Source organism: Pantoea sp. EKM20T (assembly GCF_011800485.1).
Taxonomy (GTDB): Bacteria; Pseudomonadota; Gammaproteobacteria; order Enterobacterales; family Enterobacteriaceae; genus Pantoea; species Pantoea agglomerans.
Genome location: NZ_JAALFW010000006.1, coordinates 229,760 through 286,332 on the forward strand (window position 1 = coordinate 229,760; position 56,573 = coordinate 286,332).

General features: G+C 56.7%; 54 protein-coding genes and 1 other RNA gene (2 of these 55 running past the window's edge). 27 read left to right on the top strand and 28 right to left on the bottom strand.

Translation table 11 applies throughout. From position 1 onward, the window contains the following. The 3 genes from HFD94_RS13115 to HFD94_RS13125 all read right to left on the bottom strand — a co-directional run. On the bottom strand, positions 1–1,174 hold the 5' portion of the coding sequence (locus HFD94_RS13115; protein ID WP_010256584.1) for a SulP family inorganic anion transporter. Its footprint begins 302 nt before the window's first position; the window shows 1,174 of its 1,476 coding nt (coding positions 1–1,174); the start codon lies at positions 1,172–1,174; its stop codon lies off the left edge, out of view. Further along, complete coding sequence (locus tag HFD94_RS13120; RefSeq protein ID WP_029519418.1) at positions 1,171–1,806, bottom strand: carbonic anhydrase; 636 nt, start codon at positions 1,804–1,806, stop codon at positions 1,171–1,173. The genes HFD94_RS13115 and HFD94_RS13120 overlap by 4 nt, the downstream gene beginning before the upstream one ends. A gap of 580 nt (positions 1,807–2,386) precedes the next feature. Further along, positions 2,387–3,196: a 5'-nucleotidase, lipoprotein e(P4) family gene (locus HFD94_RS13125; protein WP_010699771.1), complete on the bottom strand. Its 810-nt coding sequence runs from the start codon at positions 3,194–3,196 to the stop codon at positions 2,387–2,389. 106 nt (positions 3,197–3,302) lie between these two features. On the opposite strand from HFD94_RS13125, the gene HFD94_RS13130 reads away from it, so the two are divergent. Both HFD94_RS13130 and HFD94_RS13135 read left to right on the top strand, forming a co-directional pair. Then, positions 3,303–4,010, top strand: a complete 708-nt coding sequence (locus tag HFD94_RS13130; protein ID WP_167433190.1) for a polyphenol oxidase family protein — start codon at positions 3,303–3,305, stop codon at positions 4,008–4,010. 267 nt (positions 4,011–4,277) lie between these two features. Further along, a complete protein-coding gene (locus HFD94_RS13135) occupies positions 4,278–6,299 on the top strand; it encodes an NADPH-dependent 2,4-dienoyl-CoA reductase (RefSeq protein ID WP_167433191.1) in 2,022 nt (673 codons plus the stop codon). Here HFD94_RS13135 and rlmG read toward each other — a convergent pair whose 3' ends face one another. Further along, positions 6,300–7,418 (bottom strand): 23S rRNA (guanine(1835)-N(2))-methyltransferase RlmG, encoded by a 1,119-nt coding sequence (rlmG, locus tag HFD94_RS13140; RefSeq protein WP_061902014.1) that lies wholly within the window; start codon positions 7,416–7,418, stop codon positions 6,300–6,302. Between the two features lie 83 nt (positions 7,419–7,501). Between rlmG and HFD94_RS13145 the strand changes: the two genes are divergently transcribed. Then, on the top strand, positions 7,502–8,005 hold the full coding sequence (locus HFD94_RS13145) for a M48 family metallopeptidase (protein ID WP_010256568.1): 504 nt from the start codon (positions 7,502–7,504) through the stop codon (positions 8,003–8,005). On the opposite strand, the gene HFD94_RS13150 is transcribed toward HFD94_RS13145, so the two are convergent. Next, on the bottom strand, positions 8,002–9,690 hold the full coding sequence (locus HFD94_RS13150) for a chloride channel protein (RefSeq protein WP_022623916.1): 1,689 nt from the start codon (positions 9,688–9,690) through the stop codon (positions 8,002–8,004). The two genes, HFD94_RS13145 and HFD94_RS13150, sit on opposite strands and share 4 nt — an antisense overlap. Positions 9,691–9,836: 146 nt before the next feature. Between HFD94_RS13150 and HFD94_RS13155 the strand changes: the two genes are divergently transcribed. The 3 genes from HFD94_RS13155 (at position 9,837) to sstT (ending at position 13,516) form a co-directional block, all read left to right on the top strand. Then, positions 9,837–10,823, top strand: coding sequence for a Gfo/Idh/MocA family protein (locus HFD94_RS13155; protein ID WP_033769826.1), 987 nt, complete (start codon positions 9,837–9,839; stop codon positions 10,821–10,823). 256 nt (positions 10,824–11,079) lie between these two features. Next, a complete protein-coding gene (locus HFD94_RS13160; protein ID WP_010256559.1) occupies positions 11,080–12,048 on the top strand; it encodes a TerC family protein in 969 nt (322 codons plus the stop codon). A gap of 235 nt (positions 12,049–12,283) precedes the next feature. Continuing rightward, positions 12,284–13,516 (top strand): serine/threonine transporter SstT, encoded by a 1,233-nt coding sequence (sstT, locus tag HFD94_RS13165; RefSeq protein ID WP_010256557.1) that lies wholly within the window; start codon positions 12,284–12,286, stop codon positions 13,514–13,516. A 196-nt stretch (positions 13,517–13,712) separates the two neighbouring features. Here sstT and HFD94_RS13170 read toward each other — a convergent pair whose 3' ends face one another. The 3 genes from HFD94_RS13170 to uxaC are packed head-to-tail and all read right to left on the bottom strand — an operon-like array spanning position 13,713 to position 18,074. Continuing rightward, entirely contained in the window at positions 13,713–15,203 is a 1,491-nt protein-coding gene (locus HFD94_RS13170) for a UxaA family hydrolase (RefSeq protein ID WP_167430460.1), read from the bottom strand. 4 nt (positions 15,204–15,207) lie between these two features. Further along, positions 15,208–16,656, bottom strand: a complete 1,449-nt coding sequence (locus HFD94_RS13175) for a tagaturonate reductase (protein WP_167433192.1) — start codon at positions 16,654–16,656, stop codon at positions 15,208–15,210. A 2-nt stretch (positions 16,657–16,658) separates the two neighbouring features. Next, the gene (gene uxaC, locus HFD94_RS13180) at positions 16,659–18,074 is read right to left on the bottom strand and encodes a glucuronate isomerase (protein ID WP_010256553.1); all 1,416 of its coding nucleotides are present in this window, start codon (positions 18,072–18,074) and stop codon (positions 16,659–16,661) included. Positions 18,075–18,473: 399 nt separating this feature from the next. Here uxaC and HFD94_RS13185 point away from each other — a divergent pair, with 399 nt between their 5' ends. From HFD94_RS13185 to HFD94_RS13230, 10 genes are all read left to right on the top strand, one after another. Next, a complete protein-coding gene (locus tag HFD94_RS13185; protein WP_010699779.1) occupies positions 18,474–19,778 on the top strand; it encodes an MFS transporter in 1,305 nt (434 codons plus the stop codon). A gap of 86 nt (positions 19,779–19,864) precedes the next feature. Beyond that, entirely contained in the window at positions 19,865–20,641 is a 777-nt protein-coding gene (gene exuR / locus HFD94_RS13190) for a transcriptional regulator ExuR (RefSeq protein ID WP_010699780.1), read from the top strand. Between the two features lie 324 nt (positions 20,642–20,965). Next, a complete protein-coding gene (locus tag HFD94_RS13195) occupies positions 20,966–21,640 on the top strand; it encodes a DedA family protein (RefSeq protein WP_010256544.1) in 675 nt (224 codons plus the stop codon). Beyond that, entirely contained in the window at positions 21,640–21,987 is a 348-nt protein-coding gene (mzrA, locus tag HFD94_RS13200) for an EnvZ/OmpR regulon moderator MzrA (protein WP_167433193.1), read from the top strand. The genes HFD94_RS13195 and mzrA overlap by 1 nt, the downstream gene beginning before the upstream one ends. A 194-nt stretch (positions 21,988–22,181) precedes the next feature. Further along, positions 22,182–22,556, top strand: a complete 375-nt coding sequence (locus tag HFD94_RS13205; RefSeq protein WP_010256536.1) for a DUF1090 domain-containing protein — start codon at positions 22,182–22,184, stop codon at positions 22,554–22,556. Positions 22,557–22,591: 35 nt separating this feature from the next. Next, the gene (locus HFD94_RS13210; protein WP_010256532.1) at positions 22,592–22,897 is read left to right on the top strand and encodes a YqjD family protein; all 306 of its coding nucleotides are present in this window, start codon (positions 22,592–22,594) and stop codon (positions 22,895–22,897) included. 2 nt (positions 22,898–22,899) lie between these two features. Continuing rightward, the gene (locus HFD94_RS13215; RefSeq protein WP_010256529.1) at positions 22,900–23,295 is read left to right on the top strand and encodes a phage holin family protein; all 396 of its coding nucleotides are present in this window, start codon (positions 22,900–22,902) and stop codon (positions 23,293–23,295) included. Further along, complete coding sequence (locus HFD94_RS13220) at positions 23,295–23,579, top strand: YqjK-like family protein (RefSeq protein WP_010256526.1); 285 nt, start codon at positions 23,295–23,297, stop codon at positions 23,577–23,579. The genes HFD94_RS13215 and HFD94_RS13220 overlap by 1 nt, the downstream gene beginning before the upstream one ends. A gap of 202 nt (positions 23,580–23,781) precedes the next feature. Then, positions 23,782–24,195, top strand: coding sequence for a DoxX family protein (locus HFD94_RS13225; RefSeq protein ID WP_010256522.1), 414 nt, complete (start codon positions 23,782–23,784; stop codon positions 24,193–24,195). A gap of 76 nt (positions 24,196–24,271) precedes the next feature. Beyond that, positions 24,272–25,246, top strand: coding sequence for a glutathione S-transferase family protein (locus HFD94_RS13230; RefSeq protein WP_033769817.1), 975 nt, complete (start codon positions 24,272–24,274; stop codon positions 25,244–25,246). A gap of 367 nt (positions 25,247–25,613) precedes the next feature. On the opposite strand, the gene rnpB is transcribed toward HFD94_RS13230, so the two are convergent. Both rnpB and rsmI read right to left on the bottom strand, forming a co-directional pair. Next, positions 25,614–25,992, bottom strand: an RNA gene (rnpB, locus tag HFD94_RS13235) — RNase P RNA component class A. Between the two features lie 33 nt (positions 25,993–26,025). Beyond that, positions 26,026–26,892, bottom strand: coding sequence for a 16S rRNA (cytidine(1402)-2'-O)-methyltransferase (gene rsmI / locus HFD94_RS13240; RefSeq protein ID WP_010256516.1), 867 nt, complete (start codon positions 26,890–26,892; stop codon positions 26,026–26,028). A gap of 62 nt (positions 26,893–26,954) precedes the next feature. On the opposite strand from rsmI, the gene HFD94_RS13245 reads away from it, so the two are divergent. From HFD94_RS13245 to dolP, 4 genes are read left to right on the top strand one after another with little or no spacing between them, the layout of a single operon-like run. Further along, positions 26,955–28,979 (top strand): penicillin-binding protein activator, encoded by a 2,025-nt coding sequence (locus HFD94_RS13245; protein ID WP_167433194.1) that lies wholly within the window; start codon positions 26,955–26,957, stop codon positions 28,977–28,979. Next, positions 28,937–29,332, top strand: a complete 396-nt coding sequence (locus tag HFD94_RS13250) for a YraN family protein (protein WP_010699787.1) — start codon at positions 28,937–28,939, stop codon at positions 29,330–29,332. The genes HFD94_RS13245 and HFD94_RS13250 overlap by 43 nt, the downstream gene beginning before the upstream one ends. A 14-nt stretch (positions 29,333–29,346) precedes the next feature. Continuing rightward, positions 29,347–29,934, top strand: coding sequence for a DnaA initiator-associating protein DiaA (gene diaA, locus HFD94_RS13255; RefSeq protein ID WP_010256507.1), 588 nt, complete (start codon positions 29,347–29,349; stop codon positions 29,932–29,934). Positions 29,935–29,948: 14 nt separating this feature from the next. Beyond that, the gene (dolP, locus tag HFD94_RS13260) at positions 29,949–30,521 is read left to right on the top strand and encodes a division/outer membrane stress-associated lipid-binding lipoprotein (protein ID WP_010256504.1); all 573 of its coding nucleotides are present in this window, start codon (positions 29,949–29,951) and stop codon (positions 30,519–30,521) included. Between the two features lie 52 nt (positions 30,522–30,573). Here dolP and HFD94_RS13265 read toward each other — a convergent pair whose 3' ends face one another. Next, a complete protein-coding gene (locus HFD94_RS13265; RefSeq protein WP_132500092.1) occupies positions 30,574–31,278 on the bottom strand; it encodes a pirin family protein in 705 nt (234 codons plus the stop codon). 129 nt (positions 31,279–31,407) lie between these two features. Here HFD94_RS13265 and HFD94_RS13270 point away from each other — a divergent pair, with 129 nt between their 5' ends. Continuing rightward, the gene (locus HFD94_RS13270; RefSeq protein ID WP_010256496.1) at positions 31,408–32,307 is read left to right on the top strand and encodes a LysR family transcriptional regulator; all 900 of its coding nucleotides are present in this window, start codon (positions 31,408–31,410) and stop codon (positions 32,305–32,307) included. Between the two features lie 9 nt (positions 32,308–32,316). Here the strand turns inward: HFD94_RS13270 and HFD94_RS13275 are convergent, their stop codons facing one another. The 11 genes from HFD94_RS13275 to pmbA form a co-directional block, all read right to left on the bottom strand. Next, the gene (locus HFD94_RS13275) at positions 32,317–34,239 is read right to left on the bottom strand and encodes a transcription antiterminator (RefSeq protein ID WP_031594357.1); all 1,923 of its coding nucleotides are present in this window, start codon (positions 34,237–34,239) and stop codon (positions 32,317–32,319) included. A 108-nt stretch (positions 34,240–34,347) separates the two neighbouring features. Next, the gene (locus HFD94_RS13280) at positions 34,348–35,088 is read right to left on the bottom strand and encodes a KDGP aldolase family protein (RefSeq protein WP_167433195.1); all 741 of its coding nucleotides are present in this window, start codon (positions 35,086–35,088) and stop codon (positions 34,348–34,350) included. Beyond that, positions 35,085–36,206 (bottom strand): DgaE family pyridoxal phosphate-dependent ammonia lyase, encoded by a 1,122-nt coding sequence (locus tag HFD94_RS13285; protein ID WP_033769812.1) that lies wholly within the window; start codon positions 36,204–36,206, stop codon positions 35,085–35,087. The genes HFD94_RS13280 and HFD94_RS13285 overlap by 4 nt, the downstream gene beginning before the upstream one ends. Next, positions 36,190–37,320: an amidohydrolase/deacetylase family metallohydrolase gene (locus HFD94_RS13290; protein WP_167423763.1), complete on the bottom strand. Its 1,131-nt coding sequence runs from the start codon at positions 37,318–37,320 to the stop codon at positions 36,190–36,192. The genes HFD94_RS13285 and HFD94_RS13290 overlap by 17 nt, the downstream gene beginning before the upstream one ends. Positions 37,321–37,363: 43 nt before the next feature. Then, positions 37,364–38,005, bottom strand: coding sequence for a DUF4310 family protein (locus HFD94_RS13295; RefSeq protein ID WP_010256482.1), 642 nt, complete (start codon positions 38,003–38,005; stop codon positions 37,364–37,366). Positions 38,006–38,016: 11 nt separating this feature from the next. Next, a complete protein-coding gene (locus HFD94_RS13300; RefSeq protein ID WP_010256480.1) occupies positions 38,017–38,793 on the bottom strand; it encodes a DUF4311 domain-containing protein in 777 nt (258 codons plus the stop codon). A gap of 128 nt (positions 38,794–38,921) precedes the next feature. Further along, entirely contained in the window at positions 38,922–39,221 is a 300-nt protein-coding gene (locus tag HFD94_RS13305; protein WP_010256479.1) for a DUF4312 family protein, read from the bottom strand. Positions 39,222–39,223: 2 nt separating this feature from the next. After that, complete coding sequence (locus HFD94_RS13310; protein WP_010256477.1) at positions 39,224–39,580, bottom strand: SFCGS family glycine-rich protein; 357 nt, start codon at positions 39,578–39,580, stop codon at positions 39,224–39,226. Position 39,581: 1 nt separating this feature from the next. Further along, positions 39,582–39,929: a glycine dehydrogenase gene (locus HFD94_RS13315; protein WP_022623928.1), complete on the bottom strand. Its 348-nt coding sequence runs from the start codon at positions 39,927–39,929 to the stop codon at positions 39,582–39,584. Positions 39,930–40,224: 295 nt separating this feature from the next. After that, positions 40,225–40,611: a cytochrome b562 gene (gene cybC, locus HFD94_RS13320; protein ID WP_010256473.1), complete on the bottom strand. Its 387-nt coding sequence runs from the start codon at positions 40,609–40,611 to the stop codon at positions 40,225–40,227. Between the two features lie 63 nt (positions 40,612–40,674). Then, positions 40,675–42,015, bottom strand: a complete 1,341-nt coding sequence (gene pmbA / locus HFD94_RS13325) for a metalloprotease PmbA (RefSeq protein ID WP_010256470.1) — start codon at positions 42,013–42,015, stop codon at positions 40,675–40,677. 115 nt (positions 42,016–42,130) lie between these two features. Here pmbA and yjgA point away from each other — a divergent pair, with 115 nt between their 5' ends. Further along, a complete protein-coding gene (gene yjgA, locus HFD94_RS13330; RefSeq protein WP_010256467.1) occupies positions 42,131–42,676 on the top strand; it encodes a ribosome biogenesis factor YjgA in 546 nt (181 codons plus the stop codon). Positions 42,677–42,716: 40 nt separating this feature from the next. On the opposite strand, the gene HFD94_RS13335 is transcribed toward yjgA, so the two are convergent. Both HFD94_RS13335 and mpl read right to left on the bottom strand, forming a co-directional pair. Continuing rightward, positions 42,717–43,457, bottom strand: coding sequence for an oligogalacturonate-specific porin KdgM family protein (locus HFD94_RS13335; RefSeq protein ID WP_167433196.1), 741 nt, complete (start codon positions 43,455–43,457; stop codon positions 42,717–42,719). Positions 43,458–43,810: 353 nt separating this feature from the next. Next, entirely contained in the window at positions 43,811–45,163 is a 1,353-nt protein-coding gene (gene mpl / locus HFD94_RS13340; RefSeq protein ID WP_010256463.1) for a UDP-N-acetylmuramate:L-alanyl-gamma-D-glutamyl-meso-diaminopimelate ligase, read from the bottom strand. Positions 45,164–45,331: 168 nt separating this feature from the next. On the opposite strand from mpl, the gene fbp reads away from it, so the two are divergent. After that, positions 45,332–46,339: a class 1 fructose-bisphosphatase gene (gene fbp, locus HFD94_RS13345; protein ID WP_010256459.1), complete on the top strand. Its 1,008-nt coding sequence runs from the start codon at positions 45,332–45,334 to the stop codon at positions 46,337–46,339. A 63-nt stretch (positions 46,340–46,402) separates the two neighbouring features. Here fbp and HFD94_RS13350 read toward each other — a convergent pair whose 3' ends face one another. Beyond that, entirely contained in the window at positions 46,403–47,962 is a 1,560-nt protein-coding gene (locus HFD94_RS13350; protein WP_167433197.1) for a methyl-accepting chemotaxis protein, read from the bottom strand. Between the two features lie 169 nt (positions 47,963–48,131). On the opposite strand from HFD94_RS13350, the gene HFD94_RS13355 reads away from it, so the two are divergent. The 3 genes from HFD94_RS13355 (at position 48,132) to ppa (ending at position 49,684) form a co-directional block, all read left to right on the top strand. Then, a complete protein-coding gene (locus HFD94_RS13355; RefSeq protein WP_167433198.1) occupies positions 48,132–48,542 on the top strand; it encodes a lysozyme inhibitor LprI family protein in 411 nt (136 codons plus the stop codon). A gap of 61 nt (positions 48,543–48,603) precedes the next feature. Beyond that, on the top strand, positions 48,604–49,053 hold the full coding sequence (locus HFD94_RS13360) for a DUF441 domain-containing protein (protein ID WP_003855520.1): 450 nt from the start codon (positions 48,604–48,606) through the stop codon (positions 49,051–49,053). Between the two features lie 100 nt (positions 49,054–49,153). Beyond that, positions 49,154–49,684 carry an inorganic diphosphatase gene (gene ppa / locus HFD94_RS13365; protein WP_003855519.1) on the top strand — a complete coding sequence of 177 codons (531 nt, stop codon included), beginning with the start codon at positions 49,154–49,156 and terminating at the stop codon, positions 49,682–49,684. Positions 49,685–49,743: 59 nt separating this feature from the next. On the opposite strand, the gene HFD94_RS13370 is transcribed toward ppa, so the two are convergent. From HFD94_RS13370 to HFD94_RS13380, 3 genes are read right to left on the bottom strand one after another with little or no spacing between them, the layout of a single operon-like run. Continuing rightward, a complete protein-coding gene (locus HFD94_RS13370; RefSeq protein ID WP_010256451.1) occupies positions 49,744–50,097 on the bottom strand; it encodes a gamma-glutamylcyclotransferase in 354 nt (117 codons plus the stop codon). A 2-nt stretch (positions 50,098–50,099) separates the two neighbouring features. Next, complete coding sequence (locus tag HFD94_RS13375; protein ID WP_033758895.1) at positions 50,100–53,867, bottom strand: translocation/assembly module TamB domain-containing protein; 3,768 nt, start codon at positions 53,865–53,867, stop codon at positions 50,100–50,102. After that, complete coding sequence (locus HFD94_RS13380; RefSeq protein ID WP_154210861.1) at positions 53,864–55,579, bottom strand: autotransporter assembly complex family protein; 1,716 nt, start codon at positions 55,577–55,579, stop codon at positions 53,864–53,866. The genes HFD94_RS13375 and HFD94_RS13380 overlap by 4 nt, the downstream gene beginning before the upstream one ends. 518 nt (positions 55,580–56,097) lie before the next feature. On the opposite strand from HFD94_RS13380, the gene HFD94_RS13385 reads away from it, so the two are divergent. Continuing rightward, a protein-coding gene (locus HFD94_RS13385) for a hemolysin family protein (RefSeq protein WP_010256442.1) crosses the window boundary here: on the top strand, positions 56,098–56,573 show its beginning. The gene runs 847 nt beyond the window's last position; 476 of the gene's 1,323 nt are visible here — the first part of the coding sequence; it begins with the start codon at positions 56,098–56,100; the stop codon falls past the right edge of the window.

Consider the following 56,573-nt stretch of genomic DNA (forward strand, 5'->3'; position numbering starts at 1 on the left):
CGACCAGCATGCCCAGCGTGATAATACCGACGATGGTGGCCAGAAACGGCACGTACTGCTGCGCGCCCATCCGGAACTGCTCAATAAACAGTTTGGGTGTCGCCAGCTTGTAGCCGGTATAGAGCAGCACGGCAGCGAGGCTGGCCAGCGGAATGGCGTTCAGCATCTCACTGAACCACATACCACAAATCAGCAGCAGCACACCGTGAATGAAGATCGACAGTTTGGTCTGCGCGCCCGCACTGACGTTAACCGAACTGCGCACAATCACCGCCGTTATCGGCATCGCGCCAAGGAAACCGGCCGCCAGGTTACCGATGCCCTGCGCGAACATCTCTTTGTTGGGCGACGGCGCGGGCGTCTGAGGACGCAGTTTTTTCAGCGCCTCCTGACTCAGCAGCGTTTCCAGACTGGCGACCAGGGCTAAGGTTACCGCAACAACCCAGACCTGCGGATTCTGCCAGGCCATCCAGTCGGGCGTTTCCAGCTCTGCCACCAGCGCGGAAATGCTGTCAAAAGCGGGCAACGAAATGCGCGCCAGACCGCTGGTCATTTCCGGGAACAGCCGTCCACCCACGACGGTAGCAAGGCAGCCTATCAGCACGGCAATCAGCGGCCCAGGGATCCAGGCCAGCGCTTTGATCCGTTTCACCGGTGCGGTGGTCCAGAGACATAAAATGGCCAGGCCGACACCTGCTACTGCTACCGCGGGCAGCGAGAAGGTCATCTCACCGGTCACCAGTGAAACCAGCTCCGCATCGCCCGCGGCACCCAGCGCCACCGGGATCTGCTGCATGATCAGCAGCAAACCGATCGCCGCCAGCATCCCTTTAATGACGCTGCCCGGCACCAGCGAAATAAACCGTCCGGCACGCAGCAGACCAAACAGGCATTGCAGTGCTCCGGCAATAATCAGCGCGGTGAGAAAGGCGGAAAAACTGCCCAGAGACGCCATTGAGGCGACGACGATGGTGACAAGGCCTGCCGCCGGGCCGCTGACGGCAAACCGGGACGGACTCAGTGATGTGACCACCAGGCCGCCAATCACACCGGTCAGCAGACCGGCAAACGGCGGTAATCCGCTGGCCTGTGCGATGCCAAGGCAGAGCGGTAAGGCGACCAGAAACACCACCAGACCCGCAGGAATGTCGCGACGCAGGGTATCGAGGTTCATAATGAAGGTTCCTCTGCAGATTGATGAATCAGCTCTTTAAGATGGCCGGAGCGCAGGTCATAAACACAACCAAACACCTCCAGTTCCTGGCCCGATTGCCAGATTTGCCGGACCGGTTCAGATTTCACCAGTCTGGCGAATTGCGCCTTAACGTTGGCCTCAACCAGCCGATCGAGCTGTTCACCCGGCTCCGCGTCTGAAGGGGGGCTTTCCGCCAGGCCATGCTGAATGTCATGACGCAACGTCTGAATGCGTCTCGCCAGCGCGCTCTCCTGCCCGTCCAGCACGCTGCCCGGCAAATTCTGTGCGGCTTCCACTCCACCGCAGCCATAGTGGCCGCTTAATACAATGCGTTTTACACCGAGAAAGAAGAGCGCGTATTGCAGCACGCTCAGTAAATTGTCATCGTCCTCAATCACCATGTTGGCGATATTACGATGCACAAAGAGTTCGCCAGGATGGGAGCCAGTTAAGACTTCTGCCGGAACGCGACTATCAGAACAACCTATCCAGAGTGAGTGCGGCTTTTGCTGATGAAGGAATTTTTTAAAGTAGTCTGGATTACGCTGGCGGCGCTGTAATGCCCAACTGCGATTTTTCGCTAATAAGGGTTTAAGTGTCGTCACAATCATCTTCTCTCTACTACCGGGATGTCGCATCCTGGCTAACCACAAAGTGTATCGGCTCACAAATAAAGCGTGAGCCGCCAGGTAAATAAGAACTGAGTCACAGAAAAAGGTTATAGCCGCTAACCATTACCAATGCACGAGCAATATTTCACAGCACTTTAACATCATGCTATTTGTCAATCCGGCGTCAGTAAGAGTCAGGGTTAAGTAAATTTAATTAAGCAGAAGAGAAGTGGAATAATTAGCGAAAATCATTTTAAAATTAAAAGTATCAATAGGTTAAAATATAAAAGATAATAAACTAAAGTTACTGCTGACAAAAAAATACAATCATTAACCAAGGGGATATTCACTGCCATACCAACCGGCCTGCTTTTTACCAGGAATACTCTTAATTAAAAAATTAACCATTAGCACGATCAACCGGCTTAATTGCTGATAGCCAGTCAGATATGCCTGATTTTAGATAAGAATGAAGCAAGAGATAATTAATTTAATTTGCAGCAAAATAGTGACGGGAGAAAGTAAATCAGGACCATGTTTTAACAGAGCCTGACACGGTCAGGCTCTTTTTCTTGACGAATTATTTACCGTTCCAGCTTTGCAGGCGCGATTCCCGCACAGACAGCTGCTGTTCCGGTGTCAGTTTATTGTAGTTTTCCGCCATTCCGCTCTCCCAGTCGCCGTAGAGCGGATTCGGCAGCACGATGAACTGCGTTCCAAACTGCTGATGGTTAAGATTCACAAAATCACGACGCGTCTGATTACCCTGATGCCAGGTCGCGCCACCAAAATCGTTGAGGTTATCGCCAACGTAGAGCACCACGTTATAGCCGGCATTTTTAATGGCATCGAAACGCGCCTGCTTATTGGAGCTGTCAGTATTCAGACGTACCGTTTTATCGCTAACGTTGGGGAAGCCAAGCTGCTGCATGTTAGCGACCGTGGCCGCGTAATCTTTCTGATCCCGGTTCGACACATAGAACAGCGTGCCGCCATTCTGTGTGACATGACGCGCAAACTCTATCGCGCCCGGCACCGCTTTCGCCTGCCGCGCCTGTGTCCAGGCTGACCAGGTTTTACTGCTGAACGGCTGGCCGTTCTTCGCCTGCCACGCGCTGTAGGCACTGTTATCCAGCATCGTCTCATCCAGATCGACAATCACCGCTTTGGGTTTGCCAGTCAGCGAGGGGGCCTGATCAAACGCCATACGCGCGGTATTAAATGCCTGCCAGGTCAGCGCCTGATATTCACCAGACTGCTGGAACCAGTTTACCGCCAGCACCGATTGCTGGCCGAGTTGCTGTTGCGCGGTCTGATGTGTCGACGAGGCGCAGCCGGTAAGGAGCAGCGCGACCAGTCCGGATGCAGCCAGTTTTGCGGAGGTTTTCATCATTTCATCCTTAAGGTGAGAAAGGTCTGAGGAGAAGCTTCAAAAATGTAGCAGTTAACGTAAGCTGTGGGCAGCCCAACGCACGCTGTTATAACAGGAGATTCCTATGGCCGTGATCCCGCGCTCGCCATTGCTCGATTCGCTGGAGTGGCTCGAATATGCGTTTCAGCCAGCCGGAGAGCCACCACCCGCTGAGGCCGCCTATGGACATCAGCGCCACAGCGCGACCGTGGTCACCGATATCGAGAACATCCCACCCAAAAGCTGCGAGTCTGATGGCGTGATCGGCAGCGGGACGCGCCCGGTGGCGGTCTACACCGCCGACTGCCTGCCAGTGCTGTTCGCCGATCGCCAGCAGCGGATCGTGGCCGCGGTTCATGCCGGACTCAAAGGTACGCTGGCGGGTGTGCTGACCCGCGCGGTTGAAAAACTGTGCGAGCAGCGCTGCGAGCCGCAGAACCTGATGGTGGCGATCGGTCCGGCGATGGGCCCCTGCTGTTATGAACTGGCCGAACCGCAGCTGGCGGAGATTGCGCAGAACCCGGCATTGGCCAGCGGGCTGCGCTGGCACCAGAACCAGCCGGTTAATCCTCTGGCGCAACGTCCACAGGCCGCTGCCCGCCAGCAGGGTGTCTGGTTCGATCTGCCTGCGCTGGCGACGCAGTTGCTGATAAACGCGGGTGTGCCGGCTGCGCAGATCGATAACGTCAATGTCTGCACCTACTGCATGGCCGAAAGCGGTTCAAGCTACCGCTTCAATACCCACCACGGTAGCGGCTATCACTCCCGCTATTCGTGGATCCGTCGACGTTAATGGGTTTTCTGGCACCGCGCTGACAGCAGTTAGCGTGATCTTAACAGCGACGGGCGCTGACGCCTGTCGCAAAGCTACGCGGGCCACGGATGGCGGTCTTAACTTCTTTGCGCAAGGCACGGGCTAGCTCCGCCCACTCTTTGTTACTCACCTCACTCCCCTGCCGTTGTTTATGATTTCACTCACACCCTGACATTCTTTCACTTTTTTTTAACGCAGAAGTGGCTAGAGTGAACTCATCCGACCACTTTACCGTGAGTGACTATCATGTCCGTCAATCCTGACTATCCTGCGCTGTTTACGCCGCTGGACCTTGGCTTTACCCGACTGAAAAACCGCTTTCTGATGGGGTCAATGCACACCGGACTGGAAGAGCACCCGGATGGTGCAGCCCGGCTGGCGGCTTTCTATGGCGAGCGGGCGCGTGAAGGTGTCGCGCTGATCGTCACCGGCGGCATCGCCCCCAATGCCCAGGGTGTCACCACCGCGCATGGCGCGATGCTCACCGACGAGACGCAATGTGACTGGCACCGGCAGATCACGGAGGCGGTACATCAGCATCAGGGCAAAATCGCCCTGCAGATCCTGCATACCGGCCGTTACAGCTATCAGCCCGATCTGGTTGCGCCCTCGGCACGCCAGGCGCCGATTAACCCGTTTACGCCACAGGCGATGAGCGAGGCGGCGATTGAACAGACCATTGAGGACTTTGCCCGCTGCGCCCGACTGGCACAGCAGGCGGGCTACGATGGCGTGGAGATCATGGGTTCCGAAGGCTATCTGATTAATCAGTTTCTGGTGAAGCACACCAATCAGCGCACCGACCGCTGGGGTGGCGACTTCCGGCAGCGGATGCAGTTCGCACTGGCGATTACCCGCGCCGTTCGCGCCGCGACTGGCGACGCCTTTATCATCATCTTCCGGTTGTCGATGCTCGATCTGATCGAAGAGGGCAGTACGCTGGAGGAGACGCTGTTGCTGGCGGGCGAGCTGGAGCAGTGCGGCGTCACGCTGTTCAATACCGGTATTGGCTGGCACGAGGCGCGCATCCCGACCATCGCCACCTGCGTGCCGCGTGCGGCCTTTGCGTGGGTGACGCAGCGCCTGCGTGAACAGGTGAAGGTGCCGGTCATCGCCACCAATCGCATCAACCATCCCGCCGTCGCCGAGCAGCTGTTGCAGTCCGGCTGCGCCGATATGGTGTCGATGGCCCGCCCTTTTCTCGCCGATCCCGCCTTTGTCACTAAAGCACAGCGCGGTGAACCGGACAGCATCAACACCTGCATTGCCTGTAATCAGGCCTGCCTCGATCAGGTGTTCGCCGGTAAAATCACCTCCTGCCTGGTCAATCCGCGCGCCTGCCATGAGTCGCTGATGCCGGTCATCGCCAGCACCGCCCCGCGCAGGCTGGCCGTAGTGGGTGCCGGTCCGGCCGGCATGGCGTTTGCGCTGCAGGCGGCGCAGCGCGGTCATCAGGTAACCCTCTATGAGGCCGCGCCGGAGATAGGCGGCCAGTTCAATATTGCCCGGCTGATTCCTGGCAAATCGGAGTTCAGCGAAACGCTGCGCTATTTCCGGCATGAGCTGGCGGCCGCAGGCGTGACGGTTCAGACGGGCTGTCGGGTGACGGCGGATCAGCTGAGTGACGCCGATGAAGTGGTGCTGGCGACCGGCATTCAGCCGCGTACGCCCGATATTCCGGGCATCGACCACCCCAGCGTGCTGAGCTATCTGGAGGTGCTGCGCGATAAGCGCCCGGTGGGGAAACGGGTGGCGATTATCGGCGCAGGCGGTATTGGCTTTGATGTGGCGGAGTATCTGTCACAGCCATCCCATGACGAGGATCTGGCGGCGTTTTATGCCGAATGGGGCATCGACCACAGCCTGACGCAGCGTGGCGGCGTGATGAAACCCGAGCCCCCTGCCGCGCTACGGCAAATCTGGCTGCTGCAACGCCGATCGGGAAAACCGGGTGCCGGGCTGGCAAAAACCACCGGCTGGATCCATCGCGCCAGTCTGCAGGCGCAGGGCGTTGAGATGTGGGGCAGCGTTGAGTATCTGGCGATTGATGACAGCGGCCTGCATCTGCGGCGCAACGGCGAAACGCTGTTGCTGGAGGTCGATAATGTGATTATCTGTGCCGGACAGGAGCCGCAGCGCGAACTGGAAGCCGCGCTGCGTGCAAAAGGACAGAGGGTGACAGTCATCGGCGGTGCAGATGTGGCGCAGGAGCTGGATGCGCGCCGTGCGATTGCGCAGGCGACGCAGCTGGCATTAACCGTCGTCTGACTAGCGCATTTTCACCGCGCGCAGCACCACGAACTTCTGGTTAGAGGCGATCAGCGTACAGTTACCAAACAGCTTCTTCAGCTTGTGGTGATAATCGAGGTGGCGGTTGCCGACAATACGCAACTCGCCGCCATACTGAAGGCAGCGTTTGGCATCGCGGAACATCTGCCATGCCAGGTGATCGGTCACCGCGTGCTGCTGGTGGAACGGCGGGTTGCACAGCACCGCGTGCAGCCGATCTGACGGATAGCCGCTCAGCACGTTGTTCACCAGGAACTGACAGCGTGACAGATCCTCAGGACGGTTCACTTCCACGTTAAGCTTGCTGGAAGCGACCGCCATGTAAGACTCATCAAGGAAATGCACCTCGGCCTGCGGGTTCTGCTCCAGCGCCACCAGTCCCACCACGCCGTTACCACAGCCGAGATCGACAATCTCGCCCTCAATGTTTTCCGGCAGATGCTGCACAAAGAGCCGTGCGCCGATATCCAGCGAAGCGCGCGAGAAGACGTTGGCGTAGTTGTGAATCTGATAAGGGGTACCATCCAGCGGCCAGACCAGCGTCGGCGTGGCCTCACGCAGTTCAGGCTTGCTGAACTGGCTGTAGATCAGACGCGCTTTTTTCCACGCCAGTGAGGTTTTGGTTTCACCAATGATCTGTTCGAACAGCTGCAGGGTAGAGTTATGGATCTCTTTGGCGCGCGCCGCCGCCAGAATCACCGTATCAGGCGTGACAACTTCGCGAATGGCGCGCAGCTGGTGCTCCAGCAGCGCCAGGGTTTTAGGCACCTTGATCAGCACAGCCGCAGGTGAAGCAGGCAGTTCCGCCAGGCTATCAACAAAGTGAACGTCGCTGTCATCCAGCCCATTAAAGGTCAGGTTCTGACGGGCGGCCTGCTGGCTCAGCCAGGAGTCGCTGACGTGCCAGACGGTACGCGAATTCAGGGCGCAGGTTAAGGCACCGAAACTGTCGTTGAAGACCAGCACCGGCCCCTCTGGCAGCGCCTGCTGTAACAGATATTCATCAGCCGCATCCCAGGCTTGTAATGGACTTTCGTCACGCATCTGCGGGAAGCGATGCAGGATCAGTGTGCGATCGTTCAGTTCAAGTTGGCTCATGAATTCTCCGGCGTGGTACACTTTGGTTGATTTTCGCCCCAAAATCGGGGGCGCAGTATACTGTCTTTCGCCTGGAATCCCTAATGTCCTCACTGATCTACCTTCAGGGTTATCCTGCCCCCCTTCTTGAGCAGGTTCAGTCGCTGATCGCCCATCAGCGCTTAGGTGCGTTCCTGCAGGAACGTTATCCTGACACTCATGACGTGATGAGTGATAAAGCGCTGTATGACTACACGCAGGCGCTGAAAAATCGCTATATGCGCAATGCGCCGCCGATCAGCAAAGTGATGTGGGATAACAAGATTAAGGTGATGAAGCATGCACTCGGGCTGCACACTGCCATCTCGCGGATTCAGGGCGGTAAGCTTAAGGCGAAAGCGGAAATCCGTATCTCGACCTTTTTCCGCCTCGCGCCAGAGCCGTTTCTGCGGATGATCGTGGTGCATGAGCTGGCACACCTTAAAGAAAAAGATCACGATAAGGCGTTCTACCAGCTCTGCTGCCATATGGAGCCGGATTATCACCAGCTCGAATTTGATGCGCGACTGTGGATGACGGACCAGGCGATGCGCGGCAACGCGGCTTAAAGAAACTCCTGCGCTTTCTGAATCAGACTGGTTTTGGTAAGCGCGCCCAGAAAGCGCCGTTCCTGCGGATTGTTGAGCACCGGCAACCGCTCCAGCGTCACCGCCGCAAAGGCTTCCCATCCCTCACGCATACTCTGATTCTGATACACCACCGGGAAATCCTGATCCATCACGCACTGCACCGGTGAGTCGAGGGTGATCTCCTGGGCCAGCACCCGGCGCGAAATCTCATGAATCGAGACCACACCGAGGAAAGCGCCCGCGGCGTTGATCACATAAACATAGCGTTCACGCTTCAGGGAGCTGACCGCCAGCGCCTGCCCCACCGACTCCTCCGGCTGCAACGCCGCACCCGCAATAATCAGCTCGGCAATGCGCATGTTATCGAAATCATATTTCGCTTCTGAACGGCTGAAGTGATGACTCACGACCGGATAAGTACTGGCGGATTGCAGGCGATAGACCACCATCGACGCCAGCACCGTGGCGATCATCAGCGGAAACAGCAGGCTGCTGTTGAGCGTCATCTCCAGCACCATCAGCATCGCCATCAACGGCGCCTGACTGACCGCTGCCAGCACCGCCGCCATACCAATCGCGGCATAGAGCAGCACATTGCCGAGCGGCAGATGCAGCGCCGCCCCAACCGTCGCGATGATCACCCCCAGCAGCGCGCCAATCAGCAGCGAAGGGGTAAAGAGTCCGCCGACGGCGTTCGACCCTACCGACAGGCTGGTAGCGAGGGTTTTCAGCACCAGCAACAGCAGCAGACCCGGCAGCAGGTAGTGCCCGGCCATCACTTTGACGATCACCTCGTAGCCGTTGCCGAGGATATCAGTGGAGATCAGCGCCAGTAAGCCGACCGCAAAGCCGCCCGCTCCGAGGCGCAGCGGCAGGGAGGCGACCCGGCTGAACAGCACTTTGCTGCGGGCGATGCATTTAATCACGATCCAGCCCGCCAGACCGGCGCACAGACCAATCACCACCGTCATCAGCAGGCTGCTGAGATCCATGGCGAAGTTCGCGTCTGCCAGCGGATAGAGCGCGCTGCGAAAACCCAGCGTCCACATGGTCATCACCGCCGTGGCGGCAGCGATGATCAGGGGGATCAGCCGCTGCAATGCAGAAATGCCGAAGGCGATTTCCGCCACAAAAATCGCCGACGCCAGTGGCGCATGGTAAACCGACGCGAGGCCCGCCGCCGCGGCCATCGCCACCACGTCACTGTTTTTCAGGTTAAGTGAGGCCGGTAACAGGCGACCAATCGCACTGCCGCACAGTGCCGAGAGCTGCACCATCGGCCCCTCTTTACCTATCGAGGCGCCGCTGCCGATACTGGCAATCGACGATAAGGCGCGGAACAGTGAGGTCCGGGTCGGCACCGCATCCAGCCGGGCGTTGATCACTTCAAGGTAATCCGTTTTCACCGTCTGCTGCTGCTCAATGGCAACGGCATAACGCAGAAAATAGCCCGCCAGTACGCCGCCCGCCCCCACCAGCAGCGGCCAGAAGATCCACGGCCAGAGATGCAGGGATTCGGTTATTTCGCCACTGCGGGCAAACAGCAGATGGTTGATCAGTTCAATCACGCCGCGGAAAGCCAGCGTCACCAGCGACGCCGCACACCCGACCGGAATGGCGATCAGAAGTGTGGTCCAGTTTAATGCGTGCTTACTTGCTTTCACCTGCGCTCCCTGGTTGGTACATAAACATCATCGCTTCCGCATATTATTGGAATGCGGATCGCAGGATCAATCCCTGCCCGCCCGGCACCATTGCACAGCGTGGGTGAGATGTTACTCTGCCGCTTTACAGCTGCCGGAGAGATGACGTGATTCGTTTTGCCATTGTGGGAACAAACTGGATTACACGCCAGTTTATTGATGCCGCTCATGAAACCGGAGCGATGAAGCTCTGTGCGGTCTATTCACGCAGTCAGCAGCAGGCTGAGGCCTTTATCGCCGATTATCCCTGCAAACAGACCTTTACCTCACTGGAAGCGCTGGCCGCCAGCCCGGAGATCGATGCGGTCTATCTGGCCAGCCCCAACGCCCTGCACTGCCAGCAGGCGCTGCTGTTTATGTCGCACGGCAAGCATGTGATTTGCGAAAAACCGCTGGCCTCTAATCTGGCAGAAGTGGAACAAATGATCGCCTGCGCCCGTGAGCATCAGGTGGTGCTGTTTGAGGCGTTTAAAACTGCCAGCCTGCCTAATTTCCTGCGGCTGCAGCAGGCACTGCCTGACGTGGGTAAACTGCGAAAAGCGCTGCTGAATTACTGCCAGTACTCCTCACGCTACCCGCGCTATCTCAACGGTGAGAACCCCAATACCTTTGATCCGCGCTGGTCGAATGGCTCAATTATGGATATCGGTTATTACTGCCTGGCCTCGGCAGTGACGCTGTGGGGCGAGCCAGATCGCGTGCAGGCCAGGGCGACTTTGCTTGCAAGCGGCGTGGACGCGCACGGCGTGGTAGTGCTGAGCTACGGTGATTTCGATGTGACGATTCTGCATTCGAAGGTGAGTGATTCCAGCCTGCCCAGCGAGATTCAGGGTGAAGCGGGCGCGCTGGTGATAGAGAAGTTATCGGAGTGCCAGCAGCTAACTTTTGTGCCGCGGGGCGCGGAAAAGCAGACGCTGAGTCAGCCGCAGCATATCAACACCATGCTGTATGAGGCCGCCGCTTTTGCCCGGCTGGTTGAGCAGCGCCAGGTGGACCACCCTTCGCTTGAGGTTTCGCGGATTACTGCATCGCTGCTGACTGAGATACGCCGCCAGACCGGTGTGATCTTCCCGGCCGACCAGGCTGCTGTGTAAATATTTCTAAATATGTCTGAGAGGTGTTGCTTCCTGTGCGGCTAAACCGTAACTTACCCTCCTGCAAAGGGGAGTAACTTGTAAGCTGATTGATCGTCATTACGATGCGAAAGCATCCGGTCATCAGGCAACCCGGAATCAATTTCTGTGTTGTAAGTGAGACCTTGCCGGAAGGCGAGGTTTGCTTACACAAAAATAAGCGGCTGACGTCTTCTGACTTCAGCCGTTTTTTTTATTTTTCGGACAGGATACGAATATGCAAACTGTGGGTACGCCTTTACTGTGGGGCAGCTTTGCGGTTGTGGTGCTTATCATGCTGGCTATCGACCTGCTGTTGCAGGGACGCCGTGGCGCGCAGACCATGTCTTTCAAACAGGCGGCCGTCTGGTCGCTGATCTGGGTTTCAGTCTCACTGCTGTTCAGCGCCGCCTTCTGGTGGTATCTGGAGGGCAGCGCGGGACGTGAAGTCGCTAACACGCAGACGCTCGCCTTCCTGACCGGTTACGTGCTGGAAAAAGCGCTGGCGGTGGATAACGTCTTCGTCTGGCTGATGCTGTTCAGTTACTTCTCTATTCCGGCCAATCTGCAGCGCCGGGTGCTGATCTATGGGGTATTAGGCGCTATCGTGCTGCGTACCATCATGATCTTCGCCGGTAGCTGGCTGGTCACGCAGTTCAGCTGGATCCTCTATGTGTTCGGTGCCTTCCTGCTGTTCACCGGTGTGAAAATGGCGCTGGCGAAAGAGGATGACAGCGCGGTGGGCGAAAAACCTGTGGTGCGCTGGCTGCGTAAGCATCTGCGCATGACTGACGATCTCGACGGCGAGAAGTTCTTCACCCGCAAAAACGGCGTGCTGTTTGCGACGCCACTGCTGCTGGTGCTGATCATGGTGGAAATCAGCGACGTGATCTTTGCGGTCGACAGTATCCCGGCGATCTTCGCCGTGACCACTGACCCGTTTATCGTACTGACCTCAAACCTGTTCGCTATCCTGGGTTTGCGTGCCATGTACTTCCTGCTGGCAAACGTGGCGGAACGGTTCTCGATGCTGAAGTATGGCCTGGCGATTGTGCTGGTGTTCATCGGCTTTAAGATGCTGATTGTCGACATCTACCATATCCCGGTCGGTATCTCGCTGGGTGTGGTCGGTGCCATTCTGGCATCAACCCTGCTGATTAATGCCTGGGTTAACCGCAAAAGAGACCAGAAAAAGCTCGCACCATAATTACCTGCAGGGGCAGCCGATGCCCCTGTTTTATTTTGTGGCAGCCTGTCACGCCATTTCATCCCTCTGTCACACTTCCACTATCCAGCATAATAAAAATCTGACCTGCTCCACAGTGACAGAACTTTCTCTTTTCTCGTCCGATCTTTTCCTTATACTCCGCCGGGCAAACCGTTTTAGCCGATGCAAAACATCGCGTCTGAAACTACATCCGCGACAAAATATAGAAAATATTATGCAGAAAACTCTCTCCGCACGTCTGGGCACGCTGCTCGCCGGAAGCCTGGTGAAGCAAATCATGATTGGGCTGATCGCCGGTGTGGCGCTCGCCTGGATTTCACACGATGCCGCTATCGCGGTCGGTCTGCTGGGTGAACTGTTTGTCAGTGCGCTGAAAGCAGTCGCGCCATTGCTGGTACTAATGCTGGTGATCGCCTCGATTGCCAACCACCAGCAGGGCCAGAAGAGCAATATCCGGCCGATTATTATGCTTTATCTGCTGAGCACCTTTTTCGCGGCGGTCGTCGCGGTGGTCTTCAGCCATCTGATCCCGCAGACGCTGACGCTGGCGGTGGGCACCACGGAAATCACACCACCATCCGGCATTACCGAAGTGTTACGCGGACTGCTGATGAGCATGGTGTCGAATCCAATCACGGCCCTGATGAACGCCAACTACATCGGCATTCTGGTGTGGGCAATTGGTCTCGGGCTGGCTTTCCGTCACAGCAGTGACACTACCCGCGCCTTTCTCAATGATGCCTCTCATGCGGTGACCTGGCTGGTACGCTGCGTGATTCGCTGCGCGCCGATTGGTATTTTCGGTCTGGTGGCCTCGATCCTCGCGTCTACCGGCTTTGGCGCGCTGTGGCAATATGCGCATCTGCTGGCGCTGCTGATCGGCTGTATGCTGCTGATGGCGCTGGTGGTGAACCCGCTGCTGGTGTTCTATAAAATCCGCCGTAACCCCTATCCGCTGGTCTTTACCTGCCTGCGCGAAAGCGGCGTGACCGCCTTCTTTACCCGCAGTTCTGCCGCCAACATTCCGGTGAATATGGCGCTGGCGAAACGTCTGGATCTGGATGAGGATACCTATTCGGTGTCGATTCCGCTGGGCGCAACCATCAGTATGGCGGGGGCATCGATTACCATTACCGTGCTGACGCTGGCGGCGGTGCATACGCTGGGGATCAGCATTGATGTGCCGACGGCGATTCTGCTGAGTCTGGTGGCGTCACTCTGTGCCTGTGGTGCATCTGGCGTGGCGGGCGGTTCGCTGCTGCTGATCCCGGTGGCCTGTAACATGTTCGGCATTCCGAATGATCTGGCAATGCAGGTGGTGGCGGTCGGCTTTATTATCGGCGTCCTGCAGGATTCAGCGGAAACCGCGCTGAACTCCTCAACCGATATTCTGTTTACCGCCGCTGTCTGTCAGGCAGAAGCGGAGCGCGAAACCAGCCGGGCTTAACCTTTCAGATAGCTCAAAAGCTCAAAGAGTGGGTGGCAGAGTCCGAAGAGCAAAGCGTCCCGCGCCAGGGAAGGCGCGGGCCGAGCGAGCAGGGATGCTTTAAGCGACTTTGCGATCGGACTCTGCCACCCACGAAGGGCACAGGATTAACCGACGGTAATAACAACATCAGGATCGCCATTGTTTGCCTGACAAACTATAGCGTCACACCGCTTTTGAAAATCGCCAGCTCGCGGAAATCGTTCTTCTCGTTGTTGGTCGGCTGACCACTGGCAATCGCCACAATGCTGTCGACAAAGTCTTCCAGCATCGCGTCCATACTCATCCCCTCGATCAACCGTCCGGCATTAAAGTCGATCCAGTGCGGTTTCTTCTCCGCCAGCGGCGTGTTGGTGGCCAGCTTCACCGTCGGTACAAAACCGCCATAAGGCGTGCCGCGTCCGGTACTGAACAGCACCATGTGACAACCGGCACCTGCCAGCGCACTGGTGGCGACCGCATCATTGCCCGGCGCACTCAGCAGATTCAGCCCCGGCGTTTTTAACCGTTCGCCATACTTCAGCACATCGACCACCTGGCTCTGCCCCGCTTTCTGAGTACAGCCCAGCGACTTCTCCTCCAGCGTGGTGATACCGCCCGCTTTGTTGCCTGGTGACGGGTTTTCGTAGATCGGCTGCTGGTGATCGATAAAATACTGTTTGAAATCGTTGATCATCGCCACCGTTTTGCTGAAGGTCTCCTCGTCGCGACAGCGACTCATCAAAATCCGCTCTGCGCCAAACATTTCCGGCACTTCGGTCAGTACGGTCGTGCCGCCATTGGCGATCATCTGGTCCGAGAAACGTCCCAGCAACGGATTGGCGGTGATGCCAGACAAACCATCCGAACCGCCGCACTCCAGACCAAACTTCAGCTCGCTGAGTTTGCCCGGCTCGCGCTGGTCGTGACGCATTTTTTCATACAATGCGTGCAGCCGCTCCAGCCCGGCTTCCACCTCATCGTCATGCTGCTGGCACACCATAAACTCGACCCGGTCGCTTTCAAACGCGCCGAGGGTGTCACGGAAAGCATCAACCTGATTGTTTTCGCAGCCGAGACCAATCACCAGCACCGCGCCAGCATTAGGATGGCGCACCATATTCTGCAGCATGGTGCGGGTGTTTTCGTGATCCTGCCCCAGCTGCGAACAACCGAAGGTATGGCTGAACAGGAACGCGCCATCGATGTCTTCTGCATCCTGCGTCTCCTTCAGGAAACGCTGCAGGATCTGACGTGCAATGCCGTTGACGCAGCCGACGGTCGGCAGGATCCACAGCTCATTGCGGATGCCAACCTCGCCGTTAGCACGACGGTAGATCTGCACCTCACGGTCACCCGGCTGCGGCGGCAGCGTCACAAACTCGGGCTGATACGCATATTGATCCAGATCGCTGAGATTGGTGCGGGCGTTCTGCGAATGGATTAACTCACCGGCGGCCACAGGCTGCGTGGCATGGGCAATCGGCAGCCCATATTTGATCACCAGCTCATCCTGCGCGATAGGCTGCAGGGCAAATTTATGCCCGCGTCCGACCGCCTGTTGCACCGCCACACTCAGTGGCGGCAGCTCTATCATGGCGCCCGCGTCTAAATCACGTAACGCCACGGCGACATTGTCGCGGGGATCAATTTTAATTGCGTCTTGCATAGCGTTATCTCAGTTGGCTCAGCGCCTCACGCATTCCGTGGGCGATGATATTTTGCAGGTGTTGGGTGACAGCCGCAGCCAGTCCGGGCTGACGGGTTAAATCTTCACCCCAGTGTTGCGCGTCGCTGAGTACGCCGTTCACCAGCTGTTGCGGTGAAAGCTGATCCGCATCAAGTGCTTTCCAGGCGTCGGCGTAGCGCTGTAACCACTGCGGCTCGTCCTGCAATGGCCAGCTTTTGCCGGCTGACTCGCCGCGATAAAAAGCGATCAGCGCGGCCAGCGCAAAGGTGATGTGTGTCGGCCACTCGCCGGTTTGCTGATGCGCGGCAAGGAGTGGGGTCAGCAGACGGGTGCGGAATTTGGTCATGCCATTAAGGGCAATCGACAGCAGCGCGTGGCGAATAAACGGATTGCGGAAACGACGCTGTACCGCATCGGCAAACGCGTGCAGTTCATCGGCAGGCAGATCCAGCGTCGGGATCACTTCGTGACGCAGCAGGTTATCCACAAATCCGGCGATAGCCGGATCGGCCATCGCCTCTCCCACACTCTCAATACCGGCCAGAAACGCGACCGGTACCATTGCAGTGTGCGCGCCATTGAGAATGGCCACTTTTTGCGCTTTATAGGGCGCAATGTCATCCACATGCCGAACCTGCGGCGACAGCGCCGCCAGCTTCAGTTCATTAAACAGCGCCGACGGCCCCTGAATCACAAACTGATAGTAGACTTCGCCCGCCACCAGATAGCGATCTTCATAACCCAGCTCGCGTTGTAGCTGCTCGCTTTCCGCCGGGAAGCCGGTGACGATGCGGTCGACCAGGGTGTTATAGAACGCGCAGTGCTGATGAACCCAGGTTTTAAATTCGGAGGGCAGATGCCACTGATCGGCGTAGCGCAGCACCAGATCGCGCAGCGTGTCGCCGTTATGGTCATTCAGCTCGCACGGCACCACCAGCCAGCCCCGGTCGCTGGCGCCATTGAAGTGGGAATAGCGCGCCCACAGCAGCTGCGTCAGTTTGCCAGGGAAACTGCTGGCAGGCTGATCGGTAAGCTGATCCGTGCCGACAAAGGCGATGCCCGCTTCGGTAGTATTGGAGAAGACCATGCGCAGATCCGGATTACGGGCCAGCGCCATAAACTCGCCGAACTGCTGCCAGGGCTGGATTTCACGGTTGAGACTGCGGATCAGCCGGGTTTCGCTGACCTGCTCGCCCTGATCGTTCAGCCCGCGGATCAGTGTGGTGTAGAGTCCATCCTGCTGATTCAGGCTGTCGCTGACTTCACGGTTGCGCGGCCGCACTACCACGATCCCGGCATCGGTGCCCTGATATTCATTCAGCCAGTCGATCTGCCAGTCAATAAAGGCGCGCAGGAAGTTGCCTTCGCCGAACTGGATCACCCGGTCGCGATAGACTGCGCCCGGAAAGTCGTGACGGTTTAGCCTTTTCATTATCAGGCTCCCAGCTCGATGCCGAAGTAATCGCGGGCATTGTTGAAGCAGATGTTCTGTACCATCTGACCTAACAGCGCTTCATCGGCTGGCGCTTCACCCTGTTCCACCCAGCGGCCTATCATCTGGCACAGTAGCCGGCGGAAATATTCGTGGCGGGTGTAGGAGAGGAAGCTGCGGCTGTCGGTCAGCATGCCGACGAAACGGCTCAGCAGACCAATCTGCGCCAGCTGCGTCATCTGACGCTGCATACCATCCAGCTGGTCGTTGAACCACCAGGCTGAACCGAATTGCATCTTGCCCGCCTGACCTTCGCCCTGGAAGTTGCCCGCCATGGTGGCCAGCACTTCGTTGTCGCGCGGGTTCAGGCAGTAGAGAATGGTTTTAGGCAGCGCATTATTGAGATTCTGCGCGCCCAGCAGGCGTGCCAGCGGTTCGGCCAGCGGCTGGTCGTTGATTGAATCGAAGCCGACATCAGGCCCCAGCAGCTGGTACTGGCGCGGATTGGTGTTGCGCAGTGCGCCAATATGATACTGCTGCACCCAGCCACGGCGGGCATATTCGCTGCCCAGCCAGACCAGCACCGCCGTTTTAAACTGTGCCGTTTCCTGCGGGTTGGGCGCGGCACCGCTGCGACGACGCGCCAGAATCGCATCCAGCGTAGCGTCATCCGCCTCGGCGTAGCAGACCACATCCAGCGCGTGATCGGAGACTTTACAGCCGTGCGCCGCGAAGTGATCCAGCCGCTGATGCAGTGCGCTGCGCAGATCGTCAAAACGCTGCACGCTGATATCCGTCAGCTGCTCCAGCGTCTCGATCCACGGCAGGAAGGTTTCCGCTTCGATATTAAACGCTTTGTCCGGACGCCAGCTCGGCAGCACTTTGACGCTGAAACTGGCATCGTCTGCCAGCGCGCGGTGATGGCGCAGGTCATCCAGCGGATCGTCAGTGGTGCCCACCATCTTCACCTTCATCTGCTGCATGATGCCGCGCGTGGTAAAGCTATCCTGCGCCAGCAGTTCATTGCAGCGATGCCAGATGCTGTCAGCCGTTTTCTCAGAAAGCAGCGTATCGGTAATACCGAAAGGCCGGCGTAACTCCAGGTGGGTCCAGTGATAGAGCGGGTTGCCGATAGTGTGCGGCACGGTGCGCGCCCAGGCGTCAAATTTTTCACGATCGCTGGCGTTACCGGTACAGAACGCCTCAGCCACACCGTTGGCGCGCATGGCCCGCCACTTATAGTGATCGCCCTTCAGCCAGATGTCATAAAGGTTGGCGAAGCGATAATTTTCAGCAATCTGCTGCGGCGGTAAGTGGCAGTGATAGTCGAAAATCGGCTGATCCTTTGCATAGTCGTGATAGAGACGACGGGCGAATTCGGTATCCAGCAAAAAATCTTCGGTCATGAAACGTGACATACATGCTTCCTCATCGACTGAACCACGGATGGCCCAAAGTTATCATACCAATTTTAGTCCGTTACGGATTTATTTGCGATCCTGCTCACATAAACGGCGGTAGCTGGCTGCCGTTATGGACGTTTTTGTCGCCCGCATCGCGCTAAATGGCTGTCATTACGCAGGTTTCCAGTATCCCACAGTGCAGAAAGGGTTTTTGTGATGGCTCTCAACTTTTAAAGTTGTATAACAAGTTAGGCTCTCGCCCCATCGTGAGGTCGTTAGCGACTCACAAATGGCAAGGTCATAACAGGGTTGCTCATACAGAACCTGCGGGCGTGAGCAGAGCTGCATCACGTGCTGTCCCGCTCCAGATAACAACAGCGGCAAGACCGCATACAGAACTGGAAGAGGTAGAGGATGCGTAAGATCAAAGGGTTACGCTGGTACATGATTGGACTGGTGACGCTCGGTACGGTGTTAGGGTATCTGACCCGTAACACCATTGCCGTGGCGGCCCCGACATTAATGTCAGAGCTGCATATCACCACGCAGCAGTACTCTTACATAATTGCGGCCTATTCAGCCTGCTACACGCTGATGCAACCGGTGGCAGGTTATGTACTGGATCTGCTCGGCACCAAAGTCGGCTACGCGGTGTTTGCTATTATGTGGGCGATTTTCTGTGCCGCTACGGCGATGGCGGGCAGCTGGGGCGGACTGGCGCTGGCACGTGGCGCAGTCGGTGCGGCTGAAGCGGCGATGATCCCGGCCGGACTGAAAGCGAGCAGCGAATGGTTCCCGGCTAAAGAGCGTTCGGTCGCCGTGGGCTACTTTAACGTGGGTTCGTCTATCGGTGCGATGCTGGCTCCGCCGCTGGTGGTCTGGGCGATTGTGGCGCACAGCTGGCAGATGGCATTTATCATGACCGGTGTGCTGAGCATGGCCTGGGCACTCAGCTGGCTGGTGTTTTACAAGCACCCGAAACAGCAGAAGAAGCTGAGCGATGAAGAGCGCGACTATATTATCTCCGGCCAGGAAGCGCAGCATCAGACCGGCAACACCCGCAAAATGTCAGCACTGGAGATTATCCGTAACCGCCAGTTCTGGGGTATTGCCCTGCCGCGCTTTCTGGCAGAACCGGCCTGGGGAACGTTCAACGCCTGGATTCCGCTGTTTATGTTTAAGGTATACGGCTTCAATCTGAAAGAGATTGCGATGTTCGCCTGGATGCCGATGCTGTTCGCGGACTTCGGCTGCATCCTCGGTGGCTATCTGCCGCCGCTGTTTCAGCGCTGGTTCGGCGTTAACCTGATCGTCTCCCGCAAGATGGTCGTGACGATGGGTGCGGTGTTAATGATTGCGCCGGGCACCATCGGCCTGTTCACCAGCCCCTACGTCGCCATTGGTCTGCTGTGCATCGGCGGGTTTGCGCATCAGGCCCTCTCTGGCGCGCTGATCACCCTCTCCTCAGACGTTTTCGGCCGCAATGAAGTTGCCACGGCTAACGGCCTGACCGGCATGGCAGCCTGGACCGCCAGCACCATGTTTGCGCTGGTGGTCGGTGCACTGGCCGATACGCTGGGCTTCAGCCCGCTGTTTGCCGCGCTGGCGGTGTTTGATCTGCTGGGCGCCGTCGTTATCTGGACGGTTCTGAAAAATAAACCCATTTCAGAGCTGAATGCCGAAGCCGTTATTCCGCAGGCCAGCGCCGTTCGCAGTTAATCTGCCGGGCTGGCGCAAGCCAGCCCATTTCCTCGCACCTCCTGAAGTGGTATAACAACTTATCTGTCTGCTACCAGGATTGTGCTATGGACTTCACTGAATCCCGTCGACTTTATCAACAGCTGGCCAGCGAGCTGAAAAGCCGCATTGAAACCGGGAGCTATCCGGTGGGTGACAAACTGCCTGCTGAGCGCCTGATTGCCGAAGAGATGGAAGTGAGCCGCACCGTCGTACGTGAAGCGATCATCATGCTGGAAGTTGAAGGCTATGTTGAGGTCCGCAAAGGCTCGGGCATCCACGTCATTGCCAGCCAGCAGCAGAACCGCATCGCTTCCACCAGCAGTCAGCTGGAGTTCGCCACGTTTGGCCCCTTCGAACTGCTTCAGGCTCGTCAGCTGATTGAGAGTAATGTTGCCGAGTTCGCTGCGACGCAGGTAACGCGTCAGGACATTATCGACCTGATGGCGATTCAGGAAAAAGCCCGCCAGGAGGATCACTTCCGCGACTCCGAGTGGGATATGCAGTTTCATGTACGTATCGCGCAATCCACCCAGAACAGTGCCTTAGCCGCCATCGTTGAAAAAATGTGGCTGCATCGCCTGCACAATCCCTACTGGCTCAAACTTCACGAACACATCGACCAGCGCAGCATTCTCAGCTGGTGCGACGACCACGATCAGATTCTTAAAGCTCTGATGCGCAAAGATCCCGCCGCCAGCAAACTGGCGATGTGGCAACATCTGGAAAATACTAAACAGATGCTGTTTAACGCGACGGCGGATGATTTTGAATTTAACGTGGATCGATACATGTTTGGTGAGAATCCGGTCATCCTGCCTGATGGGTCCAATAACGCCCGCTAAAAGTGCCTGAAAATGCCCTGAGACGGTCAGTTAATCTGCAATAGTGTCAGGTCATGTAAAGCTCCTTTTTACACGCCGTTTCACAAGGTAAAACTCCTGTTCGCCAGAGAGTTTTCCTGTCTCAGACAGGCGATTTTTGTTACAGTTATCGCCCTTTTATTACCCTTTGCGACTGGGGGTTATAAAGTCGCTGATTTAACAATCAATTCTGGAAGGATCCGGAAAATCCCGCCCAGGCTGCGCTCCTAAAATTTATAACGAAATGCCGGTCTGCGTTTAAGTCCCTGTGGGACATGTTTAACAATGATGTTCAGGAATGAATTGATGGATATTTTGCAATCGTTGCTGCATGCCCTCTGGCAGCAGGACTACGAAACCCTCTCCGATCCCACGCTGGTATGGGCCATTTACGGCGTGCTGTTTATGATTTTGTTTTTAGAAAATGGCCTTCTTCCCGCTGCATTTCTGCCAGGTGACAGTCTGCTGATTCTGGTCGGCGTACTGATTGCCAAAGGCACCATGAGCTTCCCCCTGACGATTCTGGTTTTAACGACCGGTGCCAGTCTTGGCTGCTGGGTGAGCTACTTACAGGGCCGCTGGCTGGGTAACACGCCCACGGTACAGAAATGGCTCTCCCATCTTCCCGCCCAGTATCATCTGCGCGCGCACAGCATGTTCCATCGTCACGGCTTATCTGCCCTGCTGATTGGTCGCTTTATCGCGTTTGTGCGGACTCTGCTGCCTACCATCGCCGGATTGTCAGGCCTCAGTAATGCCCGCTTTCAGTTCTTCAACTGGGTAAGTGCGTTCCTGTGGGTGGTGATTCTGACCGTTATCGGCTTCGCGCTGGGTAAAACCCCGATTTTCCGTCGTTATGAAGATGAGATGATGTTCTTCCTGATGATGCTGCCGCTGGTGCTGCTGGTGTTTGGTCTGGTGGGATCGCTGGTGGTCATATGGCGTAAGCGTCAGGCGAATCAGAACGGGAAAGCCGAGTAATGAAACTGCTGCAGGCTATTCCTAAACGGTGGTTACCGTGGTTGATCGCTAGCGTCTTTGCGCTGGTCGCGCTTTGTGTGGTCCCCGGTCTGATGAAGCACGAGACGGTGGTGCAGATTCGGGTTTCCCATGCTGGCGCCACCCTGCCCGATGGTTTTTATCTCTACCAGCAATTAAGTGCGCAGGGTATTCGTATCAAAAGCATTACGCCTGCGGGTGATGCACTGATCATCCATTTTGATAGCGAAGAGCAGAGCCTGGCGGCCCAGAAGGTGTTACGCCGTCTGCTGCCACAGGGCTTTATTGTGGCGCAGCACGATCACTCTCAGCACCTCTCACTGGCGTAATCCCCCGACTCCCCTCTCCTTTTCAGACCGTCGCGCCATCCTGCGGCGGTCTGAAAGGCGCTCTATCTCCCGGTCTTCTTTGAACTTTTTACTATGGGTGTCTATGCTTAAGCGAGAGTCGATTCTTAGCACCCGCAGCCATATGATTACGCGGGTGATGACGGATCAGGTCGCAATGGAAGGGTCCAGGACCAATGAAATATCAAGTATTACTGGGAGTCGCGCTGTTTTCGCTGTCGGGATCGCTGCTGGCGGCAGAATCGCTGTGTGAGCAGAAAGAGCAGGATATTCAGCGTGAAATCGGGATGGCGCAGAAGCATAACAACCAGCGCCGGGTTAACGGTCTGGAGCGCGCGCTGACCGAAGTCCGGGCCGATTGCAGCGACAAAAAGCTCGAGGCCGCCCATCTGGAAAGAATTAACGCTCAGAAGCAGAAAGTTGCTGAGCGTGAGCACGCACTCAGGGAAGAGCGTGAAGAGGGCCATGACAAGGAGAAGATTGCTAAGCGACAACAAAAACTGGATGAAGCGCGCCGGGAGCTGAAAAAGTTACAGGCGGAGCCCTATTAATCGGAACTAACCAACTGATGTTAAAGGAGTATTTTATGTCTAAAGACACATCATCGGAACATTTGCGTGCTGAACTGAAAAACCTGGCCGATACCCTGGAAGAGGTGCTGAGCAGCAGCACTGAAAAATCCAAAGGCGAGCTGGATAAACTTCGCAATAAAGCGCGTGTGGCGCTGGATAGCTCACGTGAACGTCTGGGCGAATCAAGCGAGCGCATTGCTGCGACCACCCGCGAAGCGGCGCAAAAAGCCGAAGGCTACGTGCGTGAAAATCCATGGCATGGTGTGGGTATCGGTGCAGCGATTGGCGTCGCACTGGGCATGCTCATTTCGCGTCGATAATTATGGCTGACTCACAGCATAACCACGGCCCGGCTAAAGGGGTCATTAACATCGGCCAGCGCATTGTTACCACGCTGGTTGGCATGGTCGAGACACGCGTTCGTCTGGCAGTGGTGGAACTGGAGCACGAGAAAGCTAACCTGATTCAGCTGCTGTTGATGGTTGGCCTGACAATGCTGTTCACTGCATTTGGTCTGATGAGCCTGATGGTTCTGATTATCTGGGCAGTGGATGCGCAGTACCGTCTGATGGCCATTGGCATCACGACCGGCACGCTGCTACTGCTGGCGGTTATTCTGGGGCTCTGGACGCTTCACAAATCACGTCAGTCCACGCTGTTGCGCCACACGCGCAAGGAGCTGGAAACAGACCGGGATTTACTTGAGGACCAGCGCTGATGAGCCGCCGCGAGCGTGAAGAACGCATCCATGAACTGCTTAAGCATGTGCAGCAGCAGCGGCTGGATTTAAGCGCTGCGCGGCGTGACTGGCTGGAAGGCACCGCCCATTACGATCGCGGCTGGTTCACCTTCCTCAGCTTACGCCGCTACCTGGCCATTGGCAGCAGTGCGCTGGCTATCTACTCCGTTCGCAGTCCCAACATGCTGTTACGCTGGGTAAAACGGGGATTCGGCGCCTGGAGTACCTGGCGCATGATCAAGTCCGCTCTGCCACCGCGTTAATTTTGCTAAAAGCCGGTCCTGAAAAGGCCGGCTTTTCTTCATCAGAATTTCTGAAAAACACTGACAGTATATCTCGCTTACAACCTTTCCACTCCGCGACTATCATCTCCAGCTATCAACCCAATGAACGCAATACTGCTTTCAGCGGGCATAAACCTTGCGGGCAGCTTGCCCTGCATCCCTGATAGCGCTGGAGTAAATGATGAAAAAATTCGAAGACGTTGGTTTGTTACTGGCTCGCATCCTGATGCCAATCCTGTTCATTACGGCTGGCTGGGGCAAAATCACCGGTTATGCAGGTACTCAGCAATATATGGAAGCAATGGGCGTCCCGGGCTTTATGCTGCCGCTGGTTATCCTGCTGGAGTTTGGCGGCGGTCTGGCTATCCTGTTTGGTTTCCTGACCCGTTTCACTGCCCTGTTTACTGCAGGCTTCACCATCCTGACCGCGTTTCTGTTCCACAGTAACTTTGCCGAAGGCGTGAACCAGCTGATGTTCATGAAGAACCTCTCTATCGCCGGGGGTTTCCTGGTGTTAGGTCTGGTGGGTCCTGGTGCATACAGCATTGATCGCCTGATCAGCAAAAGAAAAACACAGCCAGCGATTGCGCGCTAATCTCACATAAAGCGTAATGCCACATATACTTAGCAGGGCGGGGACATTTCCCCGCCCTGTTTGCATTGGAGCCATTATGGGACAGTTAATTGACGGTGTCTGGCATGACACCTGGTACGACACCAAATCTACCGGCGGACGCTTCAAGCGTTCAGAGTCGGCTTTCCGCAACTGGGTTACCGCGGATGGCAGTGCTGGCCCGGTGGGTAAAGCGGGATTTGTCGCCGAACGCGACCGCTATCATCTTTATGTCTCGCTGGCCTGCCCCTGGGCGCACCGCACGCTGCTGATGCGTCAGCTGAAGGGTCTGGATAGCATGATCGATGTCTCCGTGGTGCATCCGCTGATGCTGGAGAATGGCTGGACCTTCGATGATAATTTTCAGGATGCGACCGGCGATAAGCTCTACCAGAATGAGTTCCTCTATCAGCTCTATCTGCACGCCGATCCGCAATACAGTGGCCGTGTAACCGTGCCGGTATTGTGGGACAAGCAGCAGAACACCATCGTCAGCAATGAGTCTGCCGATATCATCCGCATGTTCAACAGTGCGTTTGATGCTGTCGGTGCCCGTGCCGGGGATTATTATCCTGTTGCTCTGCACGAAAAAATTGATGAACTGAATAGCTGGATCTACGACACCGTGAACAACGGCGTTTACAAAGCGGGCTTTGCCACTTCTCAGTCCGCTTACGACGAGGCAGTCACTGCGCTGTTCCATTCGCTGTCGCGGCTGGAGCAGATTTTAGGCCAGCATCGCTATCTCACCGGCGATCAACTGACCGAAGCGGATCTGCGGTTGTGGACCACACTGGTGCGATTTGATCCGGTCTATGTGACCCACTTTAAATGCGATCGCCATCGCATTAGTGACTACAGAAACCTGAGTGGTTTCCTGCGTGATATCTATCAGATGCCTGGTATCGCAGAGACGGTTAATCTGCCGCATATTCGTCATCACTACTATTGCAGCCACAAGACCATCAATCCGAATGGCGTCATTTCGCTGGGCCCGGCGTTTGACTGGGACGAGCCGCACGGCCGCGGTTAAGCTGCCTGCATATCGCGCAGGGAGCAGATACAATCTGACCGCAATGACAATCTAAACGCGAAGGGAACAGGGTCAGAAGAGGAAAGCGTCCCGCGCCAGGGATGGCGCGGGCCGAGCATGTCAGGGATGACGGATTTTGCGACTTTCCGATCTGACCCTGTTTCCTTTGCAGGCGCGATCTCACCGCTGACCTTCAAACCACCGCGCGTCACAAAGCAAAAACCCCGCCGAAGCGGGGTTTTTGATAAAAAGTCGAAGCTGACCGTTAAGCCGCCTTCTTTTCATAGAAAGCGTCGTGGGCAGTCATTCATCCTGTCACCGCACGTCACAAAGCAAAAACCCCGCCGAAGCGGGGTTTTTGATAAAAAGTCGAAGCTGACCGTTAAGCCGGGTTCTGTCGTGGACAGTCATTCATCTAGGCCAGCAATCGCTCACTGGCTCAAGCAGCCTACCCGGGTTCAGTACGGGCCGTACCTTGTGAACCCCTATTTGGCCTTGCTCCGGGTGGAGTTTACCGTGCCACGAACTGTTGCCAGTCGCGCGGTGCGCTCTTACCGCACCCTTTCACCCTTACCTGATCCCATTTCTGGGCCATCGGCGGTTTGCTCTCTGTTGCACTGGTCGTAGGCTTGCGCCTCCCAGGCGTTACCTGGCACCCTGCCCTATGGAGCCCGGACTTTCCTCCCCTCTGCCCGTCTCCCCACAAGTGAGGACGACGACAAAGCGGCGACTGTCTGGTCAGCTTCGGCGCGGGATAATAGGACATTCGCCGGCATTTGTCACGCCTCTTGCTGCTCCAGCGCATACTTATAAAGCGCATTTTTCTTCACGCTGTGGATCTCAGCGGTCAGCGCAGCCGCGCGTTTCAACGGCAGCTCTTTTTGCAGCAGCGCCAGCGTACGCAGCGCATCGGCTGGTAACGCATCTTCATCATCGGTCTTGTACCCTTCGACAATCAGCACCATCTCGCCTTTGCGACGATTCTCATCTTCTTTTACCCACGCCAGCAGCTCGCCGACCGGTGCACCGTAGATCGACTCCCAGGTTTTAGTCAGCTCGCGCGCCAGCACCACGTAGCGTTCGGCACCCAGCTCACTCACCATATCCTGCAGGCTGTCGATCAGACGGTGGGTCGACTCATAGAAAATCAGCGTGCGCGGCTCCTGCACCAGCGCCCGCAGGGCGTCGCAACGGCCTTTGGTTTTGGCGGGCAGAAACCCTTCGTAACAGAAACGATCGGATGGCAGTCCTGCAGCACTTAACGCAGCAATGGCAGCACAGGCGCCCGGCAGCGGCACCACACGAATGCCCGCTTCACGGCAGCGACGCACCAGATGGTAGCCCGGATCGTTGATCAGCGGCGTGCCAGCATCAGAAACTAAGGCTATGCTTTGACCCTCCTGCAGCTTGGTCAGCAGCAGTTCAGCCTTGTGCTGCTCGTTGTGGTCATGAAGTGAGAAGAGTCGCGCATTGATGGCGAAATGTTGTAGCAACAGTCCGGTATGACGTGTATCTTCCGCAGCGACCAGATCGACGCTCGAAAGCACCGTCAGCGCCCGCTGGGTGATATCACCCAAATTACCAATCGGGGTTGGAACGATGTAGAGCGTGCTGGCAGAAATCTCTGCCCGATCGAGTTGTTTCATTGTTTCATCCGAATTGCCGATTTAATATTGAGCATCTTGAAAAAAACATCACTGGATACAGTATGCTTCCTTCAAAAGTCGTTCGTCATAAAGCAGGACGCTTTCTGCCTGTCATTCTTGCTGGGCTGATTTTAGCCGCATGTAGCGGTCAGGGGCCGCAAACCTCAACCGTCAATATTCAGGGGCCCGTCACAGCCAGCTCCGCTTACTATCTGCAGCAAGCGCAGCAAAGCAGCGATGATAGCAAGACCGACTGGCAATTACTTGCAATCCGCGCCCTGTTGAAGGAAGGAAAGTATCCTGAGGCGACTCAGCAACTGAGCCAGTTGCCGCAGCAGCTCTCTGAGACGCAGCAACAGGAATTCCTGCTGCTGAAAGCGCAATTGCTGATTGCACAGCATAAGATCAAAGACGCCGAACCGCTGTTAGCGGCAGTGAAAACCGGCGCACTGTCGCAGGATCAGCTGGCGCGTTATTACAGCCTGCAGATCGCCAGCGCACAGGGTCGCCCTTCACTCTCGCTGCTGCGCAACTATATTGCCCAGGAGCCGCTGCTGAAAGGCACCGATCATCAGGGCAATATCGACGCCACCTGGCAGACACTGACCCAGATGTCGCCGCAGGAAGTCAGCAACCTGGTCATCAATGCCGATGAAAATGTGCTACAGGGCTGGCTGGATCTGCTCGCGGTCTGGCGCGCCAACACGCAGGATGCCGAGATGCTCAAGTCAGGCATCAAAGACTGGCAGACCCGCTATCCGCAGAACCCGGCGGCCAAAACGCTGCCGACGCAGCTGAGCCAGATGCAGAACTACACCAAAGCTTCAACCAGCATCATCGCGCTGCTGCTGCCGCTGAATGGCCAGGCACAGGTGTTCGCCAACGCGATTCAGAAAGGCTTTAATGATGCGAAGAATGGCATCTCCGCGCCGGTCGCTCAGCCTGCGGCAGCTCAGCCCGCCGCTGCTGTTGCAACTGCCAGCACCCAACCCGCTGCCGCTGCTGGTTCTTCCACCGATCCAATCAGCGCGCCGCAGCAGCAACAGCCTGCCGACGCGACGCCACAGCCTCAATCACAGCCTGCTGCCGCGGAACCGGCCAGCAACGCACAGATCAAGGTCTATGACACCAGCAGCCAGCCGATTGAACAGGTGATGCAGCAGGCACAGCAGGATGGTGCCACCATCGTGGTCGGCCCGCTGCTGAAAAGCAACGTTGAGAAGGTCGCCAACAGCCAGACGCCACTGAATGTGCTGGCGCTCAACGAGCCGGAAAAGATCCAGAACCATCCGAATATCTGCTACTTTGCGCTTTCTCCTGAAGACGAAGCGCGCGATGCGGCGCACCATATCTGGGATCAGGGCAAACGCCAGCCGCTGTTGCTGGTTCCGCGCAGTGGACTGGGCGATCGCGTCACCAACGCCTTTGCTCAGGAGTGGCAGACGCTGGGTGGCAGCACCGTGATGCAGCAGCGCTTTGGTTCGACCTCAGAGCTGAAACAGGGCATTAACAGCGGCGCGGGCATCAGCTTATCCGGTACGCCGGTGAACGCTGCACCTGCCGAGCCGCAGGGTGTTACGATTGCGGGCCTGACTATCCCGGCACCGCAGCAGAACACGCCAGATGTGGTCAGCACCAGCAGCGGCGGCGGCGTCGATGCGGTCTACATTGTCTCAACGCAGGACGAACTGCAGCTGATCAAACCGATGATTACCATGCGCACCGGCAGTCGTAGCAATATCTCGCTCTACGCCAGTTCGCGCAGCGCGCAAGCCGGTGCCGGCCCGGACTTCCGTCTGGAAATGGATGGCCTGCAGTTCAGCGATATTCCGCTGCTCTCCGGCAGCAATCCTGGCCTGATGCAGCAGACATCAAAGTCATTCAATAATGACTATTCGCTGGTGCGCCTCTATGCCATGGGAATGGATGCCTGGACGCTGGCGAATCACTTTAACCAGATGCGTCAGTCACCTGGCTTTACGCTGGACGGCAATACCGGCAAGCTCAGCGCCGACACGGATTGTGTGATCAACAGGAAGTTGACATGGAACCAGTATCGTCGGGGCGAAATCGCACCGGCCAACTAAATCGGCGTCAGACTGGCGCCAGGTATGAAGAAGATGCCCGGCGCTATCTGGAGCAGGCTGGCCTGATATGGGTCGCCAGTAATGTTCACTTTCGCAATGGTGAACTTGACCTGATAATGCGTGACGGGCACTGTTGGGTGTTTGTTGAAGTTCGCTACCGACGCGATGCGCGTTATGGTGGCGCGCTCGCCAGCGTAACCCGGAATAAACAACAAAAGCTGCTGCGCGCTGCCGCTCTCTGGCTGGCGCAACGCGGCGGCAGTTTTGAAACAGTGAATTGCCGTTTCGACATCATCGCCATTACCGGCACGGCGCTCGAGTGGCTGCCGAATGCCTTTAATGCAGACGTTTAGAACCAGGTGGTCGTGTGCAGGACAGAATTAAAGCGTGTTTTACCGAAAGTATTCAAACTCAGATTGCCGCAGCCGAAGCGTTGCCCGATGCCATCTCCCGCGCCGCTATGACGCTGGTGCAGTCGTTACTGAATGGCAATAAAATCCTGAGCTGTGGCAACGGTGCCTCATCCGCCAATGCACAGCACTTCGCCGCCAGCATGATCAACCGTTTCGAGACCGAACGCCCAAGCTTACCGGCGCTGGCGTTGAGCGCCGACAACGTGATGCTGACCGCGATTGGTAATGACCGCCTGCACGATGAAATCTATGCCAAGCAGGTGCGCGCTCTGGGACACGCAGGCGATGTGTTACTGGCTATCTCAACCCGTGGCAACACCCGTGACATCGTTAAGGCCGTAGAAGCGGCGGTAACACGCGATATGACTATCGTTGCGCTTACCGGGTATGATGGCGGAGAGCTCGCCGGACTGCTGGGTCCGCAGGATGTGGAGATCCGCATTCCGTCGCACCGCAGCGCCCGTATTCAGGAGATGCATATGCTCACCGTTAATTGCTTATGCGATCTGATCGATAACACTCTCTTTCCCCATCAGGAATGACCGAAGGAGCACGAATGAAAGCATTGAATGCTATAGCTATTCTGTTAACCGCCATGCTGCTGCAGGGCTGCGTTGCGGTTGTGGCGGGTGGCGCAGCGGTTGCCACTAAAACGGCCACCGATCCACGCTCGGTGGGTACGCAGGTTGATGACAGCACGCTGGAGCTACGCGTGACTAACGCGCTGGCTAAAGATCAGCAGATTAAAACCGATGCCCGCATTATCGCCACGGCCTATCAGGGCAAAGTGTTGCTGACCGGTCAGGCGCCTTCGCAGGAGATCGCCGGTCGAGCCAAACAGATCACCATGGGCGTTGATGGCGCAACCGAGGTCTATAACGAGATCCGTATCGGCCAGAAAGTGACGCTGGGCACCACGTCTTCAGACACCTGGATCACCACCAAAATCCGCTCGCAGCTGCTGGGCAGCGATCAGGTGAAATCCTCCAACGTGAAGGTGACGACGGAGAATGGCGAAGTGTTCCTGCTGGGTCTGGTGACACCGCAGGAAGCGCAGGCAGCGGCTGATGTCGCCAGCCGCGTCAGTGGCGTGAAGCACGTCACCACGGCCTTCACCATGCTGAAGTAATACGCAAAACGCAAAAAAGGCGGCCATGGCCGCCTTTTTTATTGCCCGATGTTCAGACCGGAATGTCGATGACCAGTGCGCGGGTCGCGGTTTTCGCCGTCAGTTGCAACACCTTCTCTTCCTGCAAAAAGGCACCATCGCCACAGCCCAGCTTCTCCTGATGATCCGTGCCGGACATCGCTTCCAGCGAACCGTGAATCGACTGCAGATAGGCACGCGGCCCCTGTAACCGCAGCGAATGCTTTTCGCCTGGTGCCAGCTCGACCTGATGAATCCACACCTGCTGACGCAGTTGCAGACTGTCGTCCATGCCATCCGGCGAGGCGATCAGCTGGGACAACCGGCCATCCGTCAGGGCGATTTTCTGCATCCGCGGATTTTCGCGCTCCGGACAGGCGGCCAGCCAGAGCTGCATGCGTGTCAGCGGTCGATCTTTGCTCAGGTTCATTTCGGTGTAACTCACACCCGGCTGGGCAGAGAGCAGCAGCGCCTCCCCTTCCCGCACGCTGATGGTGTTGCCTTCGCTGTCGCGGTATTCAGCTTCACCCTGCAGCACGATGTTCAGGACATCAACCTGTGGATAGGTGCGCGGCTGAAAAGCAGCACCCGGCGCCAGCACTTCCTGGTTCAGTACGCGCAGCGACGCGTACCCCATCAGTTTGGGATCAAAATAGTGGCCAAAAGAGAAACTGTAGCGCGCCTGTAACCAGCCGAAATCGGCCTGACCACATGCGGACGCACTGCGTGTCGTTATCATTGTTTACCTCCAGCATCCGGTGACGAGGATCGGCCACGGACTATATGCTCCCATGGTAAAAGTCTGGACGCCGGATTGTTAGCCAGTTAATCTGCCGGGCATGTTCAAATTTCCTGACAGAGAACCGGGATGGCTAAAGAGCGTGCGTTAACCCTTGAATCTTTACGCGTTATGGATGCGATTGATCGGCGTGGCAGTTTTGCCGCGGCGGCGGATGAACTGGGGCGCGTTCCTTCCGCCCTCAGCTACACCATGCAAAAGCTGGAAGAGGAGCTGGATGTGGTGCTGTTTGACCGTTCCGGTCACCGTACCAAATTTACTAACGTGGGACGCATGCTGCTGGAGCGTGGCCGGGTGCTGCTGGAAGCAGCCGATAAGCTCACCACCGATGCGGAAGCGCTGGCACGTGGCTGGGAAACCCATCTGACCATCGTCACCGAAGCGCTGGTACCTGTTGATGCGCTGTTTCCGCTGGTGACGCGGCTGGCCGACAAGGCCAACACACAATTTTCGCTGGTGACGGAAGTGCTGGCGGGCGCGTGGGAACGGCTGGAACAGGGCCGGGCCGATATCGTGATCGCCCCCGATATGCACTTCCGCGCCTCCACCGAGATCAATACGCGCAAGCTCTACACCATGATGAGCGTCTATGTCGCCAGTGCTGACCACCCGATTCATAACGAGCCTGAACCCCAGTCTGAAGTGACGCGGGTGAAATACCGTGGCATTGCGGTCGCAGATACCGCGCGTGAGCGTCCGGTGCTGACCGTGCAGTTACTGGATAAGCAGCAGCGCCTGACCGTGAGCAGCATGGATGACAAGCGCCGTGCGCTGCTGGCTGGCCTGGGCGTGGCGACCATGCCCTATTCGCTGGTGGAGCAGGATATTGCGGAAGGCCGTCTGCGGGTGGTGAGTCCGGAATATACCCGCGAGGTCGATATTATTATGGCGTGGCGGCGTGACAGCATGGGCGAAGCCAAATCCTGGTGCCTGCGTGAGATCCCGCGCCTGCTGGCGAAGAAAAACTAAAGCGCCGATTCAGGGCGAGGGCCAGGAGCGGCTCAGGCAATCCATCGCCACTGCCCTGAAGCGGGTGAAATCGGTGCTGTCCCGCAGGCGGGTCATCGCCCTTTCACGCAGGAACGTCACAAACAGATCGTATATCGCCATCGCCTCTTCATATTCACTTTTGCTGATCGCCAGCAGGAAAATGACATAGGCGGTATCGTCTCCCCAGGCGATGCCGTGCGGCGCCAGCACCGTGTAAACCACGGTTTTCTTTGCCAGTAGCCCCAGCGAGTGCGGCAGCGCAATGCCTTCGCCGAGCATGGTGCTGACAATCGCTTCGCGCTCTTCAACCGACGGATAGAACGCCGCATCCACAAATCCCTCCGCCTCCAGTTGATCGCACAGCTGGCGAAACAGTTCAGACTGGGTCATCGGCCTGTCGACGATATGAAAGTGCTGAGCATCAAAAAATTTCGCCAGCATATAGGGCCGGGTACGGTCCACCAGCACCAGCTTACCAATCTGTTCCAGCTGAAAACCGGTGGGAAACGGCGACATCACCACCACCGGCTTCTCTTTTTCGCTGAGCCGGATGGTAGAGATAACAAAATCTTCGTCGATGCGGCTGCGCGCCTCATACTCGCGCTGCGACAGGCGGGCCGTGACCTGCAACTGCGGATATTTGCGCAGCAGCATCGCCTCAATCATTCGCAGCGTAGAGTTACCGCTGTCGCAGACCAGCAGCACCTGCGGATGACGCTGATAACCGACGTCATAGTGGCGCTCCAGCCCGACACCGATATGCAGCACCAGAAAGCCAATCTCATTCTCGGTGATGACGTAAGGGGTATATTTTCCCCAGCTGGTCACCGCCGCTAAGGTGACATCATAGGCCATGGGATAGTGCTGTTTGATGTTGCTGAGCAGCGGGTTGGGAATATGAATCTGATAGCGCACCCGCGTAATCATGGTTTTGATGTGGGTGAGCAGGTCAGCACGCAGTTGCTGATCGTTTTGCAGATTGAAGTTGTAATGCGTGTTGATAAAACTGAGCAGATAATCCACCAGCGCGTCGGCGTCATCAGCATTGATGGCGCTGGGAGCAATCGCCTGAATGCGTCGCGCGGCGATATTGACCCGCAGCCAGTTCTCTTCCGCCGGTGAAATCGGTTTGCTGACCAGCGGACGCATCAGATTAATCAGGTGATGGGCCGCTTCACGCACCTCATCACCAATCTCCTCTGCACCCGGATCGTTAAGCGGATAGCCTTCACTGATGCGCCGCACCGCCACGGCGCAGTAAAGCCGCAGATAGCGTTCACCTTCATCGCTGAGCCGAATGTTGTGCTGAGCAAAACAGCTTTGCAGCAGCGGGCGCAGCGTCTCCAGCATGCCGCTGTTCAGCGCTTCGATAGTGAGCAGCGGGCTCTCGGGCTGCGCCTGATCAATTTGCCATAACAGGTCAGTCAGGCAGGTACGAATCGCCACTTCGCTGCCAAACAGTTTCATGCCGTAGTGTGGCTTGCTCTCAATGGTGAGGTGATAGCGCCCCAGCCATTCGCGCACCTCCGCCATATCATTCTGCAGGGTCGCGCGGCTGACAAACCACTCCTCTGCCAGCTCTTCAAGTTTCAGGGAATAGGCGGCGGTAAGAAAGCGGGTCAGCAGGTAGCGAACCCGATCCGGCGAGGTGCGCGGCACCCGCAGCGGCGACGCGGTATGCTGTTGCAGATGCTGAAAGCGCTGAGCATCCTCAATCTTCAGCTGATAGCCCGCGCCGCGATTGAGGACAAACTGCGCGCCATGTTCTGCCAGCAGCGCATTCAGCGCCGTGATATCGGTACGCACGGTGCGTGTCGAGACGGCGAAACGCCGCGCCAGCTCATCCTGAGGCAGCGTTTCGTTTTGCATGGCATCGAACAGTTGCGCAAGGCGCTGATTGGGAAATCTCACAAGCGTTACCTGTTTGCAGACAGAAATAGGGAACATCAGCCTACGGAGATCGTCTCGCAACGTCCATGTTGCGCGATCTAGCCTGTTGCAGGCAGATCGTGTTGATCTCTAAGCCAGCAGCGTTTTACAGATGGCCAGCAACTGCTTCACATCTTCAATGCGGGTCTCTCCGCTGTCTTTGTCGATGATCGAACTGTAGACGTGCGGGATCACTTTGCTGACGCCCGACTCCAGCGCTATGCGCACGATCTCACCGAAATTTTCCAGATCGATGCCGCCGGTTGGCTCCAGCCAGAAATCCAGTTTTGCACAGGCTTCCGCCACAGCGCGATACTCATCCACCGCCTGCAGACCGCCCATCGGGAAATATTTTACCGAGCTGCCGCCCATATCCTGCAGCATCGCGATCGCCGTTTCGACGGGCACGATCCCGTCACGCTGTTTTGAGCTGCGCGATCCGGTGGAGATTTTCACCTGACCTGGCGTACCGGTGGGCGAGATCAGACCGTTCACTATTGTCTGCGACTGCCCCAGCAGCGCACGGCTGGTGGCGACGCCGGTAAAGACCTGATTCACATGCTGCGGTTGCAGCACTGCCGCGAGCTCACTCACCATCTGTGACTGGTTGGGATCGCCCGCACCCAGACCAATCGAGAGCGCATTATCGATATGCGCGGCATACTCGCGCATATCGGCGATAGCGGCTTCATTGCTGGCGTAGTTTTTCGACAGCACGCCGACCAGCACATGCCCTTCTGCCGCCTGCCAGATGGCGCGCGCATTCTCTTTCGATCCCGCCAGTACGTTAAGGCAGAGACGATCCTGATAGAAATTGGGGGTCAGCGTCATGCGTTTTTCTCTCCGTTTAACAGTGCCTGAATGCGGGTGAAAATAGTGTGCAGTTGATCGGCGCTGACGCTGCGCACGTCCGCCTCAATGATCCCTTCGTTGGCTTTGTAGCCACGGAAGTAGATCGCCACGTCGCCGTTTTTCAGCGCCTGCACCAGATCGCCGGTGCGCTGCTGGATCGCGGCTTCGTCGAACTTGATCTCAGCACGGGCGATGTCGCGTCCGGCGGCGTCCCACACTACCCGGGCCGTCACGCCATTCAGACTGTTGAGCTGTTCAATAAACGGCGTCATTTTTTCCACCATCTGCGCGCCGCTGATTTTTGGCTGCGTCAGATAGTTTTCAATCGCCTGGGTCAGCCCCAGGATCCCCTCTTTGCCCACTTTCATCGCGCGGCCAATGCCGTTGGTCTGGCGCTTGACCCACTCAACGTAGTGGTGTCGGCCAATCACCAGTCCGCTGGTCGGCCCTTCAATCGCTTTTGCTCCGCTGTAGATCACCAGATCGGCACCCGCCTGGTAGTAGCATTGCAGATCCTCTTCCGCTGCCGCATCGACGATCAGCGGGACGCCATGCTGGCGCGCAACGGCTGCGGCCTGCGCCACATCGAGATGGCTCTTCTGCACACAGTGGTGCGATTTTACATAGAGGATCGCCGCGGTCTGTGGGGTGATCGCCGCCGCCAGTTGGGCGGGTGAGCACTCGTTGCTGTAACCCGCTTCCACCAGTTGTCCGCCACCCAGTGCCACCATGCTGCCGACCGGTGCGCCATAGTTCACGTTGTGCCCTTTCGGCACCACAATCTGATGCGGGACGGTCAGCGGCGCGGCATGCAGGTTATCCACCAGCCAGTCGTTGTCTTTCACAATCACCGCCGCCACGCTCTGGGCGATACCGGCCGAGGCGCAGGAGACCACCAGCGCGTTCTCCACCTTCAGCAGACCGGCGATATAAGCACCGGTCTTATCCACCAGATCTTTCATTTCGAAGTAGTGATCGAGGCCATATTTCACCGTATCGATCACCTCACTCGATGGCGTAGAGACGCCGAGGATCGTCATACGGCCAGAGGCGTTAATCACCGGCTTCAGGCCATACTTTTCATATACCGAGGTCATGCGCTATTCCTTCTTCAGTCGCGATCCACGTACCAGCAACGACGGCCGCCAGCGGGACCAGATGCTTCTCACCTGCGACCTGTTCACCTTCTGAATCGATGAATGGCCGGGTTTCCTCTTTGACGCTAAACACAGTCAGATCGGCGTCGTAGCCGACTTTCAGCTGGCCTTTGCGCTGCAGGCGCAGTCCTGCCGCCGCATTGAGCGTTACGCAGTCAATCACCTGCGGCAGCGTCATACCGACACTGAAAAATTTCGACATCACATGCGCCAGGTTGTGAACCGGTCCGGCCAGACGATTGCGGCAGTAGATGTCAGAGCTGATGGTGTCGGGCAGAATGCCCTGCGCAATCGCCGCGCGGGCGACTTCAAAGCTGAAGCTGGCACTGCCGTGGCCGACATCAAGTTTGACGCCACGCGCGATAGCCTGTTTTACCGCCGCTTTGAGTTCGCCCTGCGGCGTCAGGATACGGTTGGGTTTGCCGTTAAAGCAGTGCGTGATGATGTCACCCGTGGTGAGCAGATCCGCAATCTGGTCGAGATTGGGCGGATTATTGCCAATGTGAACCATCAGCGGCAGCCCGCCGGTTTCCTGCTGGATCGCCTTCGCTTTGATCAGCGGCTGCACACCATTCTCGCCCACTACGCTGCTGCTGATGCGCGCCTTGAGGCCGACAATAAAATCGGGCAGCCGCGCCACCGCCTGCTGCACCGCCTCGCCATCTATCTGCGTCATGTCAGCCAGCTCATTCTGGGTGACGATACCGGTGCGGGCGATATTGATCAGCGCATAAACCTGGGTCTGTGCCGCGCGTGTCAGCCGGTAAAAGTCATCAATGTGCTCTGCGCCGGTGCTGCCCGCATCGACAACCGTGGTGACGCCATGCGCAACACCAATCGCATCCGCTTCATCATGATAAATCGGTGATTTGGGATAGCAGTGAACGTGGGAGTCGATCCAGCCTGCGCTGAGGTAGTAACGGCCAGCCAGATCGCGCTCGCGCTGTGCGTTGCCCTGCACCTTGCCTATGGCGGCGATGCGGCCATCCTGCAGCGCAATGTCGACCACCTGCTCATCGCTGAGACGCGCACCGCGAATAATCAAGTCGTACATGGTTTCTCCTTAACGGCAGCCCGCTGCCGGGCTGCCGGTGAGATCAGAGAGCAATCGGAAACAGTGCCCCAAGGATCATCGCGCCGAGGATAGCGCCGCCGGTAATGGGCTTGTTCCAGAGATAGAAGAGCAGCGCGCCCAGCAGCGAACCCAGGCCAATCGGAATGGATGCCGCCATGGCTGACAGGATGATCAGCGGCCCCAGAAAGCGCCCCGAGGCATTACCCGCACCCATCATCACGTCTGCGCCGTAGGTTGAGTCGCTCTGATTGATGGTGAATTTACGCGCCAGAATAATCAGGTAGCCAATCGCCACACCAATCACCAGGCCCGTCGCCAGCGAGGCAGCGAAGTTCGCCACCGGGAAGACAATGCCCGCACCCAGCAGCAGTGCCGGAACGCCCAGCCCGACGCCGGTCTGAATCGCCCCGCCGATATCCAGAATGCCCACCAGCGAGCCTTCGATGATACGGGCGAACAGGAAGCTGGCACCAAAGGCGGCGACCGCGCCGTAGACGCCGGTCTCCATGCCTGCGCGCAGCATCGACACAAACGCCACTTCATTGAACGCGCCGATGCCATAGAGGTAATACATGTGTGTCCCGGCAAAGACGCCAGAAGAGAGCAGGCCAACAAAGATCGGGAAAGACCAGTCGGCGTACCAGAAGCCTTTATTTTCGTTCATCGCATCGCCTCTTATTTGCCGCTGACTGAGTTATGGATCATGTCGAGCCAGCCGGGAATGCCGAGCTGGAAGGACTGCAGCAGCTTCATATCGAAACCACGGAAGAAGCCGCTCAGCACAAACAGCAGCACGATGGCGGTCATCATGACTTTGGTGACCCGGTTCCAGCCGCTCTCTTCCACGCCTTTACCGATCAGGATACCCAGCACCAGTCCCGGCACGGCGTTGCCCATGATCAGCTGCGCCAGACCGCCAAAAATGGTGGCCCAGAAACCTGACTTTCTGCCCGCGTCGATCGCCGCCAGCCAGAAGATCACCGGCATGACGGTGTTCACCAGCAGGTTAGCGGCGGGCACCAGCACTTTGACTGCCGTGACCTGCAGCGCAGCCGGAACAGCCGAGGCGGTGGAGTTGAGGAAGGCGACCACGATCATGCCGATGATGCCGCAGGCGATGGCCATTTTTTTCGGATCGTGCAGCGTCTCCGCCACATTACGATTCTTCACCATCAAGGCGGCCGCACCCCAGTTTGGAATGATGCGATGATCCACATCCTGAGTGAATGAACCGGCTGCAACCGACGATGCCCAGGCATTGAAAAAGAAGCCAAGACCAAAGGAGAAGTGGGATGCCGGATCGCCCTCGCACGAGTTCAGTTCGCCCAGCGTACGGAAAGCGCCCATGCCCTGAGTGGTTGGCGCGTGGAACATGCGCGCCGCACCCGCACCGACGCCGACCCCTACCAGCCCGCCAATGATCAACGACTTAAACAAAATGATTAAAAACATGTTGTTGTACCTTGTTGTCGTTTTTACCTGCCCAATCGCACGCCGCCGCATCGCCCACGCCTGATCATCGCGATGTCGCGACAGCAGAGCATCGGGCAAACGGCTGGCTGGCGTTAACAGGCTCTGTTTTACGATGCCGCCGTGAACGCCACCTGTTCGGTGTCGAAAACGGTGACGCTGACGGTGATCTCCAGCGTGACGCTGAAGCTCCGCCGTTGGCGCGCCAGAAAGAAGAAGAGAAACTTCTCGGTTTTGACGCTCTCCTGCGCGCGCAGCACCCGGACATCCTGAGGTTCAATGCGCAGCAGAATTTTTTGCGTCGCGCGCAGAACCTGGTTCTGCACACGACTCAGGGCATCGGCAAAGGCTTTCGCTTTGGTGTCGCCTTTGCCCTCGACCGTCACCTGGGTAACGTATTGTTCTTTCATAATCAGCTGCCGTGTTTCTTGTTCCAGGCCTGCACCAGCCGCTCACCTAACTCTTCTTTATCCATAAAGCCGAAGCCCAGCACCGTGGCACCTTCATTAATGGCGGTGACGCCTTCGTCGACAGAACGCATGCCATGCTTTGCTTTGTAGCCATATTTGTTCTGAGCGGTGATAGCACCGGCGCCGCCGCTGCCGCAGAACGAGATGCCGAAATCGGCGTTTTCCGCCTTCATCACATCACCCAGTTTCATGTCAGCGGCGACACCTGGCACCACGACGGCACGGCCACCCGCTTTTTCGATGCCCGCCGCCACTTTCTGTCCTTTACCTAAACGATCACCAATCACTACTGTTACCATCTTATGTTCCTCTCTGGTTGTTTGATCGCGCGACTTCAATATGCACTGACAGCAGCCAGGCCTCTTCGCGGGGCAGATTGCCAAACAGATCGACGACCTGCTGCGCCAGCGCTAACGTTTCCGGCGGAATATCCTCAAACAGCTCCGCTTCCACTTCCGGCAGCGGCTCACCGCTCAGCGAGCGTGACGCCATGGCACCGACATGCGATTGCAGCATCTGCTGCTGAACCGCATTGGGCTGAATACCCTGCTGCTGATAGATCGCAGCAATCTGCGTCATCACGCTGTCAGCCAACTGTTGCACTTTCTCAGGTGCCGCTTCATACACCGGGACGCCGTTATTACTCACCTTGCTACTCCTGTTAAACCGGATAATTCGCGTTAAAAACAAATTAGCGGTCATCGCACCGGCTGTGGAGAGGCAACATTTCCAGCAGCAAGTGGAAATTGAAGTGAAGGTTGTGCGTCAGATCGCAGGCTGCATGCTTAGTGCGACACGCGTCGCAGAATGCGTAATTTGATGGATTTAACCGAGAAAAGCGGTGATGTTGTGCGGCGACAGGCAGGACGCGCGGGGGTTCAGGGTACGGTAATAAGCAGAAGTGATGGTAAAAAACCGCCGGCCTGGCTGGCCGGCGATCTGATTAACGGAATTTCTTATGGTTGGTATTGCGGATGTCGTCGAACTTCGCTGCTTCGCGTTTCGCTCCGTCCACATTGTTGGCTTTCGCCAGCGCGCTGACCACATCGATCTGCGCGATCAGTGAGTCGATACCGGCATGGAAATCTTTCACCTGTGGGCTGTCAGCCGGCTGGCCTTCCAGCTTATCCGGCGTGCCCTGTCGCGCATCCTGCGCTGCGGCACGCATTTTGGTTAACGCCTGCTGCATCTCCTGGGCATTGTCACTTTTTTTGACGATTTTCAGGTTCGCATTCAGTGTATCCATATCCTGCTCCAGATCCGCCGCATAGAGACTGACGCTGGAGAACAACAGAGAAGCCGACAACATTGCAATCACATGCTTACGCATCATTACTTCCTTTTTATTGTGATGAAAAAAAAGCAGCCAACCGGCTGCTTCAGGAATCCATCTTTATTGTCCCGCTATCTTCATCTCAGGCAGTAACACTGAACCGCACTGGATATTGCTGCGGGTTTCAATATCGTCACCGATGGTCACCATATTGCGCCACATCTCTTTGAGATTTCCGGCGATAGTCACTTCGCTGACCGGGTACTGAATAACGCCATTCTCGACCCAGAACCCGGCCGCACCGCGTGAGTAATCACCGGTAATGGCGCTGACGCCCTGTCCCATCAGTTCGGTCACCACTAACCCGGTGCCCATCTGCTTCAGCAGGTCGTCAAAGCTGTGGCCCTGGCCCGCAATGCGCCAGTTATGAATGCCGCCAGCGTGACCGGTGCTGGTCAGGCCCAGTTTGCGGGCTGAGTAGCTGGTTAACAGCCAGGTCTGCAGCACGCCATCTTTGATGATGTCGCGCGCCTGGGTACGCACCCCTTCGCTGTCGAATGGCGTGGAGGCGAGCCCTTTCAGCAGATGCGGCTGTTCATTGATGGTGAGCCACTCCGGCAGGATCTGCTGACCCATAGAATCCAGCAGGAAGGTCGATTTACGGTAAACGTTGCCGCCGCTGATCGCGCCAACCAGATGACCAAATAAGCCGGTTGCCACTTCTGAGGCGAAAATCACCGGGGCTTTCATGGTCGGAAGTTTACGCGGTGCCAGACGGGAGAGCGTGCGGCGCGCGCACTCTGCACCGACCCACTCCGGGCTCTTCAAATCTTCAAACGCGCGCCCAATGGTGTAGGCGTAGTCGCGCTCCATATTACCATCCTGCTCGGCAATCACGCTGCTGGAGAGCGAGTGACGGCTTGAGCAGTAGCTCTGTAACATACCGTGGCTGTTGCCAAAGACTTTGATGCCGACGTGGCTGTTGAAGCTGCCACCTTCAGTGTTAGTAATACGCTTGTCGGCGCGCAGTGATGCCTGTTCCGCCTGCGCAGCCAGTTCAATGGCGCGGTCAGCATCAATCTCCCACGGATGGTAGAGATCCAGGTCTGGCGCATCATAGGCCAGCAGCTCTGCGTCGGCCGGACCGGCAAAGGGATCGGGCGAGGTATAGCGCGCAATATCAATCGCCGCCTGCACGGTGCGTTTGATCGCGTCCGGGCTGAGGTCGGTCGATGAGGCGCTGCCTTTACGATTCTGATGATAGACGGTGATGCCCAGCGCACCGTCGCTGTTGAATTCGACGTTTTCCACTTCGCCATAGCGGGTGCTGACCCCGATGCCGGTGGTTTTACTGACTGCCACTTCCGCGCTGTCAGTGCTTGCTTTAGCCAGTTCAAGTGCCTGCGCAATGGCCTGCTCCAGTACTTTTCGCTGTTCTGCAACCTGAGTAGATACGTTCATCGACCTGCCGTCTAATCTTATGTGTGAATGATTTGAGTCTATCAGAGTCAGAGAACAATTTCGCAGTCACCCGATAAACTGGTAGGATTAGCCTCTTTTTTTTGGGAGCCCGGAAATGACCAAACAGCCCGATGAGTGGCTCGACGATGTGCCAGATAATGACGAAGAAGAAGATGAAGAGATTATCTGGGTCAGTAAGAGTGAAATTAAACGCGATGCAGAAGAGTTAAAGCGCCTGGGTGCCGAACTGGTTGATCTGGGTAAAAACTCGCTGGATAAAATCCCGCTGGATGAGCGCCTGCGTACTGAAGTGGAACTGGCACAGCGCATCAAGAAAGAGGGTCGCCGCCGTCAGCTGCAGCTTATCGGTAAACTGCTGCGCAGTATTGATGTGGAGCCGATCCGCGTTGCACTGGATAAGCTCAATAATCGCCATAACCAGCAGGTTGCGCTGTTCCATAAACTGGAAATGCTGCGCGATCGTCTGATTGAACAGGGTGATGAAGCGATGGGCGACGTGATTGCGCTTTATCCCGATGCCGATCGTCAGCAGTTACGCAGCATGATCCGTAACGCGCAGAAAGAGAAAGCGGGCAGCAAGCCGCCGAAGTCTGCCCGTCAGATTTTCCAGTATCTGCGCGAACTGGCCGAAGCGAAGTAACGCCATGGCGGGCAGCCTCGCCCGCCTCCCGGCAGCGCATTTATCGATAGATATAGAGAATACCGGTGCGCAACCGCAGCTGGCGTTCGCTCGATGTCGCAGAACGTCCGATATCGCCAAAGGTGACGTAAGGCACCCAGACGCGATCGTTGCCAAGCGCATAATCGAACTGTAACTCCTGTTCGTAATCGTCATGTTTATTGGCAAAGAGTTTTGCATCCGCGTGTTTATACACCAGCTTATAGGTGGTGGTCAGCCGATCGCTTTTATTTCGCAGATAGAGATCAAAACGGTTGGCAGTGCGATGCCGGTCAGTATCGCAATAATCAATACCGCCGGTGCGGCATTGATCGTCATGCGCATAATCGGTCAGCTCAAGACGATAAAGGCCACCGAGAGACCAGCGATCATTAAATTTATACCAGGGTGCCACACCAAATTTCCATTCAGTGCGCGAGGAGTTAAACTCTGGCTGAATAAAAGGCGACACTGTCCAGTTCCCCCAGTAATACGATTTCAGAAAGGTCACCTCCACCACATTTAACACGGTGTCGTTATAATATTTGTCTTTTGGATCGGCGCCGCCGGTTTTGAATTTGGTTTCGACGCCGAGAAAAATATTGTCCGGCAGCGTGGTGCTCAGACCCAGCTTGTCGTAGTGCGTGCGGTCGCGAAGGCGGTACTCATGCCGGTAATCAACGGTGGCCGTGGCCAGCGCCGCAGCAGAACTGCATAACAACGCGGCGCCCAGCAAAAACGACAATGAATTATTATTTCCCATATGAACATCCTTATTAGTGGTAATCAGAGCAATGAATTATCCGAACTCATTCGTTTAACCCATAGTTAACTTATATTTAAAATCCTCATCAATATAAGATCGCGCATAAAGAGAATCTGTTATTTATTCCTTTAACTTTAACGCGTTAATTATTATTCCTCAGTCACTACAGGGATGATGCTAGAAATAACCGGCGAGAGCGGCCTTTCTGTTTCAGACACTAATAAGAAAAATATGGCAACGGCAGGAAGAGTGAGTAGATCGAATTCAAAAATATGCGGGATTTATTGAGGGAATAATATTTCCGGAGATAATGCTTTTAAAAAAAGCGCCCGAAACGGGCGCCTGTGACATTATGCCAGCCTGTCCAGCAGCTTCTGGTGGATGCCACCAAACCCGCCGTTGCTCATGACCAGAATCGTGTCGCCTGGCTGAGCGGCTTTGGCCACCATTTCCACCAGGGTATCGATATCCGCGCTCCAGTGCGCAGGCGGAATGCACGCTTCTGCGACATCTGATACCTGCCACGGAATATGGTGCGGCTGGAACAGAAAGACCTCATCAGCACGCGCCAGCGACGGTGCCAGATCGTTCTTGCTTACGCCCATCTTCATGGTATTGGAGCGCGGCTCCAGCACAGCCAGGATACGCGCTCTGCCGCCAACTTTGCTACGCAGGGCAGCCAGCGTCGCCAGAATCGCGGTCGGATGGTGGGCGAAGTCATCATAGACTTTGATGCTGTTCACTTCGCCGCGCAGCTCCAGCCGTCGACGCGCATTGATAAAGCTGTTCAGCGCCTGGCCTGCATCTTCCGGCTTCACACCCACATGGCGCGCGGCAGCAATCGCCATCAGCCCGTTGTGCATATTGTGTTCACCCACCAGCGCCCAGTTCACTTCCCCGACTTTTTCGCCGTCGAGCCAGATTTCCCAGTGAGACGCATCGTTGGTGAGCTTCTTCGCCTGCCAGCGCCCGTGCTCGCCGACGTTCTCCTGTTCGCTCCAGCAGCCCATCGCCATCACCTGTTTGAGGTTAGGATCATGTTCCGGCAGCAGGATCTTGCCCTGGCCCGGCACGATCCGCACCAGATGGTGGAACTGCTTCTGGATCGCCCGCAGATCGTCAAAGATATCGGCGTGATCAAACTCAAGATTATTGAGGATCAGCGTACGTGGGCAGTAATGGACAAACTTGGAACGCTTATCGAAAAACGCGCAGTCGTACTCATCCGCCTCAATCACGAAGAATGGACTTTTTCCTAATTTTGCCGAGACATCAAAGTTTCCGGGCACACCACCAATAATAAAGCCAGGCTCAAGGCCGCAGGCCTCGAGAATCCACGCTGCCATGCCGGCTGTGGTGGTTTTGCCGTGGGTTCCCGCGACCGCCAGCACCCAGCGATCGCGCAGCACGAAATCGTGCAGCCACTGCGGGCCAGAGAGGTAAGGAATGTTGCGTTCCAGCACCGCTTCCACGCAAGGATTACCCCGCGTCATCGCGTTGCCGATAATCACTAAGTCCGGCACCGGATCAAGCTGACTGGCGTCATAACCTTCTGTTAATTCAATGCCTTGCTGTTCAAGCAGAGTACTCATAGGTGGGTAAACGTTGGCGTCTGACCCGGTCACCTGATGACCAAGTGAACGGGCCAGCATCGCCAGACCGCCCATAAAAGTGCCACAAATCCCGAGGATGTGAATGCGCATTACGTGATCCATTACTCAAAAGTTCGGCGCACAGTGTAACGCCGCTCGCAGATGGAAGAAACGGATTAGGACTATGGTTTTTGAAGTTCAATCGGCTAAACTGCGTACGCATCCGTTGGCAGACTGTTACGCGTGCTGCCACTCCATCGAAGATTCAGGGAATGTGTTATGAAAACGTTGGGCGAATTTATCGTCGAGAAGCAGCATGACTTTCCGCACGCTACAGGTGAACTGACAGCGCTGATTTCCGCTATTAAGCTGGGTGCCAAAATCATCCACCGCGATATCAACAAAGCCGGTTTAGTGGATATTCTGGGTGCCAGCGGCGTCGAGAATATTCAGGGTGAGCAGCAGATGAAACTTGATCTGTTTGCCAACGAGAAACTGAAGGCAGCACTGAAAGCACGCGGCATCGTCGCCGGTATCGCTTCTGAGGAAGAAGACGAGTTTGTGATCTTTGAAGGTGAAGAAAACGGTAAGTACGTGGTGTTAATGGATCCACTGGATGGTTCTTCTAACATCGACGTTAACGTTTCCGTCGGCACCATTTTCTCTATCTACCGCCGCGTCAGCGAGCCGGGTACGCCGGTTGTTGAAGCCGACTTCATGCAGCCAGGCAACAAGCAGGTCGCTGCCGGTTACGTGGTTTACGGCTCCTCCACCATGATGGTTTATACCACCGGTGCAGGCGTGCATGCGTTTACTTACGATCCGTCTCTGGGTGTGTTCTGCCTCAGCCACGAACGTATGACCTATCCACCAACGGGTTACACCTATTCCATTAACGAAGGTAACTACATTCGTTTCCCGCAGGGTGTGAAGAAATATCTGAAGTTCTGTCAGGAAGAGGATCTGCCCACGCACCGTCCTTATACCTCACGTTACATCGGATCGCTGGTCGCGGATTTCCATCGTAACCTGCTGAAAGGCGGCATCTACCTCTACCCAAGCACCGCCAGCCATCCTCAGGGTAAGCTGCGTCTGCTGTATGAGTGCAACCCGATGGCGTTCCTGGCAGAGCAGGCGGGCGGTAAAGCCAGCGACGGTCAGAAGCGTATTCTGGATATTCCACCGGTCACGCTGCACCAGCGCTGCCCGTTCTACTGCGGTAACGAGGCGATGGTGAACGACGTTGAGCGTTTCCTGGCCGAGTTCCCGGATTGCCGTCAGGGTTAATCCGGCAGGGGTATAAAAAGTCATATAAAAAGCAAGGGCGCGATTTTCGCGCCCTTGCTGTTTTTACGCCGTCTGCAACCTGAACTGCGCCATGGTTGCCTGAAGCTGATCGGACTGCGCTTCCAGCGACTGGGTCGCGGCGGTTGCCTGCTCCACCAGCGCCGCGTTCTGCTGCGCCGCCGCATCCATCTGTGTTACCGCCAGATTAACCTGCTCAATGCCACGGCTCTGTTCGTCGGAGGCCATCGAGATCTCTTTCATCAGTGCCGTTACGCGCATGACCTCACCAGAAATCTCATCCATGGTTTCCCCGGCCCGCGTCGCCATCTCGCTGCCCTCTTTGACCCGCGACTGTGAATCACTAATCAGCGTACGGATCTCTTTCGCCGCGTTAGCGCTGCGCTGCGCCAGCGTGCGCACTTCGTTTGCCACCACCGCAAAGCCACGGCCCTGCTCGCCTGCGCGCGCCGCTTCAACGGCGGCGTTGAGCGCCAGGATATTGGTCTGGAAGGCGATACCATCAATCACGCCAAGAATGTCGCCGATACGATTGGCACTGTCGGTAATCTCATGCATTTTTTCCATCACATAGCAGACCACCTCCGCGCCGCGATCGGCAGTATCAGAGACCGCGTTAGCCAGCTGGTGCGCCTGCTGGGCATTGCTGGCGTTAAGCCGCACGGTTGCCGTGAGCTGCTCCATGCTGGCGGCAGTCTGCTCCAGCGAGGCGGCGGACTCTTCGGTACGCTGCGACAGATTGACGTTGCCCGCGGCCAGTTCACGGCTGCCGATGTCGATCTGCATACTCGCTTCGCGCACCTGACTCACCGAGGTACGCAACGACTGCTGCATCCCGGCGAGCGCATGATTAAGCCGCCCCAGCTCATTGTTGCCCGACGGTGGCAGCGCCTGCGAGAGGTCGCCCGCCGCGACCTGCTCAAGATGGAGAATGGCCAGGTTCAGCGGCTGCAGAAGCATCCGACGCAGCAGTTGCCAGGCGAGCACCAGCAGCAGCAGTGTTAATACCACCGCCACAGCGATCAGGATTTTCATTTTGGTTTCGTTGTAGGCCGCCTGCGCCAGCTGGGCCTGCGTGATCTGATCGGCCAGCTGGCTGAAGTCCGTGACGGCCTTGTTGTAGCTGGCCGCCAGCGTCGCCAGGTTGCCTTCCAGCAGCTGGTAATACTCGTCGGTATATTGCTTATCCAGGGCGTTCATCATCGGTTTGATGCCCTGGTCGAGATAGGCTTTGTAACTGGCCGAAACTGCATCAGCCAGCTTTTTGCCGTGCGCCGTCACCGTTCCGGCGTCTACAAAGCGCTTCAGGCTTTGCTGTGATGAGACCACATCCGCCTGCGACAGTTTTGTTACTGCCGCACCCTCTTCCAGTAAACCAATTTCAATTTTACGCACCGCCAGCGCGGCGTTAGCGCGGGCCTGCATCAGATCGGCATTGCTCTGGTAAAGACTGTTCAGCTCGATCCCCTGAATGCGGTTGATCACATCCAGCGAGCGATTCCCTTTGTTAATTGCCACGATACCCATAAAACTCACCGCCAACAGCAGCAGTGTCATAAATGCCAGCAATGCCAGCAACCCCGTGCGAAGTGATAACTGTTTCATCCAGATAGTTTCCGTGTATGTGAAAAGGCAAATTTTCCAGCGGCCCTAAAACGGATGAAGTATCGGCAGTAACGGCGCGAAACTTTAACCCTGATTAGTGTTAACAACTTGATCATCACGGGAACATCCATCAAGCTAATCGCCGCTTATCCGTTATCCGGAGAAAAGAATGAAACCAGGATTACTTCTGATGCTGCTGTGCCTCAGCACAGCGGTGCTGGCAGAGGATCTGCCGACAGACGCCTCGCCCGATCGCTGCCTCAATGACGCCTCGACTACCCTTGCCATGAACCAGTGCTACGCTGCGGCCAATCGGGCCTGGGATCAGGAGATGAATAAGCAGTACAACAAACTGATGAAAACCCTCTCCGGCGAACCTAAAAACAAACTGCGTGCCGCGCAACGCGCCTGGATGAGCTACCGCGACAGCTGGCTTGAGGCGAGCCGCAGCCAGCTCAGTTCACAAGGCTCGCTGGGCAGCGTGGCGCTGAGCGATCAGAGCCTGAGCCTGGTGCGCAATCAGGCACTGATGTTGCAGTCACTTGGTAAAGGCAGCTGTGCTAACCCCGATGACTGCTGATCGATAACCGGTTTTTGCGCTGGCTGAAGTCAGCGCGCTCATTAACCTTCAGGGAGAAACCATGGCTGCTTACGCCTCGACCATCATTCTGATTTGCCTTGCCGTGCTGAGTTATTTCGTTCACAACAACGCGGTCACAATTTCAATTCTGGTGCTGCTGGCGATTAAAATTACCCCGCTGGCTCAGTTCTTCCCCTACGTAGAAAAACAGGGCATTACCTTAGGCATCATTATTCTTACCGTGGCGGTGATGGCCCCGCTGGCAAGCGGCTCACTGCCCGCCTCTGCGCTGATCAAGTCGTTTGCTAACTGGAAGTCGATTGTGGCGATTCTGGTGGGGATCTTTGTCGCCTGGCTGGGCGGCCGTGGCGTGAACTTTATGAGCGTCCAGCCTTCGGTGATTGGTGGTCTGCTGATTGGTACGGTGATTGGCGTGGCGTTCTTCCGTGGGGTGCCGGTAGGACCACTGATTGCCGCAGGCATTGTTTCGCTGTTTGTGGCGGCTAAGTAGCGTTTGGGCGCATTCCGAAACGCCAAAAAGGGGGCATACTTTCAGAGTCAGTTGGCTATAATAGCCGACACTCAACATACGACTACTGAAGGAATGCCAGATGAGTTTGAACCAGGTGCCAGCAGGTAAAGACCTGCCAGAAGATATCTACGTTGTCATTGAGATCCCAGCGAATGCTGATCCGATCAAATATGAAGTTGATAAAGAGTCTGGTGCCTTGTTTGTAGACCGTTTCATGTCTACCGCCATGTTCTATCCGTGCAACTACGGCTACATCAACCATACCCTTTCTCTGGATGGTGATCCGGTTGACGTACTGGTTCCGACCCCGTATCCACTGGTTCCAGGCTCAGTGATCCGCTGCCGTCCGGTTGGCGTGCTGAAAATGACCGACGAGTCTGGCGAAGATGCCAAACTGGTTGCCGTTCCGCACACCAAACTCTCTAAAGAGTACGATCACATCAAAGATGTGAACGACCTGCCAGAACTGCTGCGTGCACAGATCACCCACTTCTTTGAGCACTACAAAGATCTGGAAAAAGGCAAATGGGTGAAAGTGGATGGCTGGGATAATGCCGAAGCCGCTAAAGCTGAAATCATCTCCTCTTACGAGCGCGCACAGAAGAAGTAATTCTGCTGCCGGTTTGTGAGTCGAAAAAAAAACACCGTCCGGATGGACGGTGTTTTTGTTCAGGCCTCTGGCTCCTCATCGCGCTTCAGCCAGTCACCACTCATGATGCGCTGGCGTCCTGCCACTGAGCGTTGATAGACATAAAGCCATGCACTGCCAAACGGCGTCTGAGTCAGATAACGTTTGTACTCTCCCCCTTTGGTGCGAAGCGCATCCAGCTCCGCAAGGGTTGAGGCATCAATGCGGTACACCTCACAATGTACCGCTCCATTGCCCTCAATCACGCCGGGATAATGGCCCAGACTGTAAAGCTCAAAGCCTTCAATCTGGTGATCACCCAGCCACTGCGCATTCGTCATCCAGTGACTGTTTCCCTGTTTGCGCCGTAAACTGCCGTAGACAATTATTCGCATTGCTAAAACTCAAACTGATAGAGCAAATCGAGAGCCTGATCCACACCGGACACGGCTTCCAGATAGAGTTTAGGCATCAGGCGGTAACGCAAGGTTAACGTCGCCAGTGAATCAAATATGCCAACACCGTATTTTACCTGCAGACCCGGTAGCACATAGCCGCTGACCTGCACCTGCTGGCTGTCGCCAACACCGGCAGTATCAACAGCGAGATTGCTGACACCGAATGTCTCCCCGATTTTACCCACAACCTGCCCACTTTGTGCAACCCCTAAGCCAACAAGTGCTGAAGTGAGGGCGTTACTGTCGCCGTCGCTGCCCAATCCCTGACCGCGCAGCAGATAGGAAAGCGCTTCCTGTTGCGACATCGCCGGATCGGAGAAGACTTCCGCTTTTGGCTCATCCGCCAGGCCAGTGACGCGCAGACCCGCGGTGACGCCATCCTCGGTAGCATCCGGGTTACGGATGGCTTCCAGGTTGACGTAAGGCTGATCTGGCGGACCGGCAAACTGCAGCTCGCCTTTACGCACGATCAGATCCTGACCATAAGCGTGGAAGCGACCGGACGGAATGTTGATCTGACCGTTCAGGCCGAGTCCTGACTTATCCTGCACCATTTTCAGATCGCCATTCAGCTTCGCTTTCAGGCCAAACGCAGAGAGTCGCACATCGTTGCCGACGTGGATCACCAGATTGCTGTTAATCGGAATCGCGGCGGTTTGCGGTGCAATCGGCTTCAGCTGTTTATCCAGCAACACCTCATCCGACGAGACGCCAGTGGCGCTTTCCGGCACTTCCTGCACCGTGATGCGCGCCCATGGAATATCGACCCGGCCATCAAGGTTAAAGGCCGCTGGCGTCGCTTCAAACACCAGATCCGGCGAGACATCCATGCGCACCATCGGCGGCACGGTCACGCGAACCCGGCTGCCCTGCGCCGCAATGCGCGCACGCCAGTTGTCGAGCTGGCTCCAGTCTGCGTTACCGCTGAGGTTGATATTGCCCTGCCCGGTCTGCACCAGCCCGTTCAGGGTGGAGCTCATGCCGTTAAACACCAGATTCAGGTTGGCACTGGTCAGGTCAACCGGCATAAAGTTGCCATCCACATCCACACCCGTCAGGCCAAGCTGACCAAATACCTGCGGCTGCTGCACGCTGCCGCCCAGGCGCAGGCTGCTGTTCAGGCTGCCTTTGATCTTCTCGCCCTGCATCAGCGCCGGATTGAGCATCGCCAGCGAGACATTGCGGATGTTGACGTTACCGCCCAGCGTGCGGCGGTTTTGCGGATCGTCGATCTGCACGTTGCCATCCAGCTGACCGTTATTGGCGATGCGGATCAGCCAGTCGAGCTGGGCGCGTCCGTTTCGCAGCGCGGCATTGAGGTTCAGCGTGTCAAAGGCGATCGGCAGATTGTTGCCCTGCACATCCTGCACCACTTTCACGCCGTTGCCCTTCAGCGCCACGGTACCGGTCGGCAGGCTGCCATCGGCAGTCCAGTTGACGCGCACGTCGCCGCTGAACAGGCCGCTAAGCTGAGTCGCATCCGGCATAAACGGCTTCACCATCGCCAGGTCAAAGCGATTCAGCACCACATGCGCCTTGCCTGCCGGGCCCGCTTCAACCGGCTCCGGCACACAAATTTGCGCATTGGGGTTCTGCCAGCAGTGCGGGCCGATGGTGGCCGTCTGGCGGCTGTTCAGATAGTCGATGGCCATGGCGCGGGTCAGACGCCACTCACCGACTGGCGTATCAAAGTGGGTGTCGTTCAGCGACCCTTTCCAGCGCTCGGTCTGGCGATCAAAGCTGCCGTTCAGCGCCAGCTGGCCAGAGACCGGTTTGCCCTGCACATTGAGCTTCAGCTGATGCTGATGCTCATTGCCGTCCGCGTTCAGCGTCAGCAGGCTGATGTTCAGCGCATCCTGCTTCAGCTGCTCGACGCGCAGTTGCAGTTTACCCGCCACCTGCTCGCCGGAACGGACGTCGCCATTCAGGGTGACGCGATTGATCTGCATCTGCTGCCAGCGCAGACCACGGGCATTAAGATCGGCCAGCAGCTGCGGTGCCTTCAGGGTACCCCGCGCTTTTATTGTGCCGTTGATGACGCCGCCCAGACCCGGCAGCGCATTGTCGAGCTGGGGTGCGTCGATACTGGCATCGAGATCCAGACTGTCGCCCAGCGCGCCTTTAACATCCAGATGGTTGCGTCCCAGCGCCAGCTTAATGCCCGGCACCGTCCACTGGTTGTAGCTGTTACCGGTCAGGGAGCCATCAGCGGTCACGGCGTTCTGTTTCACATTGCCTTTCAGCTGTAGCTGCGGCACGCTCAGTTGCCAGCTGCCACCATACAGACTGCCGCGGGTGGTGATTTTGCCATCCAGCCTTGCTGGCCAGTCGGGATACTGTTTAGCGGTATTAATTCCCGCCAGCGTCAGCTCACTGCGCCAGCTTATCGCCTTGCTCCAGTCCACCAGCGCAGTGAGATCGATGTTGCCCTGCAGCGCAGCCACGCGCAGGCGGTCGAGGCTGAACTGCTCAACGTTGCCTTTACCCGTCAGCGAGATCGTCGCCGGTGGTACAGATTCACCCTTCACGGCAGTCTGCAGCGACATCACATAGTCGGTGGCTTTGCCTTTGAACTGATAGTCCAGGTTATCCGCCTGATACGCTACCGGACCGGTCAGCGGCCAGCGTAACTGCGGACTGGTCAGCTTCAGTGACAGCGGCAGTCCCGCCACCGCCAGCTGGGTCGTGGCGTCCAGCTGCGCATTCACCGGACCGGAGAGGTTCAGCCCCATCTTCAGCTCGTCGCGCATCGCGCCATTAAGTTTCAGCGCGAGCTTTTCGCCTTTAATCGGATCGGTATTCACTGTGCCGTTAAGGGAGAAATCGACAGGCCAGTTATCCGCCAGCGTCGCCTGACCGCTACCCTTCAGGTTGCCGAGGTTCGAGTCCACCTCCAGCGTGCTGAGCTGCATCTGACGATCGGCGGTTCTGGCTTTCAGCAGCAACCGGCTGACGGAAATATCGGTGTCGCCGGTAATGCGCAGCTGTTCACCCAGAATCTGCTGCACCTCAATATCCAGCGGCAGACGGAAATCAGGCATCTCAGGCAGCAGGGGTTGCGCAAACATCGCCTGCAGCGTTTCACCCAGCGGTTTTTCAGCGGGATGTGGCTGCTGGACTTTCGGCTCCACCACCTCGTCATTGACCACTTTCGCCGCTTTCGGCAGCGCAATCAGCAGGCTTTGAATATGGGTCGGGTTCAGCGTCAGCGCACGATCCTGCCACTGCAGGCCGGTGGTGAAGTCGAGCAGCGATATTGCGGTGTCATCAACTTTGACATTGATATTGTGCAGGCCAAAGTGACGCAGCGTGATGGGGTATGGCGTGCTGAGGTTAGTGTTGCCACTCTCCTCTTCCGGCGCTGGTGCCGCAGGCGTCATTTTCTTGCTGTCGACCACCACGCTGATATCGCGCAGGGAGACATCGTTAACGCACACGGAGGAGTGCAGCAGGCAGTTGAGATCCACCGCCAGATGAATTTGCCCGGCATCGACGCTGACCCCAGGCATTTCGTAACGCAGACCGTTAAGGGTCAGGTTACGCCAGCCCCCATCGACCTGCTTGATTGACAGGCCCGGCACCCAGCGCGACGCACCTTTCAGCACTAAATGCAGCCCAGGCGTGGTACCGATTAAAAATGCCACCCCACCCAACAGCACGACCAGAAAGATCAGAATGCCGATCAGGACCTTTTTCCACAGCTTCATAGTTCTGGCCCCAGCCCTACGTAAAATTGTAATCCATGCTCTTCGTCATCCCCGATGGGTCTGGCGATATCAAATTTGATTGGGCCAACCGGTGAAGACCAGCGCACGCCGACGCCCGCACCGGTTTTGACGTTACTTTGCTTGATGTCGTTAACCGCTTCGCCCGAGTCGACAAACACCGCGCCCCACCATTTCCCGGTGACGTTGTACTGATATTCCAGCGATCCGGTGGCGAGTTTTGACGCACCGGTGAGTTTGCCGTCATCATCGCGCGGTGAAATGTTTTTATATTTGTAGCCACGAATACTGCGGTCACCACCGGCAAAGAAGCGCAGATCCGGCGGCACTTTTTCGAAGTCGTTGGTTTCGATCCAGCCCAGATTGCCGCGCGCCACAAAGCGATGACTGTCGCCAAGGGTACGGATCCAGACGTTTTGCGCCTGCAGGATCAGGAAGTCGACGTCTGAACCCCAGGTGGTATCAGAGACGTCTGCCGAATAGCGCTGTGAATCGCCCCAGGTCGGCATCAGGCCGCCACGGGAACGGGTACGGTTTACGCTGACGCCGGGATAGAGCAGCATAGTGGTGTTGGTCACGCTGCCCTGAGTAAAGTGATCCAGGCTCCAGCGCAGGTTGACCGCCTTCTGCCAGCCGCTGCTGCTGTCCCAGTTGCGCGACATCGCAAGCGTCGTGGTATCTGCTTTGGTGTCGTTGAGGTCGGTGCGCTTCAGGCCGCCGGAGAAGGTGTAGTACTGCTCAAGCGGGCTTTTCAGCAGCGGCACTTTGTAGCTGAGATCGACCTGCTGTTCCGGCGCGGAAACGTAGGCGCTGGCCGCCAGGCTGTGGCCGCTGTCGTTGATCCACGGTTTTTTCCAGGTCCCTTTCAGGCGCGGACCGACGTCTGTGGAATAGCCGACGCCGGTTTCAATGGTGTTTTCGGTGCGGGGTGACATTACTGCGCTCAGCGGCAGCACTTTGGTCTGTCGTCCCTTGCTGAATTCCGGCGCGACCACCACCGAATTAAACCAGCCGGTAGCGGAGAGGCGGCGATTCAGCTCGGCTAAATCGCGGGAGCTGTAGTAGTCCCCTTCTTTAAACGGCACCAGGTTTTGCAGGTACTCTTCGCGAATTTGCGATCCCTGGAAAGTGACGTCGCCGAAGCGATAGCGTTCGCCACTGTCGTAGTCGATATCCCAGAACGCTTCACGCCGCTCCACCGAGACACCAAGCTGGCTTTTTTTAAACGTACCGTCGAAATAGCCGTTACGCAGTGCGAGATTAGAGAAGCCGCTTTTGAATTTGTCATATTGACCGTGGTTAAGCTGGCTGCCCACTTCAGGGCGTCCCTGCTTCACCCAGGCTTTGTAATCCGCGTCATTGCGCGCATCGCCTTCGACCACAATCGTGCTGCCGCCGATTTTTACCGGTTCACCAGGCGTTACGTGTGCCACTAATACCGGTCGTCCCCCCTGCGCAGGCGCGGGGCGGGATTCAAAATCGATGGTGGGCTCGTAATAACCGAGCGCGCGCAGCCCCTCTTTTATCGCAACAGAAACGCGCGCGCGAAAGCGGCCATCATTAGAGACCTCATCGCTGCCGATGGTGGACAGACGCGCTCTGACATTCTTTTGCAGATCCCCGGATAAGCCGTCTACCTGTAATCGCACTGTCGCCGCCTCAAGGGCGGGCGCGGCAAGCAGCAGGCCAGCCATGCAATAAACATAAAATCGTGGCACCTGTACTCCTGTTAATCATGCCGGCCCCTTTTCCGCGGGGCGCTTATTAATCTTCTTTGCCCGCACTACCGCAACGGCAACATCCTCATCATAGCCGCACTTTATGGCAAACGGCGGAGCAACTCTGACATCTAAGTCAAATAACGGGGCTATTGTCGGTAAATGGGGTGAGCGATACAACTCCTGCGGGTCGGAATGATCAGTCCGATATGACTCACTCAGATAAATCCGAGTCTGTAACCGGCCGCTCCGGCTGCTAATGCGCCCTTAAGCAGTAGTTTGCCCTCTGGCGGCACAATGAGCGCTCCTGCTATAATCGGCCACCACAGGCATTCCGCCTGTTTTCATTTCTGCCCCGACATGTCGTTTGTTGTCGAACTGGCGCAGACATTTTTGGCACGGATAGCTTTGTTTCACGGATAAACCAACTCTGTTTGCGCTTACCCACGCTGCCCAGGCCAAAAATGACAAGTGGATAACCCTTTGGATCTCATATGTTAGATAGCTTACTTGTCATTCTGTTACTGATCGTAATCAGTGCCTTTTTCTCCCTGTCGGAAATCTCGCTGGCGGCCGCCCGTAAGATCAAACTGAAACTGCTGGCCGATGAAGGCAACGTAAATGCGCAGCGCGTGCTGAAAATGCAGGAAACGCCGGGCATGTTCTTCACCGTGGTGCAGATTGGCCTCAACGCCGTCGCCATCCTGGGGGGTATTGTCGGCGATGCGGCGTTTTCACCGGTTTTCAGCGGCCTGTTTAACCGGTTTGTCTCGCCGGAACTGGCGGAGCAGCTCAGCTTTATCTGCTCCTTCACCATCGTCACCAGCCTGTTTATCCTGTTTGCTGACTTAACCCCAAAGCGGGTCGGCATGGTCGCACCGGAAACCATCGCGCTGCGCATCATCAACCCGATGCGTTTCTGCCTGCTGATAATGCGTCCGTTGGTGTTTCTGTTTAATGGCCTGGCTAA

What these genes read in the sequence shown, in the direction of transcription:
- exuR (WP_010699780.1), top strand. Translation starts at nt 19,865, where the DNA reads ATGGACTTCACTGAATCCCGTCGACTTTATCAACAGCTGGCCAGCGAG.
- HFD94_RS13250 (WP_010699787.1), top strand. Translation starts at nt 28,937, where the DNA reads ATGGAACCAGTATCGTCGGGGCGAAATCGCACCGGCCAACTAAATCGG.
- HFD94_RS13225 (WP_010256522.1), top strand. Translation starts at nt 23,782, where the DNA reads ATGAAAAAATTCGAAGACGTTGGTTTGTTACTGGCTCGCATCCTGATG.
- HFD94_RS13160 (WP_010256559.1), top strand. Translation starts at nt 11,080, where the DNA reads ATGCAAACTGTGGGTACGCCTTTACTGTGGGGCAGCTTTGCGGTTGTG.
- fbp (WP_010256459.1), top strand. Translation starts at nt 45,332, where the DNA reads ATGAAAACGTTGGGCGAATTTATCGTCGAGAAGCAGCATGACTTTCCG.
- mpl (WP_010256463.1), bottom strand. Translation starts at nt 45,163, where the DNA reads ATGCGCATTCACATCCTCGGGATTTGTGGCACTTTTATGGGCGGTCTG.
- HFD94_RS13305 (WP_010256479.1), bottom strand. Translation starts at nt 39,221, where the DNA reads ATGAAAGAACAATACGTTACCCAGGTGACGGTCGAGGGCAAAGGCGAC.
- HFD94_RS13350 (WP_167433197.1), bottom strand. Translation starts at nt 47,962, where the DNA reads ATGAAACAGTTATCACTTCGCACGGGGTTGCTGGCATTGCTGGCATTT.
- HFD94_RS13360 (WP_003855520.1), top strand. Translation starts at nt 48,604, where the DNA reads ATGGCTGCTTACGCCTCGACCATCATTCTGATTTGCCTTGCCGTGCTG.
- yjgA (WP_010256467.1), top strand. Translation starts at nt 42,131, where the DNA reads ATGACCAAACAGCCCGATGAGTGGCTCGACGATGTGCCAGATAATGAC.
- HFD94_RS13175 (WP_167433192.1), bottom strand. Translation starts at nt 16,656, where the DNA reads ATGAAAAGGCTAAACCGTCACGACTTTCCGGGCGCAGTCTATCGCGAC.
- HFD94_RS13205 (WP_010256536.1), top strand. Translation starts at nt 22,182, where the DNA reads ATGAAATATCAAGTATTACTGGGAGTCGCGCTGTTTTCGCTGTCGGGA.
- HFD94_RS13270 (WP_010256496.1), top strand. Translation starts at nt 31,408, where the DNA reads ATGGCTAAAGAGCGTGCGTTAACCCTTGAATCTTTACGCGTTATGGAT.
- cybC (WP_010256473.1), bottom strand. Translation starts at nt 40,611, where the DNA reads ATGCGTAAGCATGTGATTGCAATGTTGTCGGCTTCTCTGTTGTTCTCC.
- HFD94_RS13220 (WP_010256526.1), top strand. Translation starts at nt 23,295, where the DNA reads ATGAGCCGCCGCGAGCGTGAAGAACGCATCCATGAACTGCTTAAGCAT.
- HFD94_RS13170 (WP_167430460.1), bottom strand. Translation starts at nt 15,203, where the DNA reads ATGCAAGACGCAATTAAAATTGATCCCCGCGACAATGTCGCCGTGGCG.
- HFD94_RS13300 (WP_010256480.1), bottom strand. Translation starts at nt 38,793, where the DNA reads ATGTTTTTAATCATTTTGTTTAAGTCGTTGATCATTGGCGGGCTGGTA.
- uxaC (WP_010256553.1), bottom strand. Translation starts at nt 18,074, where the DNA reads ATGTCACGTTTCATGACCGAAGATTTTTTGCTGGATACCGAATTCGCC.
- pmbA (WP_010256470.1), bottom strand. Translation starts at nt 42,015, where the DNA reads ATGAACGTATCTACTCAGGTTGCAGAACAGCGAAAAGTACTGGAGCAG.
- HFD94_RS13355 (WP_167433198.1), top strand. Translation starts at nt 48,132, where the DNA reads ATGAAACCAGGATTACTTCTGATGCTGCTGTGCCTCAGCACAGCGGTG.
- HFD94_RS13145 (WP_010256568.1), top strand. Translation starts at nt 7,502, where the DNA reads ATGTCCTCACTGATCTACCTTCAGGGTTATCCTGCCCCCCTTCTTGAG.
- HFD94_RS13375 (WP_033758895.1), bottom strand. Translation starts at nt 53,867, where the DNA reads ATGAAGCTGTGGAAAAAGGTCCTGATCGGCATTCTGATCTTTCTGGTC.
- mzrA (WP_167433193.1), top strand. Translation starts at nt 21,640, where the DNA reads ATGAAACTGCTGCAGGCTATTCCTAAACGGTGGTTACCGTGGTTGATC.
- HFD94_RS13215 (WP_010256529.1), top strand. Translation starts at nt 22,900, where the DNA reads ATGGCTGACTCACAGCATAACCACGGCCCGGCTAAAGGGGTCATTAAC.
- HFD94_RS13230 (WP_033769817.1), top strand. Translation starts at nt 24,272, where the DNA reads ATGGGACAGTTAATTGACGGTGTCTGGCATGACACCTGGTACGACACC.
- HFD94_RS13380 (WP_154210861.1), bottom strand. Translation starts at nt 55,579, where the DNA reads ATGGCTGGCCTGCTGCTTGCCGCGCCCGCCCTTGAGGCGGCGACAGTG.
- dolP (WP_010256504.1), top strand. Translation starts at nt 29,949, where the DNA reads ATGAAAGCATTGAATGCTATAGCTATTCTGTTAACCGCCATGCTGCTG.
- HFD94_RS13280 (WP_167433195.1), bottom strand. Translation starts at nt 35,088, where the DNA reads ATGACGCTGACCCCCAATTTCTATCAGGATCGTCTCTGCCTTAACGTA.
- HFD94_RS13210 (WP_010256532.1), top strand. Translation starts at nt 22,592, where the DNA reads ATGTCTAAAGACACATCATCGGAACATTTGCGTGCTGAACTGAAAAAC.
- HFD94_RS13135 (WP_167433191.1), top strand. Translation starts at nt 4,278, where the DNA reads ATGTCCGTCAATCCTGACTATCCTGCGCTGTTTACGCCGCTGGACCTT.
- HFD94_RS13120 (WP_029519418.1), bottom strand. Translation starts at nt 1,806, where the DNA reads ATGATTGTGACGACACTTAAACCCTTATTAGCGAAAAATCGCAGTTGG.
- HFD94_RS13130 (WP_167433190.1), top strand. Translation starts at nt 3,303, where the DNA reads ATGGCCGTGATCCCGCGCTCGCCATTGCTCGATTCGCTGGAGTGGCTC.
- HFD94_RS13195 (WP_010256544.1), top strand. Translation starts at nt 20,966, where the DNA reads ATGGATATTTTGCAATCGTTGCTGCATGCCCTCTGGCAGCAGGACTAC.
- HFD94_RS13265 (WP_132500092.1), bottom strand. Translation starts at nt 31,278, where the DNA reads ATGATAACGACACGCAGTGCGTCCGCATGTGGTCAGGCCGATTTCGGC.
- HFD94_RS13290 (WP_167423763.1), bottom strand. Translation starts at nt 37,320, where the DNA reads ATGTACGACTTGATTATTCGCGGTGCGCGTCTCAGCGATGAGCAGGTG.
- HFD94_RS13370 (WP_010256451.1), bottom strand. Translation starts at nt 50,097, where the DNA reads ATGCGAATAATTGTCTACGGCAGTTTACGGCGCAAACAGGGAAACAGT.
- sstT (WP_010256557.1), top strand. Translation starts at nt 12,284, where the DNA reads ATGCAGAAAACTCTCTCCGCACGTCTGGGCACGCTGCTCGCCGGAAGC.
- HFD94_RS13285 (WP_033769812.1), bottom strand. Translation starts at nt 36,206, where the DNA reads ATGACCTCGGTATATGAAAAGTATGGCCTGAAGCCGGTGATTAACGCC.
- HFD94_RS13185 (WP_010699779.1), top strand. Translation starts at nt 18,474, where the DNA reads ATGCGTAAGATCAAAGGGTTACGCTGGTACATGATTGGACTGGTGACG.
- HFD94_RS13245 (WP_167433194.1), top strand. Translation starts at nt 26,955, where the DNA reads ATGCTTCCTTCAAAAGTCGTTCGTCATAAAGCAGGACGCTTTCTGCCT.
- HFD94_RS13310 (WP_010256477.1), bottom strand. Translation starts at nt 39,580, where the DNA reads ATGGTAACAGTAGTGATTGGTGATCGTTTAGGTAAAGGACAGAAAGTG.
- rlmG (WP_061902014.1), bottom strand. Translation starts at nt 7,418, where the DNA reads ATGAGCCAACTTGAACTGAACGATCGCACACTGATCCTGCATCGCTTC.
- HFD94_RS13125 (WP_010699771.1), bottom strand. Translation starts at nt 3,196, where the DNA reads ATGAAAACCTCCGCAAAACTGGCTGCATCCGGACTGGTCGCGCTGCTC.
- HFD94_RS13335 (WP_167433196.1), bottom strand. Translation starts at nt 43,457, where the DNA reads ATGGGAAATAATAATTCATTGTCGTTTTTGCTGGGCGCCGCGTTGTTA.
- HFD94_RS13295 (WP_010256482.1), bottom strand. Translation starts at nt 38,005, where the DNA reads ATGAACGAAAATAAAGGCTTCTGGTACGCCGACTGGTCTTTCCCGATC.
- rsmI (WP_010256516.1), bottom strand. Translation starts at nt 26,892, where the DNA reads ATGAAACAACTCGATCGGGCAGAGATTTCTGCCAGCACGCTCTACATC.
- ppa (WP_003855519.1), top strand. Translation starts at nt 49,154, where the DNA reads ATGAGTTTGAACCAGGTGCCAGCAGGTAAAGACCTGCCAGAAGATATC.